The 42,099-nt window shown below is 59.4% G+C and carries 42 protein-coding genes, 1 tRNA gene and 1 pseudogene; 36 read left to right on the top strand and 8 right to left on the bottom strand.

Features of this window, described 5'->3' with window-relative positions; translation table 11 throughout:
• The 15 genes from H597_RS0115860 to H597_RS0115795 form a co-directional block, all read left to right on the top strand.
• On the top strand, positions 1–439 hold a 439-nt coding region (locus H597_RS0115860; protein ID WP_028103007.1), incomplete at its 5' end, for an EF-Tu C-terminal domain-related protein.
• A gap of 78 nt (positions 440–517) precedes the next feature.
• Positions 518–593: transfer RNA gene (locus tag H597_RS0115855), tRNA-Trp, on the top strand.
• A gap of 34 nt (positions 594–627) precedes the next feature.
• Positions 628–1,011: a preprotein translocase subunit SecE gene (gene secE / locus H597_RS0115850; RefSeq protein ID WP_028103006.1), complete on the top strand. Its 384-nt coding sequence runs from the start codon at positions 628–630 to the stop codon at positions 1,009–1,011.
• The gene (nusG, locus tag H597_RS0115845) at positions 1,011–1,610 is read left to right on the top strand and encodes a transcription termination/antitermination protein NusG (RefSeq protein WP_028103005.1); all 600 of its coding nucleotides are present in this window, start codon (positions 1,011–1,013) and stop codon (positions 1,608–1,610) included. The genes secE and nusG overlap by 1 nt, the downstream gene beginning before the upstream one ends.
• 88 nt (positions 1,611–1,698) lie before the next feature.
• Positions 1,699–2,130 (top strand): 50S ribosomal protein L11, encoded by a 432-nt coding sequence (rplK, locus tag H597_RS0115840; protein WP_028103004.1) that lies wholly within the window; start codon positions 1,699–1,701, stop codon positions 2,128–2,130.
• Between the two features lie 2 nt (positions 2,131–2,132).
• Positions 2,133–2,822: a 50S ribosomal protein L1 gene (gene rplA, locus H597_RS0115835; RefSeq protein ID WP_028103003.1), complete on the top strand. Its 690-nt coding sequence runs from the start codon at positions 2,133–2,135 to the stop codon at positions 2,820–2,822.
• Between the two features lie 303 nt (positions 2,823–3,125).
• Positions 3,126–3,623, top strand: a complete 498-nt coding sequence (rplJ, locus tag H597_RS0115830) for a 50S ribosomal protein L10 (protein ID WP_028103002.1) — start codon at positions 3,126–3,128, stop codon at positions 3,621–3,623.
• A gap of 64 nt (positions 3,624–3,687) precedes the next feature.
• Positions 3,688–4,062 (top strand): 50S ribosomal protein L7/L12, encoded by a 375-nt coding sequence (rplL, locus tag H597_RS0115825; protein WP_028103001.1) that lies wholly within the window; start codon positions 3,688–3,690, stop codon positions 4,060–4,062.
• Positions 4,063–4,252: 190 nt separating this feature from the next.
• Positions 4,253–8,362 carry a DNA-directed RNA polymerase subunit beta gene (gene rpoB, locus H597_RS0115820; RefSeq protein WP_028103000.1) on the top strand — a complete coding sequence of 1,370 codons (4,110 nt, stop codon included), beginning with the start codon at positions 4,253–4,255 and terminating at the stop codon, positions 8,360–8,362.
• A 143-nt stretch (positions 8,363–8,505) separates the two neighbouring features.
• Positions 8,506–12,729 (top strand): DNA-directed RNA polymerase subunit beta', encoded by a 4,224-nt coding sequence (rpoC, locus tag H597_RS0115815; protein ID WP_028102999.1) that lies wholly within the window; start codon positions 8,506–8,508, stop codon positions 12,727–12,729.
• Positions 12,730–12,910: 181 nt separating this feature from the next.
• The gene (locus H597_RS0115810; RefSeq protein WP_154668134.1) at positions 12,911–13,507 is read left to right on the top strand and encodes a hypothetical protein; all 597 of its coding nucleotides are present in this window, start codon (positions 12,911–12,913) and stop codon (positions 13,505–13,507) included.
• Between the two features lie 112 nt (positions 13,508–13,619).
• Positions 13,620–14,345, top strand: a complete 726-nt coding sequence (locus H597_RS31175; protein WP_051293845.1) for an ATP-grasp domain-containing protein — start codon at positions 13,620–13,622, stop codon at positions 14,343–14,345.
• A 115-nt stretch (positions 14,346–14,460) separates the two neighbouring features.
• A complete protein-coding gene (locus H597_RS31170) occupies positions 14,461–14,979 on the top strand; it encodes a GNAT family N-acetyltransferase (protein WP_051293844.1) in 519 nt (172 codons plus the stop codon).
• A 347-nt stretch (positions 14,980–15,326) separates the two neighbouring features.
• Positions 15,327–15,608, top strand: a complete 282-nt coding sequence (locus tag H597_RS34880) for a hypothetical protein (RefSeq protein ID WP_154668133.1) — start codon at positions 15,327–15,329, stop codon at positions 15,606–15,608.
• A gap of 133 nt (positions 15,609–15,741) precedes the next feature.
• Complete coding sequence (locus tag H597_RS0115795; RefSeq protein ID WP_154668132.1) at positions 15,742–16,281, top strand: hypothetical protein; 540 nt, start codon at positions 15,742–15,744, stop codon at positions 16,279–16,281.
• Positions 16,282–16,286: 5 nt separating this feature from the next.
• Here the strand turns inward: H597_RS0115795 and H597_RS0115790 are convergent, their stop codons facing one another.
• Complete coding sequence (locus tag H597_RS0115790) at positions 16,287–16,742, bottom strand: DUF4437 domain-containing protein (RefSeq protein WP_028102996.1); 456 nt, start codon at positions 16,740–16,742, stop codon at positions 16,287–16,289.
• A 70-nt stretch (positions 16,743–16,812) separates the two neighbouring features.
• Complete coding sequence (locus H597_RS0115785) at positions 16,813–17,178, bottom strand: MmcQ/YjbR family DNA-binding protein (RefSeq protein ID WP_028102995.1); 366 nt, start codon at positions 17,176–17,178, stop codon at positions 16,813–16,815.
• A gap of 93 nt (positions 17,179–17,271) precedes the next feature.
• Here H597_RS0115785 and H597_RS0115780 point away from each other — a divergent pair, with 93 nt between their 5' ends.
• Together H597_RS0115780 and H597_RS0115775 are read left to right on the top strand one after the other, a co-directional pair.
• Positions 17,272–18,165 carry a helix-turn-helix domain-containing protein gene (locus H597_RS0115780; protein WP_035374431.1) on the top strand — a complete coding sequence of 298 codons (894 nt, stop codon included), beginning with the start codon at positions 17,272–17,274 and terminating at the stop codon, positions 18,163–18,165.
• A 93-nt stretch (positions 18,166–18,258) separates the two neighbouring features.
• Positions 18,259–19,866, top strand: a complete 1,608-nt coding sequence (locus tag H597_RS0115775) for a M64 family metallopeptidase (RefSeq protein WP_229632186.1) — start codon at positions 18,259–18,261, stop codon at positions 19,864–19,866.
• Between the two features lie 51 nt (positions 19,867–19,917).
• Here the strand turns inward: H597_RS0115775 and H597_RS0115770 are convergent, their stop codons facing one another.
• Positions 19,918–22,689 (bottom strand): M16 family metallopeptidase, encoded by a 2,772-nt coding sequence (locus H597_RS0115770; protein WP_028102992.1) that lies wholly within the window; start codon positions 22,687–22,689, stop codon positions 19,918–19,920.
• Between the two features lie 124 nt (positions 22,690–22,813).
• On the opposite strand from H597_RS0115770, the gene H597_RS31165 reads away from it, so the two are divergent.
• Together H597_RS31165 and H597_RS0115760 are read left to right on the top strand one after the other, a co-directional pair.
• Positions 22,814–23,449 carry a helix-turn-helix domain-containing protein gene (locus H597_RS31165; protein WP_051293843.1) on the top strand — a complete coding sequence of 212 codons (636 nt, stop codon included), beginning with the start codon at positions 22,814–22,816 and terminating at the stop codon, positions 23,447–23,449.
• A complete protein-coding gene (locus H597_RS0115760) occupies positions 23,424–23,729 on the top strand; it encodes an Mpo1-like protein (RefSeq protein ID WP_028102991.1) in 306 nt (101 codons plus the stop codon). Before H597_RS31165 ends, H597_RS0115760 begins: the two co-directional genes overlap by 26 nt.
• Here H597_RS0115760 and H597_RS31160 read toward each other — a convergent pair.
• Positions 23,673–25,094, bottom strand: a complete 1,422-nt coding sequence (locus tag H597_RS31160) for a sensor histidine kinase (RefSeq protein ID WP_083941124.1) — start codon at positions 25,092–25,094, stop codon at positions 23,673–23,675. The two genes, H597_RS0115760 and H597_RS31160, sit on opposite strands and share 57 nt — an antisense overlap.
• 149 nt (positions 25,095–25,243) lie before the next feature.
• Here H597_RS31160 and H597_RS0115750 point away from each other — a divergent pair, with 149 nt between their 5' ends.
• Complete coding sequence (locus H597_RS0115750) at positions 25,244–25,687, top strand: acyl-CoA thioesterase (RefSeq protein ID WP_028102990.1); 444 nt, start codon at positions 25,244–25,246, stop codon at positions 25,685–25,687.
• Positions 25,688–25,785: 98 nt separating this feature from the next.
• Here the strand turns inward: H597_RS0115750 and H597_RS0115745 are convergent, their stop codons facing one another.
• Positions 25,786–27,603, bottom strand: coding sequence for a DUF885 domain-containing protein (locus tag H597_RS0115745; protein WP_028102989.1), 1,818 nt, complete (start codon positions 27,601–27,603; stop codon positions 25,786–25,788).
• Positions 27,604–27,732: 129 nt separating this feature from the next.
• Between H597_RS0115745 and H597_RS36330 the strand changes: the two genes are divergently transcribed.
• From H597_RS36330 to H597_RS0115725, 5 genes are read left to right on the top strand one after another with little or no spacing between them, the layout of a single operon-like run.
• A complete protein-coding gene (locus H597_RS36330; protein ID WP_503826062.1) occupies positions 27,733–27,951 on the top strand; it encodes an ADP-ribosylglycohydrolase family protein in 219 nt (72 codons plus the stop codon).
• Positions 27,857–28,156 (top strand): ADP-ribosylglycohydrolase family protein, encoded by a 300-nt coding sequence (locus H597_RS31155; protein ID WP_503826061.1) that lies wholly within the window; start codon positions 27,857–27,859, stop codon positions 28,154–28,156. The genes H597_RS36330 and H597_RS31155 overlap by 95 nt, the downstream gene beginning before the upstream one ends.
• Positions 28,157–28,633 (top strand): cupin domain-containing protein, encoded by a 477-nt coding sequence (locus H597_RS0115735; protein ID WP_028102987.1) that lies wholly within the window; start codon positions 28,157–28,159, stop codon positions 28,631–28,633. It begins immediately after the preceding gene.
• Positions 28,630–29,034, top strand: a complete 405-nt coding sequence (locus tag H597_RS0115730) for a DUF4348 domain-containing protein (protein WP_028102986.1) — start codon at positions 28,630–28,632, stop codon at positions 29,032–29,034. The genes H597_RS0115735 and H597_RS0115730 overlap by 4 nt, the downstream gene beginning before the upstream one ends.
• Before the next feature lie 22 nt (positions 29,035–29,056).
• Complete coding sequence (locus tag H597_RS0115725) at positions 29,057–29,461, top strand: hypothetical protein (RefSeq protein WP_028102985.1); 405 nt, start codon at positions 29,057–29,059, stop codon at positions 29,459–29,461.
• Positions 29,462–29,464: 3 nt separating this feature from the next.
• On the opposite strand, the gene H597_RS0115720 is transcribed toward H597_RS0115725, so the two are convergent.
• On the bottom strand, positions 29,465–31,654 hold the full coding sequence (locus tag H597_RS0115720) for a DUF1631 family protein (protein ID WP_083941123.1): 2,190 nt from the start codon (positions 31,652–31,654) through the stop codon (positions 29,465–29,467).
• A 92-nt stretch (positions 31,655–31,746) separates the two neighbouring features.
• Between H597_RS0115720 and H597_RS0115715 the strand changes: the two genes are divergently transcribed.
• Complete coding sequence (locus H597_RS0115715) at positions 31,747–32,373, top strand: retropepsin-like aspartic protease family protein (RefSeq protein WP_028102983.1); 627 nt, start codon at positions 31,747–31,749, stop codon at positions 32,371–32,373.
• Here H597_RS0115715 and H597_RS0115710 read toward each other — a convergent pair.
• Positions 32,370–33,545 (bottom strand): HPP family protein, encoded by a 1,176-nt coding sequence (locus H597_RS0115710; RefSeq protein ID WP_051293842.1) that lies wholly within the window; start codon positions 33,543–33,545, stop codon positions 32,370–32,372. The two genes, H597_RS0115715 and H597_RS0115710, sit on opposite strands and share 4 nt — an antisense overlap.
• A 31-nt stretch (positions 33,546–33,576) precedes the next feature.
• On the bottom strand, positions 33,577–34,062 hold the full coding sequence (locus tag H597_RS0115705) for an Lrp/AsnC family transcriptional regulator (protein WP_028102981.1): 486 nt from the start codon (positions 34,060–34,062) through the stop codon (positions 33,577–33,579).
• Between the two features lie 99 nt (positions 34,063–34,161).
• Between H597_RS0115705 and H597_RS0115700 the strand changes: the two genes are divergently transcribed.
• The 10 genes and pseudogenes from H597_RS0115700 to H597_RS31140 form a co-directional block, all read left to right on the top strand.
• Positions 34,162–36,123 carry an aminotransferase class V-fold PLP-dependent enzyme gene (locus tag H597_RS0115700; protein WP_028102980.1) on the top strand — a complete coding sequence of 654 codons (1,962 nt, stop codon included), beginning with the start codon at positions 34,162–34,164 and terminating at the stop codon, positions 36,121–36,123.
• 187 nt (positions 36,124–36,310) lie between these two features.
• Positions 36,311–36,838 carry a hypothetical protein gene (locus tag H597_RS34875; protein WP_154668131.1) on the top strand — a complete coding sequence of 176 codons (528 nt, stop codon included), beginning with the start codon at positions 36,311–36,313 and terminating at the stop codon, positions 36,836–36,838.
• Positions 36,839–36,895: 57 nt separating this feature from the next.
• Complete coding sequence (locus tag H597_RS0115695; protein ID WP_028102979.1) at positions 36,896–37,159, top strand: hypothetical protein; 264 nt, start codon at positions 36,896–36,898, stop codon at positions 37,157–37,159.
• Between the two features lie 3 nt (positions 37,160–37,162).
• Positions 37,163–37,396 (top strand): hypothetical protein, encoded by a 234-nt coding sequence (locus H597_RS0115690; RefSeq protein ID WP_028102978.1) that lies wholly within the window; start codon positions 37,163–37,165, stop codon positions 37,394–37,396.
• A gap of 102 nt (positions 37,397–37,498) precedes the next feature.
• Positions 37,499–37,801 (top strand): hypothetical protein, encoded by a 303-nt coding sequence (locus H597_RS31150; protein ID WP_035374425.1) that lies wholly within the window; start codon positions 37,499–37,501, stop codon positions 37,799–37,801.
• A gap of 310 nt (positions 37,802–38,111) precedes the next feature.
• Entirely contained in the window at positions 38,112–38,402 is a 291-nt protein-coding gene (locus H597_RS0115680; protein WP_028102976.1) for a hypothetical protein, read from the top strand.
• Between the two features lie 572 nt (positions 38,403–38,974).
• The gene (locus tag H597_RS34870; RefSeq protein ID WP_154668130.1) at positions 38,975–39,538 is read left to right on the top strand and encodes a hypothetical protein; all 564 of its coding nucleotides are present in this window, start codon (positions 38,975–38,977) and stop codon (positions 39,536–39,538) included.
• A gap of 93 nt (positions 39,539–39,631) precedes the next feature.
• A pseudogene (locus H597_RS31145) lies at positions 39,632–40,974 on the top strand (IS4 family transposase).
• Between the two features lie 306 nt (positions 40,975–41,280).
• Entirely contained in the window at positions 41,281–41,676 is a 396-nt protein-coding gene (locus H597_RS34865; RefSeq protein WP_154668129.1) for an Imm44 family immunity protein, read from the top strand.
• Between the two features lie 194 nt (positions 41,677–41,870).
• The coding region (locus H597_RS31140) for a transposase (protein WP_035374422.1) at positions 41,871–42,099 on the top strand (229 nt) is incomplete at its 3' end.

The following is a 42,099-nucleotide window of genomic DNA, read 5'->3' as shown; positions in this document are numbered from 1 at the left end:
CGACACCGTGAAAACCACCTGCACCGGCGTGGAAATGTTCCGCAAGCTGCTGGACCAGGGTCAAGCCGGCGACAACGTTGGCCTGCTGCTGCGCGGCACCAAGCGTGAAGACGTTCAGCGTGGCCAGGTTCTGGCCAAGCCAGGTTCGATCAAGCCGCACGATCACTTCACCGGCGAGATCTACGTTCTGTCGAAAGATGAAGGCGGCCGTCACACCCCGTTCTTCAACAACTACCGTCCACAGTTCTACTTCCGTACCACGGACGTGACCGGTTCGATCGAACTGCCAGCGGACAAAGAAATGGTTATGCCAGGCGACAACGTCTCCATCACCGTCAAGCTGATCTCCCCGATCGCGATGGAAGAAGGTCTGCGTTTCGCAATCCGTGAAGGCGGCCGTACCGTCGGCGCCGGCGTCGTAGCCAAGATCCTGGCTTAAGGCGAAAAGAATCCAGCCAAGACTAGCGCCCATCGCTGATGGGTGCTAGAATTACGGATTCACTGTAAAGTTTTACGTAGGGGCGTAGCTCAATTGGCAGAGCGTCGGTCTCCAAAACCGAAGGTTGGGGGTTCGATGCCCTCCGCCCCTGCCACCGAATCTGGTGCAGGGCACCGAAAGTAAAGTAAATGTCTAATCAATCCGTGCAAACCGTTAGCACGACGAACGATAAGTTCAAAGTCGTGTTGGCAGTTGTGGCGTTGATTGCAGGCGTGGTCGGATTCTTCATCCTGACCGGTAAACCAACCCTGGTGCGGGCAGCTGCGCTTGTGGTTGGTTTGCTCATTTCCGCTGGCATCGCGTACACCTCTGCTGCAGGCCGTGATTTCCTGAATTTCGCGAAGGAATCCGTTCGCGAGACGAAGAAAGTAGTGTGGCCAACCCACAAAGAAGCGCGTCAGATCACCATGATTGTGTTCGCCTTTGTGCTGGTAATGGCGATCTTCCTGTGGGGCACGGATAAGATCCTCGAATTTGTGTTGTACGACCTGATCCTGGGCTGGAAGAAATAATGAGCGAAATTGTGCAAGACGAGCAGCCGGGCAAGGACCCGGCGCAGGCGGTCTCCACGCCAGTCAGCAACAAACGCTGGTATGTCGTACACGCCTACTCCGGCATGGAGAAAAGCGTTCAGCGCGCCCTGACGGAGCGTGTTGAGCGTGCCGGCATGCAGGATCAGTTTGGCCAGATCCTGGTGCCGACCGAAGAAGTGGTTGAAGTGCGCAACGGCCAGAAGTCTGTGACCGAGCGCCGTTTCTTCCCTGGTTACGTGCTGGTGGAAATGGAAATGACCGACGAAACCTGGCACTTGGTGAAAAACACCAGCAAAGTGACCGGCTTCATCGGCGGCAAGTCGAATAAACCGACCCCGATCCCTGCGCGCGAGATCGAAAAGATCATGACGCAAATGCAGGAAGGCGTGGAAAAGCCACGTCCGAAAGTGCTGTACGAAGTGGGCGAGCAAGTCCGCATCAAGGATGGCCCGTTCACCGATTTCAATGGCAACGTCGAAGAAGTCAACTACGAAAAATCCAAGGTGCGTGTGTCGGTCACCATCTTCGGTCGCGCAACGCCTGTCGAGCTCGAGTTCGGCCAGGTCGAAAAGATTTAACGCTCGGCAGCGCGTCTAAGCTGCCAAAAAGAGGAGCCCCGCCGCGTGCGGGGCGCTACTACTCAATCCAACGATAGGAAGTGCCCAAATGGCAAAGAAAATCATTGGCTTTATCAAGCTGCAAGTTCCAGCTGGTAAGGCAAACCCATCCCCTCCAATCGGCCCAGCACTGGGTCAGCGCGGTCTGAACATCATGGAATTCTGCAAAGCGTTCAACGCGCAGACCCAAGGTATGGAGCCAGGCATGCCAATCCCAGTCGTGATCACTGCGTTCGCGGACAAGTCCTTCACCTTCGTGATGAAGACCCCTCCAGCGACCTTCCTGATCAAGAAGCACTCCGGCGTGCAAAAAGGTTCGGCCAAGCCGCATACCGACAAGGTAGGCAAGCTGACCCGCGCTCAAGCTGAAGAAATCGCTAAACTGAAGACCCCGGACCTGACCGCTGCCGACCTGGATGCTGCTGTACGCACCATCGCTGGTTCCGCACGTTCCATGGGCATCACCGTAGAGGGCATCTAATCATGGCAAAACTGTCCAAGCGCGCTCAAGCCATCAAGGCCAAAGTAGACCGTACCAAAGTGTACGCCTTCGACAACGCTGTCGCCCTGGTGAAAGAACTGGCCACCGCCAAGTTCAACGAATCCATCGACGTGTCCGTTCAACTGGGCGTGGACCCTAAGAAGTCCGACCAGGTGGTCCGTGGTTCCGTGGTTCTGCCAGCTGGCACCGGTAAGACCGTGCGCGTTGCTGTGTTCGCAACCGGCGACAAGGCTGAGCAAGCGAAAGCTGCCGGCGCCGACGTGGTTGGTATGGAAGACCTGGCTGAGCGCGTCAAAGCCGGCGACATGCCTTTCGACATCGTGATCGCTTCCCCGGACACCATGCGTATCGTTGGTACCCTGGGCCAGATCCTGGGTCCACGTGGCCTGATGCCTAACCCGAAAGTGGGCACCGTTACCCCTGACGTCGCTACCGCCGTGAAAAACGCGAAAGCCGGCCAGGTTCAGTACCGTACCGACAAGGCTGGTATCATCCACGCCACCATCGGCCGCAAGTCGTTCGCTGACGCCGATCTGAAGAGCAACCTGGTTGCCCTGATCGACGCACTGAACAAGGCTAAGCCAGCATCGTCGAAAGGCGTTTACCTGCGCAAAGTATCCCTGTCGTCCACCATGGGCGCTGGCGTACGCGTGGATCACGCTGGTCTTTAAGAACTTTTCGGTGTCAGGTGCTGACACGCGCAGCGTGTTGGCCCCTGATACCGCTGTATCAAATTAAGTCCTGGTCGGAAGACCAGGCGGATCTTTGGGATTGCCGGCAGTGAAAGCTGCCGGCAGGCCTTCAAAGACCGTTGGGCCGGATGCATCAGGTAGGCAGCCGGTTAATCGCGAAAGCGCCCAACGCAGATGGTGTACCCGAACAAGTTTATGTAGTCCCTTTAGACTCCTAAACCTCGGACGCCGTTGTTCGAACCGATGCGAGGCGCAAGCCGAGCATTATTTAAGGAGAAGACCGTGGGTCTCAATCTGAATGACAAAAAGGCCGTCGTTGCCGAAGTTTCCGCAAAAGTAGCAACTGCGCAAACTATCGCTGTGGCCGAGTACCGTGGCATCCAGGTTGGTCACTTGACTAAACTCCGTGCTAATGCGCGTGCGCAAGGCGTGTACATCCGTGTTCTGAAGAACACCCTGGCACGTCGTGCAGTAGAAGGCACGCAGTTCGCCGCTCTGGCCGATTCCATGACCGGTCCGCTGATCTACTCGATCTCGGATGATGCTGTTGCTGCAGCGAAAGTCCTCGCCGACTTCGCCAAAACCAACGACAAACTGGTCCTGAAGGCTGGTAACTATGCAGGTAAGCAGCTCGACGTAGCTGGCGTTACCGCACTGGCGAGCATTCCTTCCCGTGAAGTCCTCATTTCGCAGCTGTTGGGCGTTATGCTGGCTCCGGTGTCGGGCTTTGCACGTGGCCTGGCTGCTCTGGCAGCCAAAAAAGAAACCGAAGCCGCTTAATCGCTGGCCTGGTTTCTTAGTCAATACCAATTCTGTAGTACTACAAACAAATTAGGAGTTTCAAATGGCAATTTCCAAAGACGACATCCTGAACGCAGTGTCCGAAATGTCCGTAATGGACCTGAACGAACTGGTGAAGGCATTCGAAGAAAAGTTCGGCGTGTCCGCAGCTGCAATGGCAGCTCCAGCCGCTGGCGGCGGCGCTGCTGCTGCTGCAGTTGAAGAACAGACCGAATTCAACCTGGTTCTGTCCGAAGTCGGCGCTAACAAAGTTGGCGTGATCAAGGCTGTTCGCGAAATCACCGGTCTGGGCCTGAAAGAAGCCAAGGATCTGGTTGACGGCGCACCGAAGACCGTGAAAGAAGCCCTGTCGAAAGCTGACGCTGAAGCTGGCAAGAAGAAGCTGGAAGAAGCTGGCGCCAAGGCCGATCTGAAGTAATTGAACCAAGGCGGGTAACTGCCTTAGTTTAGGAAGCCAATGCGGCGGATCTCTCCCGAAAGGGAGGGTCCGCCCTTGGCTCCTTTGTCGTCTCTGAAGTAGAAGTTGTTGTTTTATAGTGAATTGAGCATTGCGCAGCGCGCCCGCAATTCTGAATTCTCTACCTTTTCCTGTCTCACACGGAGTGTCCATGCACTACTCATTTACTGAGAAGAAACGCATTCGCAAGTCCTTTGCGAAACGCGCCAACGTCCACAACGTTCCGTTCTTGCTGGCTACCCAGCTCGAGTCTTACGAGAACTTCTTGCAAGAGCACACTCCCGTTGCAAACCGCAAGAACGAAGGCCTGCAATCGGCTTTCACGTCGATCTTCCCAATCGTTTCCCACAACGGCTTCGCCCGTCTGGAATTCCTGTCCTACGTCCTGGGTGACCCGGCGTTCGACGTCAAGGAATGCCAACTGCGCGGCCTGACTTTCGCTTCCCCGCTGCGCGCCAAAGTGCGCCTGGTGATCCTGGACAAGGAATCGCCAACCAAGCCGGTCGTGAAGGAAATGAAGGAACAGGAAGTCTACATGGGCGAACTGCCCCTGATGACGACCACCGGCTCGTTCGTGATCAACGGTACCGAGCGTGTCATCGTGTCCCAGCTGCACCGTTCGCCAGGCGTGTTCTTCGAGCACGACCGCGGCAAGACGCACTCGTCCGGCAAGCTGCTGTTCTCGGCACGTATCATCCCTTACCGCGGTTCCTGGCTGGACTTCGAGTTCGACCCGAAAGACATCCTGTACTTCCGCGTCGACCGCCGCCGCAAGATGCCGGTATCGATCCTGCTGAAGGCGATCGGCATGACCCCGGAACAGATCCTGGCGAACTTCTTCGTCTTCGACAACTTCACCCTGCGCTCCGAAGGCGCGGAGATGGAGTTCGTGTCCGAACGCCTGCGCGGTGAAGTCGCGCGCTTCGACATCGTCGATCCGAAGTCGGGCAAGACCATCGTCACCAAAGACAAGCGTATCAACGCCAAGCACGTGCGCGAAATCGAAGCGGCCGGCATCCAGCACATCTCCGTGCCGGAAGACTACCTGCTGGGCCGCGTCCTGGCGAAGAACATCGTCGACCAGGAAACCGGCGAAGTGGTGGCCCTGGCCAACGACGAGCTGACCGAGGAAACCCTGGGCAAGCTGCGCGACGCCAACATCAGCGCCATCCAGACCCTGTACACCAACGACCTGGACCAGGGCGGCTACATCTCGCAGACCCTGCGTATCGACGACACCGCCGACCAGACCGCCGCGCGCGTGGCGATCTACCGCATGATGCGTCCTGGCGAACCGCCAACCGAAGAGTCGGTGGAAGCCCTGTTCAACGGCCTGTTCTACAGCCCGGACCGTTACGACCTGTCGGCGGTGGGCCGCATGAAGTTCAACCGCCGCATCAGCCGCGATGAACTGACCGGCGCCATGACCCTGTCCAACGAAGACGTGCTGGCCGTGATCAAGATCCTGGTCGAGCTGCGCAATGGCCGCGGCGAAGTCGACGACATCGATCACCTGGGTAATCGCCGCGTACGTTGCGTGGGCGAACTGGCCGAGAACCAGTTCCGCGCCGGCCTGGTGCGCGTTGAGCGCGCCGTCAAGGAGCGCCTGGGCCAAGCCGAAGCCGACAACCTGATGCCGCACGACCTGATCAACTCCAAGCCGATTTCGGCGGCGATTCGCGAGTTCTTCGGTTCGTCCCAGCTGTCGCAGTTCATGGACCAGACCAACCCGCTGTCGGAAATCACCCACAAGCGCCGTGTCTCCGCTCTGGGCCCTGGCGGTCTGACCCGCGAACGCGCCGGCTTCGAGGTGCGCGACGTGCACCCGACCCACTACGGCCGCGTGTGCCCGATCGAAACGCCTGAAGGCCCGAACATCGGTCTGATCAACTCGCTGGCACTGTACGCCCGCCTGAACGAATACGGCTTCCTGGAAACCCCATACCGCAAGGTCGAAGGCTCCAAGGTCACCGACAAGATCGACTACCTGTCCGCCATCGAAGAAGGCCGCTACATCATTGCCCAGGCAAACGCCAAGATCAATGAAGAAGGCAAGCTGGTCGACGAACTGGTGTCCTCGCGTGAAGCCGGCGAAACCATCCTGGTCTCGCCAGAGCGCGTGCAGTACATGGACGTTGCGCCAGGCCAGATCGTGTCCGTGGCAGCATCGCTGATTCCATTCCTGGAGCACGATGACGCGAACCGTGCACTGATGGGCGCCAACATGCAGCGTCAGGCCGTGCCTTGCCTGCGTCCTGAAAAGGCGCTGGTCGGTACCGGTATCGAACGTACCGTGGCAGTCGACTCCGGCACCACCGTGCAGGCACTGCGCGGCGGCGTGGTGGACTACATCGACGCGGGCCGCGTCGTGATCCGCGTGAACGATGAAGAAGCACAGGCTGGTGAAGTCGGTGTGGACATCTACAACCTGATCAAGTACACCCGTTCCAACCAGAACACCAACATCAACCAGCGTCCTATCGTCAAAGTGGGCGACCGCGTTGCTAAAGGCGACGTGATCGCCGACGGCGCATCGACCGACCTGGGCGAACTGGCACTGGGCCAGAACATGACCGTGGCCTTCATGCCATGGAATGGTCTGAACTTCGAAGACTCGATTCTGATCTCGGAAAACGTCGTCAAAGACGACCGTTACACCTCGATCCACATCGAAGAACTGTCCGTCGTTGCCCGCGACACCAAGCTGGGCGCGGAAGAAATCACCCGCGATATCTCGAACCTGGCGGAGAACCAACTGGCTCGCCTGGACGAATCCGGCATCGTGTACATCGGCGCTGAAGTGCAAGCCGGCGACGTGCTGGTCGGTAAGGTGACCCCGAAAGGCGAAACCCAGCTGACCCCGGAAGAGAAGCTGCTGCGCGCGATCTTCGGCGAAAAAGCCTCCGACGTGAAAGACACCTCGCTGCGCGTGCCATCCGGCATGGTTGGTACCGTCATCGACGTGCAAGTGTTCACCCGCGAAGGCATCCCACGCGACAAGCGCGCCCAGCAGATCATCGACGATGAACTGAAGCGCTATCGCCTGGACCTGAACGACCAGATGCGCATCGTGGAAGGCGACGCCTTCCAGCGTCTGGAAAAAATGATGATCGGCCAAGTTGTGAATGGCGGTCCGAAGAAGCTGGCCAAAGGCGCCAAGATCACCAAGGACTACCTGGACGACCTGGACAAGTTCCACTGGTTTGACATCCGTCCTGCCGACGAAGACATGGCCAAGGCCCTGGAAGCCATCAAGGAATCCATCGCCGAGAAGCGCCACCAGTTCGACCTGGCCTTCGAAGAGAAGCGTAAGAAGCTGACCCAGGGCGACGAACTGCAGCCTGGCGTGCAGAAGATGGTCAAGGTCTACCTGGCCGTCAAGCGTCGCCTGCAGTCTGGCGACAAGATGGCAGGCCGCCACGGTAACAAGGGTGTGGTGTCCCGTATCGTTCCGGTGGAAGACATGCCATACATGGCTGACGGTACCCCGGCAGACGTGGTGCTGAACCCACTGGGCGTTCCGTCCCGTATGAACGTTGGTCAGATCCTGGAAACCCACCTGGGTTGGGCAGCGAAGGGTCTGGGCATCCGTATCGGCGAGATGCTGCAAGCGCAGATCAAAGTCGAAGAGATGCGCAAGTACCTGACCACCGTGTACAACGAGTCCGGCGCCAAGGAAGACATCGCGTCCCTGTCCGACGACGAGATCATGAAGCTGGCCTACAACCTGAAGAAGGGTGTGCCGTTCGCGACTCCGGTGTTCGACGGCGCGCACGAATCGGAAATCCGCCGCATGCTGGACCTGGCGTATCCGGACGATATCGCCAAGCACCTGGGCATGACCCCGTCCAAGAACCAGGTCACCATGTACGACGGCCGCACCGGCGAAGCGTTCGAGCGCAAAGTCACCGTGGGCGTGATGCACATGCTGAAGCTGCACCACTTGGTCGACGACAAGATGCACGCCCGTTCCACCGGTCCTTACTCCCTGGTGACGCAGCAGCCTCTGGGCGGTAAAGCCCAGTTCGGCGGCCAGCGCTTCGGTGAGATGGAGGTGTGGGCACTGGAAGCGTACGGCGCGTCCTACGTGCTGCAAGAGATGCTGACCGTGAAGTCCGACGACGTGAACGGCCGTACCAAAGTGTACGAAAACCTCGTCAAGGGCGACCACGTGATCGACGCCGGCATGCCGGAATCGTTCAACGTGCTGGTGAAAGAGATTCGTTCCCTGGGTATCGATATCGACCTGGAACGCAACTAAAACCGGCAGAACGGTGTCTGACCCGCAAGGTCAGACACCAGGCGCCCCGCGGCTGCCGCGTACCAGGTGCCCGACCCCGCGGGTCAGGCACCGAACTACCGGTTTTAAGACAGTAAAGAATTCGTCACCATCTGGAGTGATACATGAAAGCCCTGCTCGATTTATTCAAGCAAGTACAGCAAAACGAGTCGTTCGACGCGATCAAGATCGGTCTGGCCTCTCCTGAGAAAATCCGTTCGTGGTCTTACGGCGAAGTCAAAAAGCCTGAGACCATCAACTACCGTACCTTCAAGCCAGAGCGCGACGGCCTGTTCTGCGCCAAGATCTTTGGCCCGATCAAGGACTACGAATGCCTGTGCGGCAAGTACAAGCGCCTGAAGCACCGCGGTGTCATCTGCGAAAAGTGCGGCGTTGAAGTGACCCTGGCCAAAGTGCGCCGTGAGCGCATGGGCCACATCGAGCTGGCGTCGCCGGTTGCCCACATCTGGTTCCTGAAATCGCTGCCGTCGCGTCTGGGTATGGTCCTGGACATGACCCTGCGCGATATCGAACGCGTCCTGTACTTCGAAGCATACGTTGTGACCGATCCAGGCATGACCCCGCTGAAGAAGTGCCAGATCATGTCGGAAGACGACTACGCCGCCAAGTACGAAGAGTACGGCGACGACTTCACCGCCTTCATGGGCGCGGAAGGTATCCGCGAACTGCTGCGCTCGATCGACATCCACCGCGATGCCGAAGCCCTGCGCGTGGAACTGAAGGAATCGAAGTCCGAAGCGAAGATCAAGAAGTACGCCAAGCGCCTGAAAGTGCTGGAAGCCTTCCAGCGTTCCGGCATCAAGCCGGACTGGATGATCATGGAAGTGCTGCCGGTGCTGCCGCCGGAACTGCGCCCGCTGGTCCCGCTGGATGGCGGCCGCTTCGCGACCTCCGACCTGAACGACCTGTACCGCCGCGTCATCAACCGTAACAACCGTCTGAAGCGCCTGATGGAGCTGCGTGCTCCAGAGATCATCACGCGTAACGAAAAGCGCATGCTGCAAGAAGCGGTCGACTCGCTGCTGGACAACGGCCGTCGCGGCAAAGCGATGACCGGCGCCAACAAGCGTCCGCTGAAGTCGCTGGCTGAAATGATCAAGGGTAAGGGCGGCCGCTTCCGTCAGAACTTGCTGGGTAAGCGCGTCGACTACTCCGGCCGTTCCGTGATCGTCGTGGGTCCACAGCTGAAACTGCACCAGTGCGGTCTGCCAAAGCTGATGGCCCTGGAACTGTTCAAGCCATTCATCTTCAACAAGCTGGAACTGATGGGTCTCGCGACCACCATCAAGGCCGCCAAGAAGCTGGTCGAAGTGCAAGAGCCAGTGGTGTGGGACATCCTGGAAGAAGTGATCCGCGAACATCCGATCATGCTGAACCGTGCACCAACCCTGCACCGTCTCGGTATCCAGGCGTTCGAGCCTGTGCTGATCGAAGGTAAAGCGATCCAACTGCACCCGCTCGTCTGCGCAGCATTCAATGCTGACTTCGACGGTGACCAGATGGCAGTCCACGTTCCGCTGTCGATCGAAGCACAGATGGAAGCCCGCACCCTGATGCTGGCGTCGAACAACATCCTGTTCCCATCGAACGGCGAACCATCGATCGTTCCTTCCCAGGATATCGTGCTGGGTCTGTACTACGCGACCCGCGAAGCCGTCAACGCCAAGGGCGAAGGCATGATGTTCCCGGACGTGTCCGAAGTCATCCGCGCCTACGACAACAAGGAAGTGGAACTGGCGACCCGCATCACCGTGCGTATCGTCGAGAATCCAAAAGATCCGGTGAGCGGCGAGTTCGTGCGCACCCTGACCCGTTATGAAACGACGGTCGGCCGCGCCATCCTGTCCGAGATCCTGCCGAAAGGCCTGCCATTTAGCGTACTGAACCGTTCGCTGAAGAAGAAAGAGATCTCCAAGCTGATCAACACGTCCTTCCGCAAGTGCGGTCTGCGCGCCACCGTGGTGTTCGCCGACCAGCTGATGCAGTCGGGCTTCCGCCTGGCAACCCGCGCCGGTATCTCCATCTGCGTGGACGATATGCTGGTGCCGGACGTGAAGAAGACCATGATCGCCACCGCCGAGGCGGAAGTGAAGCAGATCGAGCAGCAGTACGCTTCCGGTCTGGTCACCGCCGGCGAACGTTACAACAAGGTCGTCGACATCTGGGGCAAGACCTCCGATGAAGTCGGCAAGGCGATGATGGACCAGCTGAAAGTCGAAGACGTGATCCGTCGCGACGGCACCAAGTCGACCCAGGAATCGTTCAACGCGATTTACATGATGGCCGACTCCGGTGCGCGTGGTTCCGCCGCACAGATTCGCCAGCTGGCCGGTATGCGTGGTCTGATGGCAAAACCTGACGGCTCCATTATCGAAACCCCGATTACCGCGAACTTCCGCGAAGGTCTGAACGTTCTGCAGTACTTCATCTCGACCCACGGCGCTCGTAAAGGTCTGGCCGACACCGCGCTGAAGACCGCGAACTCCGGTTACCTGACCCGCCGTCTGGTCGACGTGACCCAGGATCTGGTGGTGATCGAAGACGATTGCGGCACTTCCAACGGCACCCTGATGAAGGCGATGGTCGAAGGTGGTGAAGTGATCGAGGCCCTGCGCGACCGTATCCTCGGCCGCGTGGCAGGCACCGACATCGTCAACCCTGAAACCCAGGCTACCGTGTACGAAGCCGGCACTCTGCTGGATGAAGACATGGTCGAAGAGATCGAGCGCATGGGCGTGGACGAAGTCAAAGTCCGCACCCCGCTGACCTGCGACACCCGCTACGGCCTGTGCGCCAAGTGCTACGGCCGCGACCTGGGCCGCGGCATGCTGGTCAACTCCGGCGAAGCAGTCGGCGTGGTGGCAGCGCAGTCGATCGGTGAACCGGGTACCCAGCTGACCATGCGTACCTTCCACATCGGTGGTGCGGCATCGCGTGCAGCAGTGGCCTCGTCGGTGGAAGCCAAGTCGAACGGTATCGTGCGCTTCACCGCCACCATGCGTTACGTCACCAATGGCAAGGGCGCACAGATCGTCATTTCCCGTTCCGGCGAAGTGCTGATTACCGACGACCACGGCCGTGAGCGCGAGCGTCACAAGGTGCCGTACGGCGCCACCCTGATCGTCAAGGATGGCATGGTCATCAAGGCCGGCGCTCCGCTGGCGACCTGGGATCCGCTGACCCGTCCGATCATTACCGAATACGCCGGTGTGGTCCGCTTCGAGAACGTCGAAGAAGGCGTGACCGTGGCCCGTCAGGTCGACGACGTGACCGGTCTGGCCACCCTGGTGGTGATCGACGCCAAGCGTCGTGGTTCCCCAGGCAAGGCCCTGCGTCCACAGGTGAAACTGCTGAACGAAGAAGGCGCGGAAGTGAAGATCGCCGGCACCGAACACGCCGTAGCGATCGGCTTCCAGGTCGGCGCACTGATCATGGTGAAAGACGGCCAGCAAGTGTCCGTGGGTGAGGTTCTGGCGCGTATCCCGACCGAATCGCAGAAGACCCGAGACATTACCGGCGGTCTGCCACGCGTGGCGGAACTGTTCGAAGCACGTTCGCCGAAAGACGCGGGCATGCTGGCGGAAGTCACCGGTACCGTGGCCTTCGGTAAAGAGACCAAGGGCAAGCAGCGTCTGGAAATCACCGACATGGACGGCAACAAGCACGAGTTCCTGATTACCAAGGACAAGCAAGTGCTGGTGCACGACGGCCAGGTGGTGAACAAGGGCGAGATGATCGTGGACGGCCCGGCCGATCCGCAAGACATCCTGCGCCTGCTGGGTATCGAAGCGCTGGCCCGCTACATCGTTGACGAAGTGCAGGACGTGTACCGTCTGCAGGGCGTGAAGATCAACGATAAGCACATCGAGGTGATCGTTCGCCAGATGCTGCGCCGCGTACAGATCGTCAACGCTGGCGACACCGACTACATCGTCGGCGAGCAGGTGGAGCGTTCCGAGCTGCTGGAAGAAAACGACCGTATGAATGCCGCGAACAAGATCCCGGCAACCTACGAAAACGTGCTGCTGGGTATTACCAAGGCATCGCTGTCGACCGACTCCTTCATCTCGGCCGCATCGTTCCAGGAAACCACCCGCGTGCTGACCGAAGCTGCGATCATGGGCAAGCGCGATGGTCTGCGCGGCCTGAAGGAAAACGTCATCGTCGGCCGCCTGATCCCAGGCGGTACCGGCCTGGCCTTCCACCGCGCCCGCAAAGAGAAGGAAGTGTGGGAAGCCGAAGAGCGCAAAGCGCTGCTGGAAGCAGAACGCGCCGCCATCGTGGCCGAACTGCCAGCGGACGAACCGCACCACAGCGACGAAGCGTAAGCTTCACGCCGCTGACAAAAACGCCACCCCCGGGTGGCGTTTTTTTTGCCCGCAACTTTCGTCCCCCAAGGGGTCAGGAAGAAATGTGGACATTTCTTGGCATGTAGAATGTCCTTGTGCGGACCAGTAGTTCAATTGTCACTCTGCTTGTCCGATATCGTGACTACCTCGTACAACCTCGATGGAACGTAACAAAATGCCTCAAAATCTTCTTCGCTGCGGGCTTGCTGTGCTGCTGTACTTATTGGCGGGCATCCCAGTCGCATTGGCGGGTTCGCCCCAGCAGCAGCTTCTCGATACCGCGCAGGGCTTCTACTCGTGGACCATCGAACACGGCAACGAGGTCTCCAAACTCGAACCCCGAATCAAGGACATTTCTGGAACCTCCCGCTTCTATCTCGATACGTCTACTCTCGATGCGTACACGGCGCGCCTCATGCAATCCGGCTATTTCGCCCCCGATTTCCCTGCGGCCGTTTCGCGTTACTACAAGCGCTATGAGGCCGAGTTTAGCGGCCTTGGCCAGGAAACATTCGACCAGTTGAAACATGATGGACGCGGCCCGATGATGGAAACAGAAGACATGGATCCTTTTTTCTGTGCCCAGGAATACGAATACAAGAACGACTTCGTCAGCGGTATGAAAATCAAGTCGGCCAAGTGGCGCGGTCAAACCGCGACAGCGACTGTAGTGTCTCCCTATCAGTGGGAAACAAAGTTTCTCTTCACGAGAGTCGAGAAGCGTTGGCTGATATCCGGCTTTTGCGTCTACAAGTGATTCAGCGTCAGCTTGGCTCAGCGTCGTCGAGCGGGAACAAGCGTGCGAATATCGATTTCTTGGCCAGATCAATTTGGGAGAAATCTTTGAAAAGCGATGCCGGGTAAGAAAAATGATCGCATTGATTCAAAAACGCGCAGGTGAGATTGCGACGACCAACGGTCATTGTGCTTTTATCGGTTTCAGGGAGCGGGGACACGAGGTTCGCTTCTTCGAAGCCGCTGCATTCGACGACATCGAACTAACAGGAGAAATGCTTGTTGTGGGCGGCGTTCCCATCATCCAGAAGGCGCTATCGAAACTGGGCATTCCCTTTCCATCCCTTCCATCCTTGCCGCCGCCTTTGGGCGAGTATGCAAAACGGCGGATCTGGGAAGCAACGCTAAAGGACGTCCGCGAACTTGTCGACTCGGGCAAGGCAGTGTTTATCAAGCCGGCCGCGAACAAACTCAAGCAGTTCCCCGGCCACGTGATCCGGAACTATGCGGACCTTGCGGTCACTGCCGGTATTGACGGCGGCACAAGCGTGGTATGTGCGGATGTCCTGGAAATGACTTCCGAGTATCGCGTCTACGTGACAAATGGGGCTGTTGTCGGATGCAAGCACTACTGGGGCGATTTTCGAAAGTTCCCGGATTTCTCGTTCATTGATTCGACGGTCGCCGCGTTTGACCAAGCGCCGCGGGGATTTGCGATTGACTTCGCGGTCCTGTCCAATGGCGAAACCGCATTAATCGAAGTGAATGACGGTTTCGCATTAGGAAGCTATGGGCTGCAGCCGATGCTTTACGCGGCATTACTTGAGGCCCGATGGCGAGAGTTGGCCGACTCAATTTAGCGGCAGTAGCTTAGGCATGCCCTGACACCGGCTGTCGGATGGATTAGAGTTCGCTGTGGCAGCTTCCACCAACAAGGGATGGTTAATCACAATTAGCAATCTAAAGGATCGATCCATGAATCACGCCTTCGCTATTTCCATACCGCGCCTTCACACAGAACGGCTTACGCTTCGCGAATATCGGAGCGACGACTTCGAATTATTTGCGGACCATTTAATGAATCCCGAAAGCTCAGCTCACTTGGGCTCAGCTGACCGCCAAACGGCGTGGCGAATCTTCTGTTCCCAGGCTGGATTATGGGTTCTGCAAGGGGCTGGTTGGTGGGCTCTGGAGGACAAGCAGACTGGCCAGCTTGTCGGTAATGTAGGGGCCTTCTTTCGTGAGCAATCCGCTGTGATGGAGTTGGGATGGAATACTTATCGAGGCTTCTGGGGGAAGGGAGTCGCAAACGAGGCGGCGGCGGCGGTCCTGAATTATGCGTTCGAGGTTCGGCGCGAACAGAAAGTTCGGGCACTCATCAGCTCTGGAAATGAATCATCGCGTCGCGTTGCCGAGCGCATTGGCATGAGCTATGAAACGGAAACGGAGCTCTACGGCAAAGTAATCAATAGCTATATGCGTGAGCGTAGATGAAATGCCCTCTTTCGGCCCAACCCAGACGATATGTACTAAGGAAGATACATGTTTGGGAAGTTTCGTTGGGCAGAGTCGAACGCGACGTAATTGACCGCCAAGCTCATCGAGCTATTCCGCGCCAACGCAGTGGGATCTATTCGTGTCTTCTTCAACGATGCGAAAATCTCTGGCGTAATGCCGCGGAAGAAGCATGACAATCACTTCCACTTTCAGTTCAACTAAGGAACTTAGGACATGGTCTCATCAATTCTCATGGTGATGATGATGAATGATGTAACGAAGGGGCCGCTTTAAAAGGCCGACCAATTCCCATTGAAGCGCAAACCATCATTCGTGAAGTTCGCGTGGCGGCAAAGGATAGAAAATTCAAAGCACTTCGTGGATTGATGGTGCCAGAGTTTGTCTGGAGCTTCGGCGGAGATGGTAATGCGGACCAGGCAATCGAAGCGTGGAAGCGTGATCCTATTTTAGCCGCGAAGCTTTTTCAGATTACGGGTCGTCGATGTGGTTTCCGAAATGACGAAAACAATATCCAGTGCCCGCCGAATGCTGGCTTGGACTATCGCGCTGGATTCACCAAAACCGCACAAGGGTGGCGGATGTCATATTTCGTCGCGGGAGATTGAGTCCCGTTGCACTTGCCGAACAAACGCCAATGGCATGCTCTAAAATGCGGCATACCAGCGACTGAATGAAAGCGATATGTCGGACTCTTTCCAAATCTCCTGCGACAACATGGTACTGAGCAAGGATGGGAAAATGCATCTGTACGAATCGATGTACAGCGGCTTCTGTGATTTGGCAAACGAGCCGATGGAAATCGCCGCACGCATCCATCCCAGTAAGCGGAAAGTCTTCGATGCATTGGTTGATGGCGAAAATATTGAAATCGCAGTGAGAAACGATCATGGCGAGCTGGCCAAGGCGAGCATCCACCGTGACATTACGCTGCACTTGAACGACCGCAGAGGCGGCATTCGTGATGTGAGCTATGCATCCGTTATGGGTGGCAATAACGCGAAGTTTGCTGAAGTCCACGCGCGGGGCTTTGACGCGAACGGGGAACCTGTTATCCGGCAAATGCCTGACCGTAGCTTCCGGCTGGTTTTTTGCACGATGCCGCCGCGTGCACACGTACTGGGCGACGCCTTTGATATGGATGATTTCGGCGCCCGCCTGACCAGGCTGACCAAGGCCAGGATCACCTGGGATGATCGCGATGTGTTCCATATCGCGAATGCCGGTGAGGCCGACATTCGCGCTATCCTGCATTTCCTGCAAACCTACGGCAAGGACTGAGTCGTCTATTTCTTGTCGCTGGCCGCTGCCTTGGAGTCGTCGATCAGGTCAAACTTGCCGTCGGACGACATGAGGAATGTGCATTCGGCGCCGGCGGCGCAGCCACTCACGTGCTTTTTGCCGGCAGCTTGCATCAGGTAGGAACCAGGGCCGAGTTTGGTCTCGGCGCCACCATCGGTTTTGTGCGTGAAGGTGCCGGAAACGATGACGATCTTCAGCGCGTGGGTATGGTGGTGCAAGGCGTTGATCTGGCCGGCGTCGAATTTCACCATTACGCCGTAGGGACCGCCTTTCATCCAGTCGCCCCATAGTTTTGCAAACTTGGTCCCGGCGACGGGGCCGGCTTCCCATTTCACCGATTCGGCTGGCCAGACGACATCGTCCATGGCCTTGTCTTTTGCCAGCGTGGTTGCGCATAGCAAGGTGGAAACCGCAATTGCCGCAAATGCCTTGTTTTTCATGTTGGCCTTCCTTGGTGGCGGTGGTGGGAAGCGGGAATCCAGGCTTAAGTTATAGCCCATCCGCACCAATTCACAAGGGCGGTCCGAGGAGTTCGCGTTGTTTTGTTTTCGATAGCGACGACAGGGCTTGGTCGTAGGACCATTGCACCAGCTCCACAAGATAGTCCTGCGGGAAATGCCGTACGTCGACAATGGTGACCCAGTGGAAGCGCCCCATATAGCGCGCGGGCTTCACACCTGGCATGCCGGTCAATTCCAGAAAGCGGTCAGGTGAGGCGCGGAAGCTGAAGCGCCATTGTTCCGGCTCACTAGTCTTGAAGTAGGCGAACGTCTTCTCACCCAGTTTATAGCTGAGCACGTTGACCGGCGGTTCATGCAACAGGCTGCTGGCACCGGGCAGGGCGAGGCAATGCGCTTTGAGTTGTGTTGTATTCATGGCGAGAGTCTAAACCAGATGAGGCTGTGGCAACCGGAGAGCCTGACCCCAAGGTTGCCACGGGCTCGGCTGTCGCTGGAGTATATTGCTCCGATGGAGAGCGTCGAAGAGCTTGAGCGGTGGTTCAGGATTGCAGGCGTGAATTCGCTGCATGCCTGTATCGGGCCGCTTCCCGAGACCCGGGCTGCGCTGGTACGCTGGGCCAGTGATCGGCCTGAGCACGCCATCCGTTCTGTCGGTCCCCATCCGGGTACGTATCGCCTGGCGTTGATGCTGGAGCCGCTGGATGCACGCATCTGGCAGGGCGATAAGCCTTTCTGGGGCGGGACTATCGGTGCGAACCGCTTCCGCCTGTGTCCGCCGGCGGAGCAGGGCAGGTGGTGCCAGCTTAGCGCCTGCGATATCGTCAATCTGTTCTTGCCCGTTCGCTTGCTGGATCGGCTGGCGCAGCAGCGCGGCGAAGAGGCTAGCGTCTCGCTTGCGGCAAGTCCGTTTACTTCCGATCGTACCGTGTTCGATTTGGTGCGCAAGATGCTCGATGCGCAGGCCCTGGCAGGGCCGCTTGCCTCTGAAATGTGCGATCACCTTGTTTCCGCTTTGGCATGCTACCTGCTTGAGCATTATTCCTTGCCTTCGCAGGCGGAGGCGAGTTCTCTTGGCGGTGCGCGCCTGCGCCGCGTGCTGCGCCATATCGCGGATCACCTGGATTCGCCGTTGCCCAACGCGGGGCTGGCGGGTCTGTGCGGCATGAGCGCGGCGCATTTCTCGCGCGAGTTCCATCGCGCTGTCGGCTTGCCGCCGCATCGCTATGTGCTAACCCGCCGCCTGGAGCAAGCCTGCAATGCGCTGTCCTGCGGCAATGCGCGCATTGCCGATGTCGCGGAGGCGTTCGGCTTCCATAGTGCCAGCCATTTCATCCGCGCTTTCACGGCGCAGTACGGCTTGTCTCCTGCGGCGTGGCGCGCTCGCCGCAGTAACAATTCTTAGTAGCAGGTTCGTGCAATTTGCGCGGGTTTGTGCACGCGCGTTAGCCGTCGTCGGCCACAAAATCTCCACACCCAACCACCCAAATGGAGAGGCATGATGACTTTACTACGACATTCTTTTGCGCTGCTTGCGCTGATGGCGGCAGGTGCTGCGCAGGCCGACAATATTTCGCTTCGCATCGGCTTTACCGAAGGCCGCTCGGGTACGGAGTTCAAGACCTTGCATGCGGAAACAGGGAGTTTTGCCGTGACGCCCAATGTGCGTCAGGGTGCGCAGGACGACCAGTGGGTCGTGGTGGCGAAGGATGCCATGGGCCGCGTGCTGCACGAAGTCAGTATCAATAACGGCTTGCGCCGCCATGTGGAGACTTTCAATCCACGCTCCGGCGAGGTGGATATTTCCGCCACTGTGGCGCAGCGCGCGGGGAGCTTCGAGGTGTCGCTGCCCTTCGATCGGGCAACTGCCAGTGTGGAAGTGTTGCCGAAGCAGGCTGGCGGACTGTTGGCGAAACCGGCCGCTGCGCTGGCGCGCTTCGATCGCGCGGCATTGGAGCAGGCAGTTGGCGCTGCGAAGGCTGCGCGCGCTGCGGGAATGAGCGCTACGCCGCCTGCGACGGCGACCGTTATCCTGAACAACGGTAGTGCGGCGACGCATATGGACTATGTCTTTATCGGCGATGGCTATACTGCCGCTGAAATGGATAAGTGGCATGCCGATGCGCAGAAGGTGATCAACGGCTTTATGGCTGATCCGCTGTTCAACGCGAATCGCGCTTCGATGAATATTTATCGCGTTGACGTGGCCAGCAACCAGTCGGGCGTCGATGAAATTGATAAGGGCATTTACCGCGATACGGCGATGGATGCGCAGTTCGCTTGCTACAACATCGAGCGCCTGCTGTGTGTGGACAATACGAAGGCGACCAATATCGCGGCCTCGGTGCTGGCGCCCGATGCGCGCGATGTGATCGTAGTGATCGCCAATTCCACGCGCTATGGCGGTTCCGGCGGCGCGGTGGCGACGTTGTCGATGCACGCGCAGTCGATCGAGGTGGCGTTGCATGAGATCGGGCATACCGCCTTCTCTTTGGCCGACGAATACGATTACGGTAGTTGCAGCACAAGCGGCGAGCCGGGTGAAGCGAACGTGTCGCTGAATGGTTCGCGTTCGGTGAAGTGGGGAAGCCTGATCGCTGGCAGTACCGCGGTGCCGACCGGTCCTGGCGCATACCCTAACGGTACGGTCGGCGCTTTCCAGGGTGGGCAGTATTGCACGACCGGAAAATATCGTCCGACTGAAAATTCGCGCATGCGCACGCTGGGTTATCCTTGGCACGCGGTGAATGAAGGCGCTGCGCAAAAGGCTTTTGCGAAATATACAGGAGGGAGCAGTGGCGGCGTAACGCAGACAGGCTCGCTGGCCAATGGCGGCAGTGCGAACGCACCGAGCGCTGCGCCCGGCTATGTGCAAGCCGGGGCGGGAACGTTCTCGCTGCAATTGAGCGGTCCTGCGGGCAGCGACTTCGACCTGTATCTGTACAAGTGGTCCGGCAGCGCGTGGAGCAAAGTCGCTTCGAGCGAGGGCAGTACTTCAAGCGAGACTATCAGCTACGACGGCGCGGCGGCTTACTACTATGCGCAGGTGAAGTCGTATTCGGGCAGCGGGACCTATAGTCTGACCTATAAGTTCCCGCAACCTTGATTGCATGAGTGCTGCGCGCTGCCGGTGCGAAGCCGGCTTCCCGGGGGCCGCTTAGTTCAGCGGCTTGCCGTCGCTATCGAGGTGGACAATCTCGCCCCAGTTGAGCTCACGGATGCCAGCTTCGATCTTCTTGACGTCGCCGATCACCACCCACACCACCTCCTCTGGCTTGATGTATTTCGGTGCGGCGGCGGCCAACTGCTGCTCGCTCAGGGCGCGGATATTGCCCGCGTACTTGGCCCAGTAGTCGTCCGGCCGTTTCAGGTCGTTCGACTGCAGGGCGGCGTTCTCCAGCGCGTTCAGGGTCTCGAAGCGGCCCGCCATGCGCGCAGTCATATTGCGCATGATGCTCTGGTATTCCTCGCCGGCGATCGGGCGGGCGCCGGCGATATCCTTGATCTCCTTCGCCAGCTCCTGCATGGACTCTTTGGTCTTGTTGGTTTGCACCGGCGCCTGGATCACGAAGGAGCGTTGGCCGCGCACATTGGTCAGTGCGCCGCTGACGCCATAGCTCCAGTGTTTATCCAGGCGCAGGTTGCGGTTCAGGCGCGAGGTGGCCATGCCGCCGAAGTTCTGCATGACCGGCTCCATGGCCAGATCCTCCGGCTGCCCCTGGGGTTGCGACAGGTGGGTGGCGATGATCAGCGATTGCGGCGCATCCGGCTTGTCGATCAGGTAGACGCGTTTGCTGGACAGGCTGGCCGCTGGCGCCGCCTGTTTGGCCGGCGCGCTGCCCGCGCTCCACTTGCCGAAGGATGATTCCAGCATCGGCTTCAGCTTGTCCATCGTGGTGTCGCCGCTCACGATCACGGTGGCGCTGCCCGGCTTGAACCAGTCGGCGTGCCACTTCACGAGGTCGGCGTGGGTCAGCCCTTCCACGGTCTTCTCAAAGCCGCTGGCCGAGCGGCCATAGGGATGTTCGTTGCCGTAGGCCGCGAAGTAGCTGATGCGGTGCGCCAGCGAGAACGGGTTGGCCTTCTCCTGGCCGATCTGCGCCAGGCGGCGCTGCTTCTGCAGCTTGAACTGGTCTTCGGGGAAGGTCGGCGCCAGTACGGCTTCGGCCATCAGGTTCAGCGAAGCGCCCAGGTTCTGCGCGGTGGAATTCAGGCGCACCAGCGACTGGTCGGCCTGGGTCCCGGTCGACAGGCGCGCGCCCTGCGATTCCAGCGCATCGGACAGCTGGAAGGCGTCGTGCCCCTTGCTGCCCTTGTCGAGCAGGTCCAGCGTCAGCGAGGCCAGGCCGGCCTTGGCTGGCGTGTCGGACGCCAGACCCGCATCCACCGCCAGCGCCACGTTGACGATCGGCGCGCCGTGGCGCTCCATCAGGATCACTTTCAGGCCGTTGGACAGCGTGGCGCGCTGCATTGCCGGGAAGCCGACGTCCGGCGCCGCGCCCAGCGGCGGCAGCAGCTTGCGGTCGATGCCGGTGGCGCCGACGGACAGCTTGGCGGCAGGCGAAACCACCATGGTGTAGTGGTTGGCGCGCAGCCATTTGTCGGCACTGGCCTTAACGTCGGCCGGTCGGGCATCGGCCAGCAGTTTCAAGTTGCGCAGGTAAGCGTCCGGCGCACCGCCGAACGTCATGGATTCGGCCAGCACGTCGCTGCGCCCGCCAAAGCCTCCCAGGCGCTCGATCCGGCGCGAGAAGGCGGCGAAACCGGCGGTCTTCACGCGCGCCAATTCGGCAGCTGTCGGTCCTTTGTCCAGCAGCTCTTTCAGCACGGCCTCCATCTCGCGCTCGGCCTCGGCCGGGTCCACGCCCTGCTTGACGGTGACCGAGATCTCGAAGGTGCCGGCGATCTCGTTGATGTCGGCCTCCGCACCGACGCTGGTCGCCAGGCCCTTCTCGAACACCAGACGCTTGTTCAGGCGGGCGCTGTTCGAGCCTGCCAGCACATCGGACAGCAATTGCAGGCGCTGGGCATCGGCGTCGCCCCAGCCGGGAATATGGAAGCTGCGCAGGATGCGCACCTGCGGCACCTGGTCTTCCATCGTATCGCGGATATTGCGCTCCAGCGCAGGCACCCATTGGCCGGTGCGTGCCAGGGCCGGGCCGGCCGGAATGCCGTCGAAGTATTTCTTCACCAGTTCCAGCGCCCGCTCAGGCGTGATATCGCCGGACAGGGAAATCACGGCATTATTGGGGCCGTAATAAGTGCGGTACCACTCCTTCACATCGTCCAGCGAAGCCGCGTTCAAGTCTTCCATATAGCCGATGACCGGCCAGGAATAAGGATGGGAATAGGGGTAGATATGCTGCGTGCGTTCGCCCCATACCCGGCCGTACGGCTGGTTCTCACCCTGGCGCTTTTCGTTCTGCACCACGCCGCGCTCGCGTTCCAGCATTTCCTTGGAAATGTAGTTGGCCAGGAAGCCCATGCGGTCCGCTTCCAGGTACAGCGTACGCTCCAACGCCGATACCGGCACGTCTTCAAAGAAATTGGTGCGATCGTTGCTGGTGGTACCGTTGCGGTTGGAAGCGCCCAGGTCGTCCATCGCTTCGCGGAAGCCATGCGGATAGTTCTCGGAGCCGTTGAAGAAGAAGTGTTCGAACAGGTGGGCGAAGCCGGTCTTGCCGCGCTTCTCGTTGCGCGAACCGACGTGGTACCACATATTCACGCCCACCAGCGGAACGCTGTGGTCGGTGTGCACGATCAGCGTCAAGCCGTTCTGCAGCACGAACTTCTTGTAAGGAATGCTGTAAGGCTGGAGGTCAACGGCTGTCGGCGCGGCGGCAGCGGCCTTGGCCGGAGCGCTGAACGCCGGGGCGGCGGCAGCGCCGGCCAAGGCCGCGGCGACTGCGAAGCGGAGGATATTGCTCATGCATGTCCTTCAAAAATGGGATGGGGAGGGGCCTTTCCCCTAAGCATGCATGCTTTTTTACCAATTGGCCAGTGCCCGTGAAAGTTGGTGGAAGGGCATGGGACGCCATGCTAATATTTGGTCTATGATTGCCTCGGCCCTCTTTACCCCTGCCCAGCAAAAACTGCTGGGTTTGCTGTTTGTGCGCGTGAATGAGGGCTTCCACCTCAACGAAATCATGCGCCTGACCGGGCTGGGCAGCGCATCGGCGCAGCGCGAGCTCAAGCGCTTGCATGAATCGGGCTTGATCGTCTCCGAACGCATCGGCAACGTACGCCAATTCCGCCCCAACAAGGACAATCTGGTCTACGCCGAACTGGCCAGCCTGGTCAAGAAAACCTTCGGCCTGGTCAGCGTCTTGAACTCGGCCTTGGCGCCCATGCGCAAGCAGCTCAGCGTGGCCTTCGTCTACGGCACCACGGTCAAGGAAGCGGAAGACTCCTTCGCCCCGGTCGAGCTGCTGCTGGTCGGCGAGAACACCACCTATGGCGAGCTGCTGAACCGGCTGCCGGTGGCCGAACGCCTGCTGCGCCGCAAGATAAATCCCAACCTGTACTCGGTGGACGACTTCCAGCGCCGCCTGCGCGAGCGCCAGCCCTTCATCCTCAAAATGCTGGAAGGGCGCAAGGTATTCGTGCTGGGCGACGACACCGACCTCGATAAGCTGATCAAGGATGTGCAACTGGAGGAAGACGATGGAAACGCGCTATCGGACGTTTAAGGAGTTCTACCCCTTCTACCTGCGGGAGCATGCCAACAGCACCTGCCGGCGCCTGCATTTCGCCGGCTCCAGCATCGTCCTGCTGCTGGTGGCGGCGGCCATGGTCACGGGCGAGCTTGGCCTGCTGTGGCTGCTGCCCCTAGTCGGCTACGGCTTCGCCTGGATCGGCCACTTCTTCTTCGAGCACAACCGCCCAGCGACCTTTCAATACCCCTTGTTCAGCCTAATGGGCGACTGGGTAATGTTCCGCGACATGCTTACTGGACGCGTGGCGTGGTGACGCCGCCGTGCGCGGCAGGCTGATCGCCACGCGCGTGTAGCGGCCCGCCTCGGACTCGCAGCCGATCTCGCCGCCGAAGGCCGTCACCACGCGCTTGCAGAAGGCCAGGCCCATGCCGGTGCCGCCGCCATTGCGGTGGGTGGTATAGAAGGGCTCGAACACATGGGGCAGCACGTCGGGCGCGATGCCGTGGCCGTTGTCCGTCACCACCAGCCAGTTATGCATGCCGCGCGAATAGCACTCCACCTCCACCGTGCCGCCGCGGTTCACCTTCACCGCCTGCAAGGCATTCTTCAACAGGTTATACAGCACGAACATCAGCAGCACATCCGAACCGTGGAAGGTGTACTCATTGCTGATGGTGACGCGCACCTGCGAGCGCTCGACGCCCGAGAAGGGATAGCAGGCCATCGCCTCATCCACGCACACGCTGACCGAATGCACGGCAAAGCTCTCGTTGCGCATGATGCCGTCGCGGGCCGAGGCCAGCAGCATATCCACGATGAAATTGGAGCGCGACACCTCGGCATCGATGCTGCGCGCGATTTCGCCCAGATGCTCGAGCTGGCGCGCCCCCAGCGCCCCCTGGTGTTCGGGCCGGTAGCCCGCGATCAGCTCCGGCAAGGTGCGCGCCAGGATGCGGGTCTGGCTGCGGATGCTGGCCAGCGGCGTGCGCATCTCATGGGCAATGGTCGCCGCCGCCGCCATTGGATCGGCCAGCAGGTTATGGCGCACCATGGCCTGGGCAATCAGGCCCAGCGACGCCATGATGAAGGCGACGCCCGGCGGATACATCTCCACCCCGTAATTGCACAGGTAGTCGATGGCCGCGCCGAAATAGATCACGATGCTGAGCATCACATAGCGCAGCCGGGTGCGCTCGGTCGACACCGCCAACTGCTGGCGATGGTACAGCAGCCAGACAGCGCGGCCGATCACCAGCACCGTCTGCGCCAGGTGCAGCGGATGCAGCCAGCCCGCCTTCGGATAGGCCCCGTAAAAATAATGGTGCAGGCCGGACAGCATCCAGTCCGTGGTCGGCAGCAACATGCCCAGGGTACAGGCGAACAGGTAGCTGGCGAACAGGCCGGGCCGGTCATCCTTGCTGCCGGTCAGCTCAATGATGAAGTGGTACAGCGTGGTCGGCAGGAACAGGATGGGCAGGTAACCCAGGCGCGCCAATGCCATGGCCGTGGAATCGTTGTGCGTGTTGAACAGCAGCGCCCAACTGGCCTGCCAGAAAAAGGTGGTGGCGCACACCGCAAAAAAGGTCAGGCCGACCCGGTTTGGGCCGCGCGAACGCAACACATACAGCCCATAGCAAATAAATAGGGCTGAGACCAATGCCGGTATTAGCGAATACATTGAGTTTCCTCAGCAGAAAAACAGATTGTTAACAGCTTATTTCCAAGAAATTGGACAAGTATTGAGGAATATCAACAATGCTGCGCGCCAATGAGAAAAAGTAAGGGCTGGCATTAAGCCGTTTTACTTTTTTATGGAGAAATATTCCTATGTATATGCACGTCCCAGCCCCCGACGCCGCTGCCGCAGCCGAAATGACCTTCCACCACAAACTTTCGATTTTCCTGAAGGATTCGAACGCTTATGGCAATACTTATTTTGCGCGGTATTTCGAATGGCAAGGTATCTGCCGGGAAAAATGGTTTTATGAATGTATTTCCCGCGACATGTTGCAGGCAGAAGGCGTGTTTATCACCAAGCATGCGGAAAACGACTACCTGCAAGAGACTTTCCCATTTCAGGAAGTCTCTTGCGAGGTCAATACTTACGACGTACGGAAATGCTCATTCTGGCTCGAATTCCGCTTCTATTCCGAAGGACACCCGGTGGCCGTGGGGCGGCAGCAGATCGTGTTCGCCAACCACGCAAAACAGATCACAGCGCTGCCGGAGCTCGTGCTCAAGCGCATCAAACGCTACGCCCTGAAAAAGTAACACGGCCCAGCCCGTGGCAACCTTGGGGTCAGGCTCTTTGCTTGCCACGCAACCTTGGGGTCAGGCTCTTTGCTTGCCACGGGCCCAGCCGTCAACGCTTACCTGGCGCTTGCGATCCAGGCGTCGACCTTGTTTTCCAGCAGCGCGAGCGGCACGGTGCCATCGCCCAGCACGATGGCGTGGAACTTGGCCAGCGTGAACTTGCTGCCCAGGGCCTTCTCGGCCTTGGCGCGCAGTTCCTGGATCTTCAGCGCGCCGGTCTTGTACGCCAGGGCTTGCGCCGGCCAGACCATGTAGCGCTCGGTCTGGTTGCGCGCCACCGACTCGTCGCCCAGCGTTTCGGTCATGTACTTGATCGATTGTTCGCGCGTCCAGCCCTTGGCGTGCATACCGGTGTCGACCACCAGGCGCACGGCGCGCAGCATCTCGTCGTTCAGGTGGCCGAAGTACTGGGCCGGATCTTCGAACAGGCCCATTTCCTTGCCCAGGGTTTCGGCATACAGCGCCCAGCCTTCGGTGAAGGCGGTATTGCCGCCGAACTTGCGGAACTTCGGCATGTCCAGTTCCTGCATCAGCGCGATGTGGAAATGGTGGCCCGGCTTGCCTTCATGCAGGAACAGGGTGTTCATGCCGGTGCTGCCGTATTTGGTCGGGTCGGTCACCACGGACCAGAACACGCCCGGGCGCGAGCCATCGAGCGCCGGCGAGGTGTAATGGTCGGACGCGGTATCGCGGCTCAGTTCAGGCTCCAGGCGCAGGTCCAGCTTGGCCTTCGGGATCAGGGTGAACATCGACGGCAGCTTGGTGTCGAGCAGGTCGTTCAGCTTGCGGTACACGGCCTGCACCTCGTCCTCCGTTTTGAACGGGAAGAATTTCGGCTGCTGCGCGACCCAGGTCGGCAGACCGGCGGCAGGGCCGTTGTAGCCCAGCTTCGGCCCCAGCTTGGCGTATTCGGCCTGGATGCGCGCCACTTCGCGCAGGCCGGTCTGGTGGATTTCCTCCGCGCTCTTGCTGGTGGTGGTCTGGTCGGCGATGCGCGCCTTGTACCACGCCTCGCCATTCGGCAGGGCGCTCCAGCCGGTGCTGGTGCGGCAGGCCGGGATGTATTCCTTCTCGACGAAGGCGGCCAGTTTCGACATGGCAGGATTCAGCTTGTCGGCCACCACGGCGCGGTAAGCGGCGCTCAGGCGCTGCTTGTCGGCGTCGCTGAAGCTGGCCGGGAACTTGGTGACCGGCGTGAAATAGATATTCTTTTCAGGCGTTTCGCTGACCAGCTTCTGGAACTGCGGCAGTGCGGCAATCATGATGGCCTTCGGCTGGGTAATGCCCTTGGCCATGCCTTCCTTCATATTCGCGATGGCTTGGTCGATCCATGCCGGCAACTGCTCCAGGCGGCTCAGGTAAGCCTCGTATTCCTTGACCGTGGTCAGCGGCTGCGAAGCGTCGCCGCCGGAGAAATTGGCCAGCGTGACCGGCATGCTGCTCATATGCTCGATCGGCAGCAGGTGCTCAGGGAAGGGCTCGAACGCCAGGTAGGTCTTCAGTTCAAAGGCCATCACGTCATAGCTGATGCGGTCGCCGCGGTTCAGCTGGGCACGCGGGATCGCCTGCAGGCGCTTGGTGAAAGCGCGGTACAGGTCGAACTGTTTGGCGCGCGTGGCCGGCCAGATTGCGGTGCCGAGCTGGTCGTCGAAGCGGTTGTCGCCGTTCTGGCTGGCGCCCACTGGATCGAATTTGGCGATGGCATCGTAGTACTCGTCGGCCAAGGCCCAGAACTGCTTTTTGGCCGCCTCATTGCTTTTCGCGGGCGCTTTTTCCACTGCGGCCGGCTTGGCGGCAGCGGCATGGGCTTGGACAGGGGCATAAGCCAGCAAAACGGCAGCCGCCAATGCGCCGAGGGCAATACGATGTTTCATTTGTTTGGGTCCGGGTAAATGAAGGAGCGACAAGCATACGCGAAGGGTTACGGTCGTTCAATATCGCGCGCAGAAGGCGCCGGCCGCGCTGCTACAATGTTTTCAATTGATAAATAAGAATAACTGCAAATGCCGACTCTTGAAGAGCGATATCGCGGCTGCCTGGCCGGCCTGGCTTGCGGGGATGCCGTCGGTACCACCGTTGCTGAAGCCCGGCCCATGGACCGACGACACCGACGCCAAGGTCGCCGCTTTGGCCGCCCGCAGTTTTGCCGGAAAGGGCCGCGAGGAGATCAGGGGTTCCGGCTATTCCGTCGCGTCCCTGGAAGCCGCATTGTGGTGTTTTGAAACGCACAATGATTACGCATCCACGGTCCTGGCGGCAGCCAATCTGGGCGAGGATGCGGATACCACGGCTGCCATTGCCGGCCAGCTGGCCGGTGCATACTACGGCATCCAGCAGCTCCCGCGCGACTGGCTGGAACGCCTGCATATGCGGGATGAAATCGAATCGATGGCGACAGCGCTGCTGAGGGCAGCAGAAAGGCAGTAAATGAGCGAACAATACAAACACATCGTGAAACGCCAGCAGGCGCTGGCAGCCGAAGGCAGGTTTTCCCATCCCTGGAACCCGAATTCCGAGATCACCGGTTCGCAGCTCTCGCGCATGGGCGGTTTGAAGCGCACCGGCGTGAGCCTGGGCCGCCTCAAGCCGGGCAAGGAGTCCTTCGCCTACCACCTGCACCACAATGAGGAAGAATGGGTGTATATCCTGTCCGGGCGCGGCATTGCGCATATCGACGGCGAGGATTACGAACTGGAGCCTGGCGACTTCGTCGGCTTTCCCGCGCCCTCCAAGGCGCACCAGATGATCAACCGCGGCAGCGAGGACCTGGTCTACCTGATGGGCGGCGAAAACCTCGAGTGCGAAGTGGCCGACTTCCCGGCGCTGGACCGCCGCATGGTGCGCACAGGGGATAAAATCAAGGTCTACAAGCTTTCGGAAGGAAAGGACTTCGGCCCCTTATGAACCGCTATGAGAAGATCGCCGCGCCTGCCGTTGCCGCAGTGCTGGCCGGCTGTTCGACCCCGCCCATGCCGCAAGGCTGCGGGCAGGAACAGTTCGATGCCTTCCTGCCGCGCTACATGAGTGACCGTCCATTCGCCGTGGAGCGCACCGTCTTCCCGCTCGAGTCAATCGACAAGGCGGAGGGCAAGACCTCGCTGGTGTCGCGCGAGCAGTTTGCCGCGTCGCGCCTGCTGGCCGACGTGATCAAGGCCGACCAGCTGTCGACCCGGCAGTCCGCAACTCCCGGCGCGATGGAGCTGAATGTGTTCAAGCCGGACGCCGATTCGCATCTCTATTTCTACCGCTTCCGCCAGCAGAACGGCTGCTGGTATCTGTGGCAATTCGAAGACTCATCACTGTGAGGCAATCCTGAGCAAACGTACGATGTTCTTTTTCCTGCTGGCGGGATTGCTGGTGGGCGGCATGTGGTATTCGACGCGGCTGCTGCCGACGCTGTCCAAGGGCGTGCAAAGCGTACGCAGGGGATGCGGCCCGAACGCGCCTGAAGCGTTCGAGGCCTTCCTGCCGCGCTTCCAGAGCGACCGCATGTTCGCCAATGCGCGCACCGCCGATCCGCTGGAGAAAGTGCTGAATGGCCTCGACGGAGCGGTAAGCAGCAAGGTGCCGCGCACCGAATACCGCAGCCAGGAGTTACTGGGCGAGGTCGCCAAAAAGCACGGCATGAGTGTGCGGCAGGAGGCCGGCGGCATGGAAGTGGAGAGCGGTCCCGTCACCTATCGCTTCCGCTTGCAGCGCGGCTGCTGGGAGCTGTGGCAGGCTGAATCCTGAAGCTCAGGCGGCGTCCAGCGACTCCGCGCCCGTCATCAGCGACTCCACCGCCCGTTCGAACAGCGGCGAATATTCCAGCGGCCGCAGGCTGCCGTCGCGCATGGCCGCCAGCAGCGCTGCGCGCGAGTACACCAGCGGCGCCGCTTGGCCTTGCGCCGTGAACAGGAAGGCCGCCTCGTGCGGGGCCACCACGCTCAATCGCCACGGCGCATAGGCGTCGCCGGTGCGCAGCTCGAAGCCATTGCCGGCGTGCGCCCACTCCAGCCACTCTTCGCCGCCCGCAGCGCCGCCAGGTGGCGCCGGGTCGGCCGGTATTGCCGCCTGGATGCCGTCCAGCGCGAATTCCGCGCGGAACTGGGCTTGCGTCGGCAGCGCGTCGGTGCGCAGCGCGTCGGCCTCGATTTGCTGGTCCAGCCCGACGGCGCTGAAGCGCGCGCGCAAGGCGGCCACGCTCAGGCGCGATGTGGTGGCGGGCGGCAGGTTGTTCGACAGGACGTCCATATGCAGCGACACCAGCTGGTCCAGCGCCGCCTGGGCATCGCTTTCCTCCATGCCGATCAGGGCCAGCCCGGCGCGCAGCTCGCGCCCCAGTGCCGGCAGCATCTTCATCAGCGCCGCGCGTTCTTCCGGCAGCGCTTTTTCGTGCGCGCTCCAGACCAGCTCCGGCAGCAGCTTGCCGTAATCCTTTTCGCGCCCATGCGTATGCACCATCACGGGCACCCAGGTGCCGGTGATGAAGTCCAACATGCGGGGGTCGACATTGATGGTTTCCAGCTGGCTGCGCAGCGCAGCGGCGGTGGCCGCCATCTTCGGCGCCGCCTGGAGCGCGCGTTCAAAGGACGGCAGGCAGCGGCGCACCACCGGATCGCATTCGCGCAGCAGGCTGGCCAGGAAGCCATCCAGTTCCAGCTCGGCGTCGGCAAACACCGCCGCATCGTGTTCGTATTCCTTCAATACCAGGTCGACCACCCTTTCCACTTCCTTTTGCAAAGGGTCGAGCAGGGGCGAGTCGGCGCCGATGCCGGCGGCCGCACTGCCGATGCGGTCCAGCAGGCGGCGCCCCGGCAGGTGCGAGCCTTGCAGCGCACCCAGGTCTTGCAGGGCGGAGCGCAGGAAGGGCGCGTGCAGCCGGCATAATTGTTCGCGCATGCTTCTTGGCAACAATTCATCGTTCAGGATGAACTCGAACAGCAGGCCCACCAGCTCGACCACGATGCGTTCGTTGCTACGTGGCAAGTTGGCCAGCCGCTTCAGCAGGTCCAGCGGCGATTGCACGTCGGCGCGCGGGCCGGCGCCGGCGTATTCGCGCTGTAGCTGGCGCAGGGCGCCGTCGAGCTGCTGGCGGAAATGCTCGTGCGCGGGGTGGCTGGTGCGGCGGGTGTCGCTCGGGTTGAACACGCTGTACACCAGCTCCTGCAAATCCTCCTTGGGCTGCAGCTCCTTCTGCAGCGAGCCGAGATGCTCGACGCGCTGGCGCATGCCCTGGTCGGTGTCGGCATGGCCGGTGGCCGCGCGCTGCCAGGCCAGGCGGTCCTTCTCAAGCTTGTTCAACGCCGATGGCCGCGCCACCAGGCGCGAACGGATGCCGCGCGATTCGAAGACTTCGCGCAGGCGGGTGTAGAAGTCGCCCAGCTCCGCCGTCATGGCCTGCGACAGGGTGTCGAACAGCAGCTTGCTCAGCGCTTCGTCTTCCACCATGGTGCGCAGCACGTCGTACAGGGAGCGCGCCAGCAGGTAAGGGCGGAACGGGTTCTCGCGCTCGCGCACTTCGCTGTCGCCATGCATCTGGGCGATGATCAGGTTCAGGTGGCCCAGGCTCATTTCATCGGCGTCGCGCAGCTTGAGCAGCAGGCGTTCCACCTCGATCTGGCGCGTCACCGTTGCGTCGTCGATCAGGGTCAGGGTTTCGGCGCTGAAGTCGTGCAGGCCGGTGCGCAGGTCGGTGTGCATGGTCTGCATGGCGCGCGCCAGCAGTGCCGCGTAGGCACGCTCCATGCGCGAGCGCAGGACCGGCCCATGTTCGCGCAGGAAGCTGCGGCCGAAGCCCGCCATGCGCTGGTCCGCTGCGGGCGCCGCGCGTGAAATTTCGCTCAGGACCACATCGGCCCGGTCGGTCATCCTCTTGCATAAAGTGCCAAACCCGGACTGCGCTTCCTGGAGCGCGACTGCCAGTACTCGTTTCAACGTTTGCATATGCCTAGATTCTAACGAAATGTTGCACCGAAAAGCCAACAATTTAACGGTCGAAAGTGTGTCAAAATGCAATTTTGACCGGAGTTTCCTGCATGCGTACTGCCCTGGTTGCGGCCCTGTTCCTGGCCGCCGCGTCGGCCCAAGCCGACGTAAGTCTGGTGGGCACCCTGAAAGAGAAGGCCCTGTTGTCCGTCAACGGCGCCCCACCTAAAACCTACCCAGTGGGCGCCACCCTGCCCGATGGCAGCAAGCTCATTGCCGTTTCCTCCGGCGAGGCCGTTATCGCTGAGGGCAGCAAGCGCTACACCATACGCTTGGGCGAATTTGTCACCGTCTCGGCGGGCGGCGGCAATACCATGGTACTGACTCCTGACCAATTGGGCCACTATAGCGTACAGGGCGAGATCAATGGTGTTCCGGTGCGCATGCTGCTCGACACGGGCGCCTCGTATGTCTCGATCCCGGCCGCGATGGCCGCCAAGATGGGGATCGACTACCGCGGCAAGGGGCGCCGCGGGCAGTCCTCTACCGCCAATGGCGTTACTGAAGTATGGCTCGTCAAGCTGGACCGCGTCCGCATCGGCGGGTTCGAATTTGCCAACGTCGAAGCTTCCGTCAGCGAGGCGCCACTGCCGGTGATCCTGCTCGGCAATTCCGTGCTCAAGCGGCTCGATATGAAGACCGAGTCGGGCACGCTGACCTTGAGCAAGCGCTTCTAGGCGGCGCTGGTCTCCGCCAGGCGGCTCTCGTACAGCGCCGCCACCACGTCCGACTGCGTGACGATGCCGGCAAAGCGGTCTTCCGCATCGAGCACGGGAATGTGGTGGAAGCCCGAATCGGCCATCAGCGGCACCAGTTCCGTGATCGGGGTATCGATGCGCGCCGTGCGCGGATGCCTGACCATGATCTGTCCCACCACTTCCGGCTTTTCCGAATGGCTTGTGCCGCTGGGGCGCAGGAACTCGCGCAGCTGGCGGCGCATGCCGTGATAGTCGTCCAGGCCGCCGTGCGACATGAAGTCGCCGGTGGTGACGATGCCGATGACGCGCCCGACCCGGTTCAGCACCGGCACCGCGGCGATGCGGTGCGCGCGCATCTCGCGCCAGGCCTGCTCCAGCGGCGTGGCGAATTCCGCCGTCACCACGTCCTTCGACATGATTTCGCCGCAGGTAATGATGCCGAAGCGGCGCTGGTAGGCGCGCATTTCCGTCTTCAGGAACAGTTCTTCCAGGTCGTCGCGGCTGATGTCGAGTACCTGGTTGTATTGGCGCAGCACCGCATCCAAGTCTTCCGGCTGGAAGCCCAGGCGCACCGTCGGTACTTGATCCCCGGTGGCGTGCGGGTTCGGGTGCGACAGCACCTGTTTGTGCGGATAACGGCGGCCGGTCAGGTTGTTGTAGGCGATGGCCGCCGCCACGATCACCACGCAATCCAGCAAGACCGGGCCCAGTGCAAAGCCGAATCCCATGGCGTGGACCTTCGGGCCGCCGATCACCACCATCAGCGCAGCCGCGCCGCCCGGCGGATGCAGGCAGCGCAGCGCAAACATGGCGGCAATCGCCAACGGCGTCGCCAGCGCGATCGCCAGCGTTCCATCGCCGAACATCCTGACGCACAAGGCCCCCATCAGGGCTGACACCACGTTGCCGCCGATGACCGACCAGGGCTGGGCCAGCGGGCTGGCGGGCAGGCAGAACAGCAGTACGGCGGAGGCGCCCACCGGCGCCACCATCCAGATCGCTTGATCGCCCAGAAGGGTGTGGGCCACGGTGGCGGAGAGCAGAAGGCCAAGCAGGGCGCCGACGCTGGCGCGCAGGCGTTCGCGCTGGCTGGTATTACTGCGTGCGGGAAGCAGCGAGTAAATCAGGGAGTGAAGCAGGGATTTCAGCATCCGGGCATTATCCCACGGGTGGCGGTTACTCTCAGCCACCCGCCCCGTGCGACACCAGGTCAAGCGGCAGGCTGGTGGTGTACTTGATCTGCTCCATCGAGAAGGCGGACGAGACGCCCGTCAACTGGGCGGCCTTGATCAGCTTCTTGTAAAAACGGTCATACCCTTCGATATCGGTGGTGACCACTTTCAGCAGGTAATCGACATCGCCGCTCATGCGGTGGAATTCCTGCACCTCCGGCAGCGCGTCCACGGCGGCCGCAAATTTCGCCAGCCACTTCTCGTCGTGCTGGCTGGTGCGCACGCTGACGAACACTGTCACCGGCAAACCGGCCTTGCGCCGGTTGATGATCGCCACGCGGCGCTCGAAATAGCCATCCTCCTCCAGCCGCTTCAAGCGTTTCCAGCATGGCGTGGTTGAAAGGCCAACCTTTTCCGCCAGCTCCGCCACAGAGAGCGTGCCATCCACCTGCAGCGCACCCAGAATCGCGTAATCGTAGCGATCGAGATTGTTCATTTTTGTTTATATCGATATTTGGAATGCTTATTCTACATTGACTCATGTTTGGGGTAATTTTGGAATGGCCAATCCGGCGCTATTTCGTAGACTATTCACATGAACCAGGAAATCTACCTCGACGGAAATGCCACCACCTGCGTGCTGCCAGCTGCGATCGACGCGGCGGTGCAAGCCATGCGTGAATGTTTTGGCAATCCAAGCAGTACCCACGCCACCGGGCTCAAGGCCAAGGCCATGATGGACGCCGTGCGCCAGCGCGCCAAACGCCTGCTGGGCGTGGGCACTGGCCGCATCATGTTCAATAGCGGCGCGACGGAAGGGATCCAGACCGCCGTGCTGTCGGCGCTGTGCGCGCTGCGCGAACGCCGCGAGCGCGGCGAAACCATCGGCAGCCTGCTGGTCTACGGCGCCACCGAACACAAGGCGGTGCCGGAAGCGCTGGCGCACTGGAACCGCCTTCTAGGCCTGGGGCTCGAATTGAAAAAACTGCCGGTGGACGGCGACGGCCGCCACGACCTGGCAGCCCTGCGCGCATTGGCGCCGCAAGCGGCCTTCGTCTGCACCATGGCGGCGAATAACGAAACCGGCGTGGTCTCCGATCTGGCCGGCATTAGCGCAACGCTGGTGGGCAGCAAGGCGCTGTGGATGGTGGACTGTGTACAGGGCCTGGGCAAGCTGCCGCTGGACCTGGGCAACACGCGCATCGATTACGCCCCGTTCTCTGGCCACAAGCTGTACGCGCCGAAAGGCATCGGCATGTTGTACGTGCGCGAAGGCGCGCCGTACACGCCGCTGGTGATGGGCGGAGGCCAGGAAGCCGGCCTGCGCTCCGGGACGGAAAACATGGCGGGCATCGCGGCGCTGGGCGCCGTGCTGGCCGCGCTGGAAGAGGGCGGCACCTTCCGTTCGCCGGCTGAATTGCACGGCTTCCGCGACAAGCTGGCTGCCAGTCTGCGCGCCGCCTTCCCCGGCATCGTCTTCAATGCGCCGTTCGAGAAGGCGCTGCCGACCACCCTGAATTTCTCGGTGCCCGGCCTATCGAGTAAAGAGTTGCTGGACGTGTTTGATGCGGCGAATGTGCGCGTCAGCGCGGGCAGCGCCTGTTCCGCCGCCAAGGCCGCGCCAAGCTATGTGCTGGACGCGATGGGCTTGCCCGCCTGGCGCAGCAGCAGCGCGGTGCGCATGTCCTTCGGCCCATTGGTCGGCGAAGCGACCATCGTCGAAGCCTGCGCGCGCATCGAGCGCTGCGGCAAGGCGCTGCGCGATGCGGGCCTGATGGACACGCCGGTCTCCGGCGCCATCGTACCGGAAGGCGTGCTGCAACTGAGCCTGGCAGGCAGCCATACCTGGCTGATCCTGGACGAGCCCTCGCGCCAATGCATCGTGGTCGACCATCAGCCTGAACTCGCGGAACGCGTCGACAGCCTGTTGCGCAGCCACGGCTATCAACTGAAGGCGCGCCTCAGCACGCGCGATGGCGAAACATGGCCATCGGATAGCGCGGATTTCGCGTTCGGCGCGCATACGCTGCGCCGCGTAGCGCTGGGCGCCAACCAAGCGACATACCTGCTATGCAATGGCGACAAGGTCGAATACGCCTTCACGGGTATGGCAGCACTGGCGGCGCTGGCAGGCAAGGTTCCATCCGATGCACTGGTGTGCGCCGGACGCGAAGAGTTGAATGCCTGCTGCACCAGCCTGCGCGCGGAAGCGCAAGCGGCCGCCGCAAACGCCGATTTGAACCTGGATAGCATAGCGCTGGCGCACCTGCTGGAAGCGCACCCGCAAGCCGTATTGGTGGACGTGCGCGAAGTGTACGAGCAAGCAGCCTGCATCCCAGGCGGACGCGCTGCACAGAGCGTGCCGTTGAGCCGCTTGGCAGCCTTCGTACCCGGTTGGCTGGAAGCCGTCGACCATCCACCGCTGGTGTTTTTCTGTCGCAGCGGGAACCGCAGTGCCAAAGCGGCGCAATGCCTGCGCCGGCTGGGTTATCGAAATGCCTACAGCCTGGGGGGCGGTATTGCCCTGGCCTCGCCGGGGCTGGCGCTGGCAGCCTGAATCTAAGTTGTATCCTGCTTGCGGCGGCCGATTGGCTGCCGTTTTTTTTTGCGCCGCCTGTTTCGTGGGAATCAGAGAGATTTTTTCACCACCTAATATGATAGTATCGCACGTTAATTGAAGTTGTTTGTTAGAAATATTTGCATGAGTGTGAAATGCAGCCGCGTGTCGCCAATCGTTCAAATCAATGTTTGAAATGAAGCGATTAAAGCCTGTCATCCTGACACTGCTTGGTGCAGCGGTGTTTGCGCCGGTAAGAATTGGTACGGGGACTTACCTCGGGATGAGCGCCATCTGCATGATCCATCAATGCTCGCGCGATATGGCGCATGGCGATCCTGTGCCATCGCGATTTCAAGTCCTTGTAAGCGCAGGACCAGAATCATCGGAAGTGCAGCCAGTTTTGTTGTCAGACCTTGCGAAACATTTATCGGCACATCCCACCGCGTCGCTTCGCCTGAACGCGAGTGCCGGATTGAGCTTCGATAGAGATTGGGAATTCTCGAGCGTTGCAGTGAACGCGAATGAGCAGGTCATTTCTCTCAAGTTTCAAGATGATCTGGCCATTTCCGAAACCTACAGGGTTTTGAATGGAGCGATTCGCCCGCTCACCTATTCGGAAAAGAACGTTGGCCAGTTCTTTTGTGCGCTGCTGTTTGGTGCGTTCTTCTCGTGGTTCATTCGGACATGCGCACGACGATTTGGCACTGCATAGCAATCCAGCGGATACTTAAGAATTGTTGCTGGATTAACGACGCATGGAAGGGACGCGATGTCTGAAGGCTGGCTCATAATGTATGGGTATCTGATCGGCGGCGTAATGGCTGTTGTTTTTGGCGGATTGGTGATCTACCTTCTGACCAAGAAAAATACGCGGACCAGGCAAAGATCTTTCTGGGACTACTACCTCATCTGGCCATTGCTTATTGAGGATTTCCAGCAGAAGGCCGACAGAAGATCTAAAAGGGGTGTCGTTGTCGGACTACTCGTCATGGCGCTATTAGTGATCGCTGCAGTAATCTCAAACAGAAGATAGGGCATGAGTCTGAAACGAATTTATGCATTTCTACTGGTCTTTGGCGCCAGCCTTCTGCTTGAACTCCAGCTGGAAAAGATACACAAGGTCGACTCCATCGGCCTCTGGTATACGGTGCTGGTGGCAGCTATCTGCGCCATCGTCATTTTCACGGCGATCGTTCCGATCGCTTCTCTATTTCGGATATTCAGGCGAGCGAAAGCAAAGCGCTTGATGCCGGTCGACACGGGACTGTGATAGGTGAGTACTAGAAAATTTTGTGTCGCATTAATCGCCGCCTTCATCAGCTTGCCGGGTGGCGCCAAGACACGATGTGACGACGCCACCCAGCAGCTATCCATGGCTGAAAAGAAAAACTGGTCAGAGGCTATTGCAAAGCAATTAGGCGTCCCATCTGTTGATGTGCTTAGTACGTTCGCGTCGAGGCAATGGCGGGTTGTTTACGTGGACACGCACCAGGCCGATGAAGTTTTCCTGTTTTACCCAAATGTGCCCGCCGAAGGGACGTACATCAACATGTGGAGCGGCGCAGCTATGCGATCCGAAGGGGCAGCCATGGAGGAGTGGGCGCTCAAAAACGTCCCGGGTATTCCGAAGCAGCTGGCAAGTTGCTTTGCCTGGTACGCGACGGCGGGGCGGTAACGAAATTGTGTCGCTCAGGTCTGGGTTCAGGCATGTCATTCAGATACGTGACCTTCCATAATGCGGCGAAACGCCTGACAGGAACAGGGGCGACCGTGATGAAAGCCAAACGCGAGCATCTGTATGTTTCGTCCGAGAAGCGCACTTTGGAGCGTGCATAATTGTTCTAACTGAGGGCGTGGTTATCCGCACCGTAGCTCGTATCACTTAAGGCGTGGAACAAGAAACCATCGCCTACATAAACAAGATCTTTAAGAGATGCTAGGGAGCTTATCGATCGAAGTACCAACAGACCTATATTGAGGTACCTATGCCACTTTTCTTGTTCGTTATTGGCCTACTTATTTTGCCATCGATATTTTTTTTGCACGAACAAACGCGGTTCGTGCTTGCGGCGGTTGAGGTTTTTTGGGGACTTGCCTGCTTCTGGGTAGTTTCTGAGAACTACAAAAGGAAAACGGAGCTAATGACGCGCGGCGGACGTGTAACGTTTGAGTCCAACCCCACCGCATATAAGTCAGTTTATGTAATCGTCTATTTTTTCGGAGTGGCCGCCTTATTGATTCTGCTGTTGGTCACTTTGTTTCCGAAAGACGGCTAACATTCTCTTAGAAACGCAAAGTTTTGGATTTGGGAGGAATGATAATTCTCCAGCGTCAGTTCTATCAGGCTGCTGAAATACCTCCGAAACACACCCAGTTTGGACATGAGTCAGGGTGCCTTTACCCTTGAACATGTCGAAAAAATCGCTTGTAGCTCGTTTTGCGAGGTCGGCAATCCGACAGAAGATGACGCAAATCAGTATTTCAGCAGCCTGCTAATGGAACGGTTGTCGACGACATTATTGGCGGCCCAGGTATCGTTAAACCAGAGGATCCCAATCAGGCTGGAGCCGTAAGCATGTCTCCTGCGACGCCAAAAACATGCGATGCAGTCAAACTCGAGAATTGTGTTGCTGAGCGCCTAAAAGGCGGAGGCGATACTACCTATGGTGCATTCACTAGGAACTGTGTAATGTGGGTACGTGAAGTGTACGAGACGTGTAAGGCTGAGGTTTGCGGGAATTAATACTACGCGACGGCAAAGTTTTTTGTAGCTAAAAAATTTCTTAATTTCATGCCTAGAAAAATTATTGCATTCTCGTTGGTGGCGTCGTTGCAAAGTTTAGTCCTCATGGATACTGCTATATCCATTGCAGGGCAGGACTCAATAGTTGATTCAATACTTCCGTCTGGGAGCTTTGTCGCATCGTTGATGTTGCCCACCTTCGCCACTGTAGTTTTTTTTGTAGCTTACGTGCGGCTATACTCGCTTCGGCATTTTGGAAGAAATGTTCTTGTTCTTTGTTTTGTAGCTTCGCAAGCATTGACGTGCGGCGCGATTTATCGCCATACGGCGAGACGCTCCTTTAGTGACGCGCAAACTACGGTGCTGAAGTTTCTCAAACAACCACAAGATCTTACTGCATCTTATGCGGACGGACTTAGCGAGAAATACGTTAAAGCATTAAATAATCAGATTGTTGACTTGATCCCCATTCAAGCGCTTCAGCGATACCAATCTTATGAGTTTGTCGTACGTCCAACAATAGGAAAAGCATTTGTCGTCCAGTTGCGGGGACGTAATGGTTCATCAGAGATTTTTGCTTACACCGCAGATGAATCTGTAGAAAAACTCACTGAGCAAAGCGCCCTCGAAAGTTTCGAATTGCCATTATTTAACGTTTCATTAAAGTAGAATTAAATTCTGGATCTCAATTCTGGGTCAGGTCTGTCATTGCCTTGTAAACTTCCGCCAAATCGCGTTTACTCTCGTCTTTTGGGCGGGCGCGTGGTGAGAGCGGCGGAACAGTGGACAGAGCACGAATTTGCTGGACTTGATCTGGGTGACGCCCGTCTGGACAAGAGGGCGAAGGAATTGATTGAACGACTTGCGGCCAAGCCGGCATCCAGTGTCCCGGAAGCATGTGATAGCTGGAGCGAGACAATGGCGGCGTACCGCTTCCTGCGCAATACGGATGTAGCATGGGCCGATATCCTCGCGCCACACTGGGCGCGAACTCAGGAGCGCATGCGCACACAGCCGGTGGTGCTGTGCATCCAGGACACGACGGAACTTGATTTCGACGGCCAGGAAATTGCGGGACTGGGGCCGTTGAACTATGAGGCGCGGCGTGGCATGTACCTGCACCCGACCTATGCCGTGACGACGGAGCGCGAGCCGCTGGGCGTGCTCGATGCATGGATGTGGGCGCGCGAGAAGCGTGATGCCGTTGGCATGCGGCCGGGTCACAAGGAGAGCGCGCGCTGGGTCGAGGGCTATGAGCGGGTGGCGAAAATGGCGTCCGACATGCCCGAGACGCGGCTGGTGTACCTGGCCGACCGCGAGGCCGACATGGTGGAAATGATGCGTCGCGCACATGAGCTGGGAACGCCGGCTGACTGGCTGGTGCGCGCCAAGCACGATCGCTGTTTGCCCGGTGACCAGGGCACCAGATTGTGGGTCACGGCCACGGCCGACACGCCACTGGGCGAAATTGAATTTACGCTGGGAGCACGCGAACATCGGCCATCGCGCAAGGTGCGCCAGCAGTTGTGGGCGCGCCGGGTGGAGATCGGCGATGGCAAACGCGGCCGATTGAACGTCACTTGTGTGGTGGCACGTGAAGTGGATGCCCTGCCGGCGTCAAGCCAGTGGAATGGCGCCTGCTGACGAACCGGGAAGCCGCGACGCACCAGCAGGCCGTGGAATTGATCGACTGGTAGAGGGCGCGTTGGGAAATCGAGATCTACTTCCACGTCATCAAGAATGGCTGTGAGGTCGAGGCGTTGCAATTGGGGGCCATTGACCGTCTGGAACGCGCACTGGCATTGTTCATGGTCGTCGGCTGGCGCATTACATATCTGATGCGCAAGGGACGCACCTGCCCGGACCTTGATGCCACATTGTTTTTCGACGCCGATGAAATCCATGGGGCATATCTCTTGGCGAAAAAGAAGCTCCCGGCTAAAACACCTTCCGTGAACGAAGTGGTGCGCCTGATCGCACAGATTGGCGGCTTCTTGGCCCGCAAGGGCGACGGGGAGCCCGGCGCCAAAACGATATGGCGTGGACTCGATAGAGTCCAAACCGCTGCTCAGACGCCACGCGCCCTGCGGGGAGAGTCGGACTGACTTGTGTATAAAGCTATGAGTTAAAGATAGATGGTACCCAATCATGACCCGCGGATTCAAAGAACCAACAGGCCAAATGTGGTGCAAAGCCGGCGACGTCTGGAAATTTGGAACAACTAAAGATTTTGGAGCCAGGTACTCACAAACATACCTTGACAGTATTGGTGAAGGATTGCGGATGAGCCCGGAGCTAAACGGAAGTAGACTTGAGAGCCTTATTTTGGAGAATGCTAAAATTCTTGACTACGTCGGACAAAATGGGCATCTTCCGCCGGGAAATAAAATTGTGCGATAGGAGCGTAAGATATGCGATTAAATATTTTGGCTGATGCTGAGTGGGACTCGGGGGTCGGTTGTGTTTTGGATTGGCTTTCAACGACGGAATACTGGACGCTGTTTCAAAAGCGTTCATATGGAGCAGGTTTGGATGGGGTTTCGATATTCTTAATATGCAGAAATCCTGAATATGGATTCAAACGCCGAATTCGCCACTCGAAAAAAGAGAAGAAGATTTATATAGATGTTATGCTGGATTTGAACGAGATTGCCACGACGACTCCCGCGGAACGCAGATTCAAGATCTTATCCAAGCTGCGATTGGAAGTGCCGGAAGTTATCGGTCGGTACAAGATTGATGGCTTTAATAGTCGGCTATTCTTATCTGATTTCGAAGAAAAATTCTCTGAACTCTCTTTCCATTAACAATAGCTGGCGCTTTGTTCAGGGATCGCGGGATCGTTACAGACCTCATCGCCGGCAAGCTTCGAGTTGGGGGCGCAATGCCAATCTTCTTGTTCGTGCTCGGACTAGCAGGCTGCTGAAATCCTGCCTCGACAAGCGGGCTGTTGCTGGCGGCCCAATGTTATCCTGACATCCCCACTTCATTCTGAAAAACGATGCGCGGCGCCGACACCTTTACCGAAAGCCTGTTCATGATGCGCAAATTGGAGGACTTCATCCCGAAGGATCATCCATTGCGTGCGATTCGCCAGATGGCCAATACGGCGCTGGAGAAGATGAACGACCTGTTCGCTGAGATGTACGAGGCCGACATCAAGGGTGGTCGCCCGAGCATCGCGCCAGAAAAGCTGTTGCGGGCCATGCTGCTGCAGGTGCTGTACAGCA

The organism is Pseudoduganella violaceinigra DSM 15887 (assembly GCF_000425385.1).
GTDB lineage: Bacteria > Pseudomonadota > Gammaproteobacteria > Burkholderiales > Burkholderiaceae_D > Rugamonas > Rugamonas violaceinigra.
Note: the sequence above shows the minus strand (reverse complement) of the source record. Positions and strands in the feature narration are given on the sequence as shown.

What these genes read in the sequence shown, in the direction of transcription:
- secE (WP_028103006.1), top strand. Translation starts at nt 628, where the DNA reads ATGTCTAATCAATCCGTGCAAACCGTTAGCACGACGAACGATAAGTTC.
- nusG (WP_028103005.1), top strand. Translation starts at nt 1,011, where the DNA reads ATGAGCGAAATTGTGCAAGACGAGCAGCCGGGCAAGGACCCGGCGCAG.
- rplK (WP_028103004.1), top strand. Translation starts at nt 1,699, where the DNA reads ATGGCAAAGAAAATCATTGGCTTTATCAAGCTGCAAGTTCCAGCTGGT.
- rplA (WP_028103003.1), top strand. Translation starts at nt 2,133, where the DNA reads ATGGCAAAACTGTCCAAGCGCGCTCAAGCCATCAAGGCCAAAGTAGAC.
- rplL (WP_028103001.1), top strand. Translation starts at nt 3,688, where the DNA reads ATGGCAATTTCCAAAGACGACATCCTGAACGCAGTGTCCGAAATGTCC.
- rpoB (WP_028103000.1), top strand. Translation starts at nt 4,253, where the DNA reads ATGCACTACTCATTTACTGAGAAGAAACGCATTCGCAAGTCCTTTGCG.
- rpoC (WP_028102999.1), top strand. Translation starts at nt 8,506, where the DNA reads ATGAAAGCCCTGCTCGATTTATTCAAGCAAGTACAGCAAAACGAGTCG.
- H597_RS0115810 (WP_154668134.1), top strand. Translation starts at nt 12,911, where the DNA reads ATGGAACGTAACAAAATGCCTCAAAATCTTCTTCGCTGCGGGCTTGCT.
- H597_RS31175 (WP_051293845.1), top strand. Translation starts at nt 13,620, where the DNA reads ATGATCGCATTGATTCAAAAACGCGCAGGTGAGATTGCGACGACCAAC.
- H597_RS31170 (WP_051293844.1), top strand. Translation starts at nt 14,461, where the DNA reads ATGAATCACGCCTTCGCTATTTCCATACCGCGCCTTCACACAGAACGG.
- H597_RS0115795 (WP_154668132.1), top strand. Translation starts at nt 15,742, where the DNA reads ATGCATCTGTACGAATCGATGTACAGCGGCTTCTGTGATTTGGCAAAC.
- H597_RS0115790 (WP_028102996.1), bottom strand. Translation starts at nt 16,742, where the DNA reads ATGAAAAACAAGGCATTTGCGGCAATTGCGGTTTCCACCTTGCTATGC.
- H597_RS0115785 (WP_028102995.1), bottom strand. Translation starts at nt 17,178, where the DNA reads ATGAATACAACACAACTCAAAGCGCATTGCCTCGCCCTGCCCGGTGCC.
- H597_RS0115780 (WP_035374431.1), top strand. Translation starts at nt 17,272, where the DNA reads ATGGAGAGCGTCGAAGAGCTTGAGCGGTGGTTCAGGATTGCAGGCGTG.
- H597_RS0115775 (WP_229632186.1), top strand. Translation starts at nt 18,259, where the DNA reads ATGATGACTTTACTACGACATTCTTTTGCGCTGCTTGCGCTGATGGCG.
- H597_RS0115770 (WP_028102992.1), bottom strand. Translation starts at nt 22,689, where the DNA reads ATGAGCAATATCCTCCGCTTCGCAGTCGCCGCGGCCTTGGCCGGCGCT.
- H597_RS31165 (WP_051293843.1), top strand. Translation starts at nt 22,814, where the DNA reads ATGATTGCCTCGGCCCTCTTTACCCCTGCCCAGCAAAAACTGCTGGGT.
- H597_RS0115760 (WP_028102991.1), top strand. Translation starts at nt 23,424, where the DNA reads ATGGAAACGCGCTATCGGACGTTTAAGGAGTTCTACCCCTTCTACCTG.
- H597_RS31160 (WP_083941124.1), bottom strand. Translation starts at nt 25,094, where the DNA reads ATGTATTCGCTAATACCGGCATTGGTCTCAGCCCTATTTATTTGCTAT.
- H597_RS0115750 (WP_028102990.1), top strand. Translation starts at nt 25,244, where the DNA reads ATGTATATGCACGTCCCAGCCCCCGACGCCGCTGCCGCAGCCGAAATG.
- H597_RS0115745 (WP_028102989.1), bottom strand. Translation starts at nt 27,603, where the DNA reads ATGAAACATCGTATTGCCCTCGGCGCATTGGCGGCTGCCGTTTTGCTG.
- H597_RS36330 (WP_503826062.1), top strand. Translation starts at nt 27,733, where the DNA reads ATGCCGACTCTTGAAGAGCGATATCGCGGCTGCCTGGCCGGCCTGGCT.
- H597_RS0115735 (WP_028102987.1), top strand. Translation starts at nt 28,157, where the DNA reads ATGAGCGAACAATACAAACACATCGTGAAACGCCAGCAGGCGCTGGCA.
- H597_RS0115730 (WP_028102986.1), top strand. Translation starts at nt 28,630, where the DNA reads ATGAACCGCTATGAGAAGATCGCCGCGCCTGCCGTTGCCGCAGTGCTG.
- H597_RS0115725 (WP_028102985.1), top strand. Translation starts at nt 29,057, where the DNA reads ATGTTCTTTTTCCTGCTGGCGGGATTGCTGGTGGGCGGCATGTGGTAT.
- H597_RS0115720 (WP_083941123.1), bottom strand. Translation starts at nt 31,654, where the DNA reads ATGCAAACGTTGAAACGAGTACTGGCAGTCGCGCTCCAGGAAGCGCAG.
- H597_RS0115715 (WP_028102983.1), top strand. Translation starts at nt 31,747, where the DNA reads ATGCGTACTGCCCTGGTTGCGGCCCTGTTCCTGGCCGCCGCGTCGGCC.
- H597_RS0115710 (WP_051293842.1), bottom strand. Translation starts at nt 33,545, where the DNA reads ATGCTGAAATCCCTGCTTCACTCCCTGATTTACTCGCTGCTTCCCGCA.
- H597_RS0115705 (WP_028102981.1), bottom strand. Translation starts at nt 34,062, where the DNA reads ATGAACAATCTCGATCGCTACGATTACGCGATTCTGGGTGCGCTGCAG.
- H597_RS0115700 (WP_028102980.1), top strand. Translation starts at nt 34,162, where the DNA reads ATGAACCAGGAAATCTACCTCGACGGAAATGCCACCACCTGCGTGCTG.
- H597_RS34875 (WP_154668131.1), top strand. Translation starts at nt 36,311, where the DNA reads ATGTTTGAAATGAAGCGATTAAAGCCTGTCATCCTGACACTGCTTGGT.
- H597_RS0115695 (WP_028102979.1), top strand. Translation starts at nt 36,896, where the DNA reads ATGTCTGAAGGCTGGCTCATAATGTATGGGTATCTGATCGGCGGCGTA.
- H597_RS0115690 (WP_028102978.1), top strand. Translation starts at nt 37,163, where the DNA reads ATGAGTCTGAAACGAATTTATGCATTTCTACTGGTCTTTGGCGCCAGC.
- H597_RS31150 (WP_035374425.1), top strand. Translation starts at nt 37,499, where the DNA reads ATGGCTGAAAAGAAAAACTGGTCAGAGGCTATTGCAAAGCAATTAGGC.
- H597_RS0115680 (WP_028102976.1), top strand. Translation starts at nt 38,112, where the DNA reads ATGCCACTTTTCTTGTTCGTTATTGGCCTACTTATTTTGCCATCGATA.
- H597_RS34870 (WP_154668130.1), top strand. Translation starts at nt 38,975, where the DNA reads ATGGATACTGCTATATCCATTGCAGGGCAGGACTCAATAGTTGATTCA.
- H597_RS34865 (WP_154668129.1), top strand. Translation starts at nt 41,281, where the DNA reads ATGCGATTAAATATTTTGGCTGATGCTGAGTGGGACTCGGGGGTCGGT.